Annotated in this window: 45 protein-coding genes and 4 pseudogenes (1 of these 49 only partly in view); 32 read left to right on the forward strand and 17 right to left on the reverse strand. The window is 71.3% G+C overall.

Translation table 11 applies throughout. The features are described 5' to 3' along the window. From C2142_RS33965 to C2142_RS40800, 4 genes and pseudogenes are all read left to right on the forward strand, one after another. The coding region (locus C2142_RS33965) for a condensation domain-containing protein (protein ID WP_241002937.1) at positions 1 to 1878 on the forward strand (1878 nt) is incomplete at its 5' end. Beyond that, positions 1875 to 3521 (forward strand): annotated as a pseudogene (locus C2142_RS41800) (condensation domain-containing protein); the annotation flags it as partial. The gene C2142_RS33965 and the pseudogene C2142_RS41800, both read left to right, overlap by 4 nt. Positions 3522 to 3597: 76 nt before the next feature. Further along, positions 3598 to 4956 (forward strand): annotated as a pseudogene (locus tag C2142_RS41805) (AMP-binding protein); the annotation flags it as partial. Next, positions 4936 to 6436: pseudogene (locus C2142_RS40800) on the forward strand (condensation domain-containing protein). The pseudogenes C2142_RS41805 and C2142_RS40800, both read left to right, overlap by 21 nt. Positions 6437 to 6489: 53 nt before the next feature. Here the strand turns inward: C2142_RS40800 and C2142_RS33990 are convergent. After that, positions 6490 to 7380 (reverse strand): oxygenase MpaB family protein, encoded by an 891-nt coding sequence (locus C2142_RS33990; RefSeq protein WP_148646718.1) that lies wholly within the window; start codon positions 7378 to 7380, stop codon positions 6490 to 6492. Between the two features lie 228 nt (positions 7381 to 7608). On the opposite strand from C2142_RS33990, the gene C2142_RS33995 reads away from it, so the two are divergent. The 7 genes from C2142_RS33995 (at position 7609) to C2142_RS34025 (ending at position 15680) form a co-directional block, all read left to right on the forward strand. Beyond that, positions 7609 to 8343 (forward strand): polyprenol monophosphomannose synthase, encoded by a 735-nt coding sequence (locus C2142_RS33995; protein ID WP_148646719.1) that lies wholly within the window; start codon positions 7609 to 7611, stop codon positions 8341 to 8343. Positions 8344 to 8781: 438 nt separating this feature from the next. Continuing rightward, entirely contained in the window at positions 8782 to 10026 is a 1245-nt protein-coding gene (locus tag C2142_RS34000; RefSeq protein ID WP_162002624.1) for an FAD-dependent oxidoreductase, read from the forward strand. 70 nt (positions 10027 to 10096) lie between these two features. After that, positions 10097 to 11167, forward strand: a complete 1071-nt coding sequence (locus C2142_RS34005; protein ID WP_148646721.1) for a polyprenyl synthetase family protein — start codon at positions 10097 to 10099, stop codon at positions 11165 to 11167. Between the two features lie 28 nt (positions 11168 to 11195). Beyond that, positions 11196 to 12632: a cytochrome P450 gene (locus tag C2142_RS34010; RefSeq protein WP_148646722.1), complete on the forward strand. Its 1437-nt coding sequence runs from the start codon at positions 11196 to 11198 to the stop codon at positions 12630 to 12632. A gap of 86 nt (positions 12633 to 12718) precedes the next feature. Then, complete coding sequence (locus C2142_RS34015; protein WP_148646723.1) at positions 12719 to 13825, forward strand: terpene synthase family protein; 1107 nt, start codon at positions 12719 to 12721, stop codon at positions 13823 to 13825. A gap of 47 nt (positions 13826 to 13872) precedes the next feature. Further along, positions 13873 to 14715, forward strand: a complete 843-nt coding sequence (locus C2142_RS34020) for a methyltransferase domain-containing protein (RefSeq protein WP_148646724.1) — start codon at positions 13873 to 13875, stop codon at positions 14713 to 14715. Between the two features lie 83 nt (positions 14716 to 14798). After that, positions 14799 to 15680 (forward strand): alpha/beta hydrolase, encoded by an 882-nt coding sequence (locus C2142_RS34025; RefSeq protein ID WP_148646725.1) that lies wholly within the window; start codon positions 14799 to 14801, stop codon positions 15678 to 15680. Between the two features lie 159 nt (positions 15681 to 15839). Here C2142_RS34025 and C2142_RS34030 read toward each other — a convergent pair whose 3' ends face one another. From C2142_RS34030 to C2142_RS34055, 6 genes are all read right to left on the reverse strand, one after another. Then, positions 15840 to 16622 carry an isoprenyl transferase gene (locus tag C2142_RS34030; RefSeq protein WP_148646726.1) on the reverse strand — a complete coding sequence of 261 codons (783 nt, stop codon included), beginning with the start codon at positions 16620 to 16622 and terminating at the stop codon, positions 15840 to 15842. Positions 16623 to 16787: 165 nt separating this feature from the next. Continuing rightward, complete coding sequence (locus C2142_RS34035; RefSeq protein WP_148646727.1) at positions 16788 to 17762, reverse strand: nucleoside-diphosphate kinase; 975 nt, start codon at positions 17760 to 17762, stop codon at positions 16788 to 16790. A gap of 56 nt (positions 17763 to 17818) precedes the next feature. Next, a complete protein-coding gene (locus C2142_RS34040; RefSeq protein ID WP_148646728.1) occupies positions 17819 to 18796 on the reverse strand; it encodes an AfsA-related hotdog domain-containing protein in 978 nt (325 codons plus the stop codon). Between the two features lie 38 nt (positions 18797 to 18834). Continuing rightward, positions 18835 to 19857 (reverse strand): FomB family phosphonate monophosphate kinase, encoded by a 1023-nt coding sequence (locus C2142_RS34045; protein ID WP_148646729.1) that lies wholly within the window; start codon positions 19855 to 19857, stop codon positions 18835 to 18837. A gap of 12 nt (positions 19858 to 19869) precedes the next feature. Beyond that, positions 19870 to 21711 (reverse strand): asparagine synthase (glutamine-hydrolyzing), encoded by a 1842-nt coding sequence (gene asnB, locus C2142_RS34050; RefSeq protein WP_148646730.1) that lies wholly within the window; start codon positions 21709 to 21711, stop codon positions 19870 to 19872. 76 nt (positions 21712 to 21787) lie between these two features. Beyond that, positions 21788 to 22063, reverse strand: coding sequence for an acyl carrier protein (locus C2142_RS34055; RefSeq protein WP_148646731.1), 276 nt, complete (start codon positions 22061 to 22063; stop codon positions 21788 to 21790). Between the two features lie 256 nt (positions 22064 to 22319). Here C2142_RS34055 and dxr point away from each other — a divergent pair, with 256 nt between their 5' ends. Beyond that, on the forward strand, positions 22320 to 23510 hold the full coding sequence (gene dxr, locus C2142_RS34060) for a 1-deoxy-D-xylulose-5-phosphate reductoisomerase (RefSeq protein ID WP_148646732.1): 1191 nt from the start codon (positions 22320 to 22322) through the stop codon (positions 23508 to 23510). 165 nt (positions 23511 to 23675) lie between these two features. Here dxr and C2142_RS34065 read toward each other — a convergent pair whose 3' ends face one another. From C2142_RS34065 to C2142_RS34085, 5 genes are all read right to left on the reverse strand, one after another. Then, positions 23676 to 24632 carry a hypothetical protein gene (locus C2142_RS34065; protein ID WP_148646733.1) on the reverse strand — a complete coding sequence of 319 codons (957 nt, stop codon included), beginning with the start codon at positions 24630 to 24632 and terminating at the stop codon, positions 23676 to 23678. Next, positions 24619 to 25845, reverse strand: a complete 1227-nt coding sequence (locus C2142_RS34070) for an MFS transporter (protein ID WP_162002625.1) — start codon at positions 25843 to 25845, stop codon at positions 24619 to 24621. Before C2142_RS34070 ends, C2142_RS34065 begins: the two co-directional genes overlap by 14 nt. 85 nt (positions 25846 to 25930) lie before the next feature. Next, positions 25931 to 27202, reverse strand: a complete 1272-nt coding sequence (locus tag C2142_RS34075) for a SidA/IucD/PvdA family monooxygenase (RefSeq protein WP_162002626.1) — start codon at positions 27200 to 27202, stop codon at positions 25931 to 25933. A 14-nt stretch (positions 27203 to 27216) separates the two neighbouring features. Then, positions 27217 to 28398: a phosphonopyruvate decarboxylase gene (gene aepY / locus C2142_RS34080; RefSeq protein ID WP_148646736.1), complete on the reverse strand. Its 1182-nt coding sequence runs from the start codon at positions 28396 to 28398 to the stop codon at positions 27217 to 27219. Continuing rightward, positions 28395 to 29219 carry an isocitrate lyase/phosphoenolpyruvate mutase family protein gene (locus tag C2142_RS34085; RefSeq protein ID WP_148646737.1) on the reverse strand — a complete coding sequence of 275 codons (825 nt, stop codon included), beginning with the start codon at positions 29217 to 29219 and terminating at the stop codon, positions 28395 to 28397. The genes aepY and C2142_RS34085 overlap by 4 nt, the downstream gene beginning before the upstream one ends. A 971-nt stretch (positions 29220 to 30190) precedes the next feature. Here C2142_RS34085 and C2142_RS34090 point away from each other — a divergent pair. The 9 genes and pseudogenes from C2142_RS34090 to C2142_RS34130 all read left to right on the forward strand — a co-directional run bounded on the left by C2142_RS34090 (position 30191) and on the right by C2142_RS34130 (position 38690). Next, entirely contained in the window at positions 30191 to 31468 is a 1278-nt protein-coding gene (locus C2142_RS34090) for a hypothetical protein (protein WP_148646738.1), read from the forward strand. A 73-nt stretch (positions 31469 to 31541) separates the two neighbouring features. Continuing rightward, the gene (locus C2142_RS34095) at positions 31542 to 32768 is read left to right on the forward strand and encodes an argininosuccinate synthase-related protein (RefSeq protein WP_241002939.1); all 1227 of its coding nucleotides are present in this window, start codon (positions 31542 to 31544) and stop codon (positions 32766 to 32768) included. Then, complete coding sequence (locus tag C2142_RS34100) at positions 32762 to 33220, forward strand: hypothetical protein (RefSeq protein ID WP_148646740.1); 459 nt, start codon at positions 32762 to 32764, stop codon at positions 33218 to 33220. Before C2142_RS34095 ends, C2142_RS34100 begins: the two co-directional genes overlap by 7 nt. Next, complete coding sequence (locus C2142_RS34105) at positions 33217 to 34425, forward strand: hypothetical protein (RefSeq protein WP_148646741.1); 1209 nt, start codon at positions 33217 to 33219, stop codon at positions 34423 to 34425. The genes C2142_RS34100 and C2142_RS34105 overlap by 4 nt, the downstream gene beginning before the upstream one ends. A gap of 160 nt (positions 34426 to 34585) precedes the next feature. Continuing rightward, complete coding sequence (locus C2142_RS34110) at positions 34586 to 35515, forward strand: Gfo/Idh/MocA family oxidoreductase (protein ID WP_148646742.1); 930 nt, start codon at positions 34586 to 34588, stop codon at positions 35513 to 35515. A gap of 604 nt (positions 35516 to 36119) precedes the next feature. After that, positions 36120 to 36827, forward strand: a complete 708-nt coding sequence (locus C2142_RS34115; protein WP_148647190.1) for a GNAT family N-acetyltransferase — start codon at positions 36120 to 36122, stop codon at positions 36825 to 36827. An 89-nt stretch (positions 36828 to 36916) separates the two neighbouring features. Next, positions 36917 to 37321 carry a glutathione S-transferase C-terminal domain-containing protein gene (locus C2142_RS40805; RefSeq protein ID WP_148647191.1) on the forward strand — a complete coding sequence of 135 codons (405 nt, stop codon included), beginning with the start codon at positions 36917 to 36919 and terminating at the stop codon, positions 37319 to 37321. Positions 37322 to 37378: 57 nt separating this feature from the next. Beyond that, a pseudogene (locus C2142_RS34125) lies at positions 37379 to 37614 on the forward strand (transposase); the annotation flags it as partial. A gap of 92 nt (positions 37615 to 37706) precedes the next feature. Then, complete coding sequence (locus tag C2142_RS34130; RefSeq protein ID WP_148646744.1) at positions 37707 to 38690, forward strand: GNAT family N-acetyltransferase; 984 nt, start codon at positions 37707 to 37709, stop codon at positions 38688 to 38690. Between the two features lie 510 nt (positions 38691 to 39200). Here the strand turns inward: C2142_RS34130 and C2142_RS34135 are convergent. The 3 genes from C2142_RS34135 to C2142_RS34145 form a co-directional block, all read right to left on the reverse strand. Next, positions 39201 to 40235: an alpha/beta hydrolase-fold protein gene (locus C2142_RS34135; protein ID WP_241002940.1), complete on the reverse strand. Its 1035-nt coding sequence runs from the start codon at positions 40233 to 40235 to the stop codon at positions 39201 to 39203. 360 nt (positions 40236 to 40595) lie between these two features. After that, positions 40596 to 40799, reverse strand: a complete 204-nt coding sequence (locus C2142_RS34140; protein WP_148646746.1) for a hypothetical protein — start codon at positions 40797 to 40799, stop codon at positions 40596 to 40598. 266 nt (positions 40800 to 41065) lie between these two features. Then, the gene (locus C2142_RS34145) at positions 41066 to 41800 is read right to left on the reverse strand and encodes a dienelactone hydrolase family protein (RefSeq protein WP_148647192.1); all 735 of its coding nucleotides are present in this window, start codon (positions 41798 to 41800) and stop codon (positions 41066 to 41068) included. 111 nt (positions 41801 to 41911) lie between these two features. Between C2142_RS34145 and C2142_RS34150 the strand changes: the two genes are divergently transcribed. Next, positions 41912 to 42394, forward strand: coding sequence for a MarR family transcriptional regulator (locus C2142_RS34150; protein WP_148646747.1), 483 nt, complete (start codon positions 41912 to 41914; stop codon positions 42392 to 42394). A gap of 384 nt (positions 42395 to 42778) precedes the next feature. Here the strand turns inward: C2142_RS34150 and C2142_RS34155 are convergent, their stop codons facing one another. Together C2142_RS34155 and C2142_RS34160 are read right to left on the reverse strand one after the other, a co-directional pair. After that, positions 42779 to 43729: an NAD-dependent epimerase/dehydratase family protein gene (locus C2142_RS34155; RefSeq protein WP_148646748.1), complete on the reverse strand. Its 951-nt coding sequence runs from the start codon at positions 43727 to 43729 to the stop codon at positions 42779 to 42781. Between the two features lie 194 nt (positions 43730 to 43923). Then, complete coding sequence (locus C2142_RS34160; protein WP_241002941.1) at positions 43924 to 45063, reverse strand: TIGR03617 family F420-dependent LLM class oxidoreductase; 1140 nt, start codon at positions 45061 to 45063, stop codon at positions 43924 to 43926. A 248-nt stretch (positions 45064 to 45311) separates the two neighbouring features. On the opposite strand from C2142_RS34160, the gene C2142_RS34165 reads away from it, so the two are divergent. The 10 genes from C2142_RS34165 to C2142_RS34210 all read left to right on the forward strand — a co-directional run. Further along, on the forward strand, positions 45312 to 46313 hold the full coding sequence (locus C2142_RS34165; protein ID WP_148646749.1) for a BTAD domain-containing putative transcriptional regulator: 1002 nt from the start codon (positions 45312 to 45314) through the stop codon (positions 46311 to 46313). Positions 46314 to 46607: 294 nt separating this feature from the next. Then, complete coding sequence (locus C2142_RS34170) at positions 46608 to 48248, forward strand: phage tail sheath C-terminal domain-containing protein (RefSeq protein ID WP_148646750.1); 1641 nt, start codon at positions 46608 to 46610, stop codon at positions 48246 to 48248. Between the two features lie 33 nt (positions 48249 to 48281). Then, positions 48282 to 50363 carry a phage tail sheath C-terminal domain-containing protein gene (locus C2142_RS40810; RefSeq protein WP_148646751.1) on the forward strand — a complete coding sequence of 694 codons (2082 nt, stop codon included), beginning with the start codon at positions 48282 to 48284 and terminating at the stop codon, positions 50361 to 50363. A gap of 33 nt (positions 50364 to 50396) precedes the next feature. After that, a complete protein-coding gene (locus C2142_RS34180) occupies positions 50397 to 50903 on the forward strand; it encodes a phage tail protein (RefSeq protein ID WP_148646752.1) in 507 nt (168 codons plus the stop codon). Between the two features lie 73 nt (positions 50904 to 50976). Further along, positions 50977 to 51690, forward strand: coding sequence for a hypothetical protein (locus C2142_RS34185; protein WP_148646753.1), 714 nt, complete (start codon positions 50977 to 50979; stop codon positions 51688 to 51690). A 665-nt stretch (positions 51691 to 52355) separates the two neighbouring features. Then, positions 52356 to 52643: a hypothetical protein gene (locus C2142_RS34190; RefSeq protein ID WP_162002627.1), complete on the forward strand. Its 288-nt coding sequence runs from the start codon at positions 52356 to 52358 to the stop codon at positions 52641 to 52643. A 208-nt stretch (positions 52644 to 52851) separates the two neighbouring features. Next, positions 52852 to 54081 (forward strand): DUF4255 domain-containing protein, encoded by a 1230-nt coding sequence (locus C2142_RS34195; protein ID WP_162002628.1) that lies wholly within the window; start codon positions 52852 to 52854, stop codon positions 54079 to 54081. 575 nt (positions 54082 to 54656) lie between these two features. Next, a complete protein-coding gene (locus C2142_RS40815) occupies positions 54657 to 56885 on the forward strand; it encodes an AAA family ATPase (protein ID WP_153882843.1) in 2229 nt (742 codons plus the stop codon). Beyond that, positions 56876 to 57184: a hypothetical protein gene (locus tag C2142_RS34205; protein WP_148646757.1), complete on the forward strand. Its 309-nt coding sequence runs from the start codon at positions 56876 to 56878 to the stop codon at positions 57182 to 57184. Before C2142_RS40815 ends, C2142_RS34205 begins: the two co-directional genes overlap by 10 nt. Next, positions 57181 to 57671, forward strand: the 5' portion of a protein-coding gene (locus C2142_RS34210; RefSeq protein ID WP_148646758.1) for a hypothetical protein. 169 nt of this gene lie beyond the right edge of the window; the window shows 491 of its 660 coding nt (coding positions 1–491); it begins with the start codon at positions 57181 to 57183; the stop codon falls past the right edge of the window. Before C2142_RS34205 ends, C2142_RS34210 begins: the two co-directional genes overlap by 4 nt.

The following is a 57671-nucleotide window of genomic DNA, read 5'->3' on the forward strand; positions in this document are numbered from 1 at the left end:
CACCTCCCCGACCACATGATCCCCACCACCTACACCCTCCTCGACACCCTCCCCCTCACCCCCAACGGCAAGACCGACTACCGCGCCCTCCCCACACCAGAACCCGCCGCGGAGAGCCTCGGCACGTCGTACCGCGCTCCGCGGAGCGCCGTCGAGGCGGTGCTCGCCGCCGTCTGGCAGGACGTTCTCGGGGTGGACCGGATCGGCGTCGACGACGACTTCTTCGCCCTCGGCGGCCACTCACTGCTGGCCGCGCGAGTGCACAACCGCCTGCGGGCGGTCTTCGGTGTGGAGGTGCCGCTGAGGCTGCTGTTCAGTGAGCCGACCGTGGCCCGGCTGGCCGCGGCCGTCGAGGCGGTCCGCCGCGCCCAGACCGGGGCGGCGGCCGAGGCCCTGCCGCCGCTGCTGCCGGGGGACCGCGCCGAGCCCGCCCCGCTCTCGTTCGCCCAGCGCCGGCTCTGGTTCCTTGAGGGCTGGGAGCCCGGCACCTCGCTGTATCACATCACCGCCGCGGTGCGGCTGAGGGGCCCCTTCGACGTGGCCGCGTTCCGGACCGCCTGGCAGCGGCTGATCGACCGGCACGACGTGATGCGCGCTCATGTCGATGACGGCGATCCCGGCGAGCCGCGCCAGGTGGTGCGGTCCGGCTGTCCGGCCGCGGTGCCGCTGGTCGATCTGAGCGCCGTGCCCGAGGGGGACCGGGGGAGTGCCGTCACCCGGCTGGTCAACGAGGTCACCGACCGGCCGTTCGAACTGACCACCGGTCCGTTGTGGCGAGTGGCGCTGCTGCGCCTGGGCCCCGCCGAGCACGTGCTGGCGATCGGCCTGCACCACCTGATCGCCGACGGGCACTCGCTGGAAGTGCTGCTGGCCGAGCTGGGCGCGCAGTACGAGGCTGCCGAAGCCGGTCGGAAGCTCGAACTGCCGGCGCTTCCGGTGCAGTTCGCCGACTACGCGCGCTGGCAGCGTGGGTGGCTCGAAGGTGACCGGCTCTCCGAAGAACTCGGCTACTGGAAAAAGCAGTTGGGCGGACTCCCGGCGATCACACTGCCCACTGACCGGGCTCGCGAGGCTGCGCGGGGCGTCGGGGCGGCCATCGAGAGCGTCCAGCTGTCGGCATCGGCCGACGCGAGGCTCCAGGCGATCAGCCGGGAGGCGGGCGTCACCCCGTTCATGGCGCTGCTCGCGGTGTTCGCCGTGGCACTGGGCCAGAACCGCGACCTGGACGAGGTCGTGGTCGGTACGCCGATCGTGGGCCGGAGCCGTGCGGAGTTGGAGGGCCTGATCGGCTTCTTCGCCAACACGCTCGTGCTCCGGCTGGACCTGGCGGGCGACCCCACCTTCCGCGAACTCCTCGGCCGGGCCCGCGAGGTCTGTCTGGACGCCTACGCGCACCAGGACGTGCCCTTCGAGCGGGTGGTGCAGGAACTGCGCCCGGAGCGCAGCGACAGCCATCTGCCGCTCTTCCAAACCTGGTTCGTGGTGCAGGAGGCCCCGGCGGTGGCCGAGGCTTTCGCCGGCCTGGGGGTAGAGCCGGTCCGCCACGGTGAGCAGCAGGCCCGCTACGACCTGCGCCTGGACGTCCAGCGCATCGGTGACACGCTGCGTGCCGTCTTCGAGTACAAGACGGACCTGTTCGAGAGTGCGTCGGTCGCCAGGCTCGCCCGCCGCTTCGGTCACCTGCTGGAGGTCGCGGCCGTCGAACCGGACGCCCGGCTGTCCGCGCTGACCCGCCAGGTCGGCGAGGCCGACGACCGGGCCCGGCGCGAACGCCGCGGCTCCGTCAGCCTGGCCAGCCTGAAGCGCCTGAAGAACGTCCGTCGGGAAATCACGCAAGAGGCAGGCGGTTCCAAGCCTGCCGAAGGAGGAATCGCATGACCTCGGCCATCGAGGGCTACCGGCTGTCGACCCAGCAGCGCCACATCTGGGGTCTGCTCGCGGCGGGACGCCCGGAGAGCTACGCGGCCTGGTGCGCCGTCCGGGTGCAGGAGCCCTGCGACCCCCGACAGCTGCGCGCCGCCCTGGAGCGGCTGGCGGCGCGCCACGAGATCCTGCGGACCGTGTTCCGCCGTCCGGCGGGTGTCGAGGTGCCGCTTCAGGTCATCTCCGACGACCGGACCGAGGTCGGCTTCGAGACCCACGACCTGCGCGAACTGCCCGCCGACGAGCAGCGGAAGCGGTACGCCGAACTGCGCGAGGCGTGGCCTGCCAGGCCCGTCGACCTGGAGCACGGCCCGGCGCTGTCGGCCGCCCTGGTGCTGATGACCGGCAAGCCGGGCGACACGGCGCAACTGCTGCTGCGGTTGCCGGCCGTCTGCGCGGACGAGGCCTCGTTGCGCGTTCTGGTGGGCGAGCTCGCCCAGGACGGCGAGCCGGACGACGAGCCGGACGACGGGCCGCTCCAGTACGCCGACTTCGCCCAGTGGCAGAACGACCTTCTCACCGCCGAGGAATTCGGGCTGGAGCGCGAGTACTGGCTCGGCCAGGACCCGGCCGGGCTGGTCGGGCCGGAGCTGCCGTTCTCCGGGCACAGTGCCGAGAAGGCGCTGTTTCGGCCGGCCGTCCTGCGCCGACAGCTGCAGGCCGAGCTCCGCACCGGCCTGCGCGAGCTGGCCTGGCAGCTCGGTGTGGAACCGTCCACCGTCGTGCTGGCCGTGTGGCGCCTGCTGCTGGAGCGGATAGCCACGGCGGCGGACTTCGCCGTCGGGGTGCGGTTCGACAACCGGGGGGCCGAGGAACTGCGGTCGGCCGTCGGTGCGTTCGTCAAGTACCTGCCCTCCAGTACGCGGTCGGGGTCGGACGAGTCGCTGGCCGGCTTCGCCCGGCGGTTGCAGGACGAGCTGGACCGGATGGGCGAGGTCCAGGAGTACTTCGGCTGGGAGCAGATCGAGTCACGGCTGCCGCAGACCCGTTCGGGCGCCCTGTTCACCGCCGCCTTCGACTGGTCCGCTGTTGAACCGGTGCCGCGGGCCCGGACGTTCCAGCTCGATGAGGCCGACGCGGTGACCGAGCGGTTCGAGGTCAGGGTCGCCGCCCGCGACGACGGCGGTTCCCTGCGGCTCGACCTCTGGTACGACACCGGGGTGCTGTCGCCGGTGGACGCCCGTCTGCTGTCCGGCCAGCTGCTCGCGGTGCTGCGCGCGGCCGTGGCGGACCCGGGCACCTCGCTGCGCGCGCTGGCCGTGGTGGACGCCGCACCGGAGGACGGCAGGCCGGCGGACCGGGTGCCCGCCACAGGCGGCCGGGGTACGGACGCGGTCCACGTCCAGGTGGCGGAGCAGGCCCGGCGGCACCCGCAGCGGGAGGCGGTCCGGGTCCTGGACCGGACGCTCAGCTACGCGGAGCTCGACGAAGGGGCCAACCGGCTGGCGCACCACCTGCGGAGCCTCGGGGCCGACGCGGATCGCCCGATCGGGCTCTGCCTGGACCGCTCGGTCGATTTCGTGGTCGGCCTGCTGGGGATCATGAAGGCCGGTGGTGCCTATCTGCCGCTGGATCCCGCCCTGCCGGCGGCGCGCCGTTCCGAGTTGCTGGGCCGGCGCCCGGATCGTGGTCACCTCGGCGGAGCACGCCGGGCCGGCTGCGCCGGACCGGGTCGTGGTCCGGCTGGACGCCGACCATGCGCTGATCGCTGCGCACAGTGCCGAGGAGCCCGCCGGCCGGGTCTCCGACGACCAGCTCGCGTATGCGATCTTCACGTCGGGTTCTACCGGGGTGCCGAAGGCGGTGGGGGTGTCCCATGGCAGTTTGGCGGGGTATGTGGCGGGGGTTGGTGCGCGGTTGGGGTTGCCGGGTGGTTCGCGGTATGCGGTGGTGTCGACGCTTGCGGCGGATTTGGGTCATACGGTGGTGTTCCCGGCGTTGTGTTCGGGGGGGACGTTGCATGTGGTGCCGTTGGATGTGGCGGTTGATCCGGTGGCGTTGGCGGGTTATTTCGGGCGGTTCCCGGTGGATTGTCTGAAGGTGACGCCGTCGCATTTGCGGGCGTTGTTGGACGGGGGTGGGGCGGCGGGGGTGTTGCCGTCGGGTGTGTTGGTGCTGGGTGGTGAGGTGTCGGACTGGGAGTTGGTGGGGCGGGTCGGGGGGTTGGTGCCGTCGTGTCGGGTGGTGAATCACTATGGGCCGACGGAGACGACGGTGGGGGCGTTGTCGTTCGAGGTGGGGGGTTCGGTCGGGGGTGCGGGTTCGGTGCCGATCGGGTCGGCGTTGGGTTCGGCGCGGGTGTATGTGTTGGACGAGTGGTTGCGTCCGGTGCCGGTGTGGGCGTCGGGTGAGGTGTTTGTCGGGGGTGGGGGTGTGGCTCGGGGGTATTTGGGTCGGGCGGGGTTGACGGCGGAGCGTTTTGTGGCGGATCCGTTTGGTGGGCCGGGTGCGCGGATGTATCGGACGGGGGATCGGGCGCGTCGGTTGGCTGATGGTTCGCTGGTGTTCTTGGGGCGTGTGGATGATCAGGTGAAGGTGCGGGGGTTCCGGGTGGAGCCTGGTGAGGTGGAGGGGGTTCTGCGTCGTTGTGCGGGGGTGCGCGAGGTGGTGGTGGTGGCTCGTGCGGATGGTGCGGGTGTGGTGCGGTTGGTGGCGTTCGGGGTGTGGGGTGCGGGTGTGGGGGAGGGGGAGTTGAGGGCGCATTGTGCGGGGTTGTTGCCGGAGTACATGGTGCCGTCGGTGTTCGTGGGGTTGGAGCGGTTGCCGTTGACGGGCAATGGCAAGGTGGACCGGCGGGCTTTGCCGGAGGTGGTGTTCGGGGGGGCGTCGGCGGTGTTCGAGGCTGCGCGGGGGCCGGTGGAGGTGGCTCTGGCCGGGGTGTGGGCCGGGGTGCTGGGGGTGGAGCGGGTTGGCCGGGATGATGATTTCTTTGCGTTGGGCGGGGATTCGATCCTGAGTATTCAGGTGGTGGCGCGGGCGGCGCGGGCGGGTCTTGCGTTGACTCCCAAGCTGATGTTCCGGTTCCCGACCATCGCCGAGCTGGCACCGCAGGTCCGGGCCGCCTCAGGTGCGGCCGTGGCGGACCAGGGCGTGGCGAGCGGCCCCGTGCCGCTGACCCCGATCCAGCGCTGGTTCCTGGAGGCGGAGCCGTCCTCTCCGCAGCACTACAACCAGGCGGTGCTTCTCGGGGCCCCGAGGCCGCTGGATCCGCGGGCGCTGGAGGAGGCCCTGCGCGTGGTGGTCACCCACCACGACGCGCTGCGGCTTCGTCTGCTGCGCGACGGTGACGGCGGCTGGTCGCTGGAGAACGCGGGCCTGGAGGCTCTGGACCGCCCGTTGTCGGCGACCGTGGACCTTTCCGAGGTGGCCGACGCGGAGCGGCCTGCGGCGATCGAGGCACTGGCGACGCGGGTGCAGACGGCCGTCGATCTGACCGCAGGCTGCGTGCTGCGCGCGGTCCGGTTCACCTTCGGCGGCGGCCAGGACCGACTGCTTCTGGTGGTCCACCACCTCGCGGTGGACGGCGTCTCCTGGCGGATTCTGCTCGACGACCTCGCCACCGCCTACGAGCAGGCGGCCGGCGGACTGCCGCCTGCCGGCCAAGACCACCGCCTTCCGCACCTGGGCCGAGCGACTGGAGCTCTACGCGCACTCGGAGGAGCCGCTGGCGGAACTCGGCTACTGGAAGGAGGCGTTGGGCGGAGCGGGCCTTGCCGTCCCGCGCGACGACGCCGGGCCGTCGGCCAACACCCACGGCAGCGCCGCGACGGTGACCACCGTGCTCGGCGCCGAGGAGACCGAGGCCCTGCTGCGCCCGGCCGCCGCCGGCGTGGGCACGCTGGACACGCTGCTGACCGCCCTGGGCCGGACGATCGCGGACTGGACCGGCGAGCGGCGGGTGGTCCTGGACTTGGAGGGCCACGGCCGTGAGTCCCACTGGGACGACGTGGACGTCTCCCGGACGGTCGGCTGGTTCACCAGTCAGTACCCGTTCGCTCTGGACGTTCCGGTGGGGGAGGACCCGGGGGCCACCCGCCGCAGGGTGCACGACCGGCTCGCGAACGTACCCGGCGGCGGCCTCGGCTACGGGCTGCTGCGCTACGGGCGGTCGGACGAGGCGGTGGAGGCAATACGCGCGCTCCCGGATCCGCAGGTCCGCTTCAACTACCTCGGCCAGGTCACGACCGCCCAGGACGCCGACGGCCCGTTCACCACGGCGTCGGAGAGCACCGGCCCCTCCGCCGACCCGGCAGGTACCCGGCGCCACCTGCTGGACGTCACCGCGGTCGTGGTGGGCGGGCGGCTGCAGGTGAGCTGGACCCACTGCCCGCAGACCCACCGGCAGGCGACGGTCCAGGCCCTGTCCGCGGCCTTCCTGGCGGAGCTCGACCAGCTGCGCGCGGGGGAGCGGGCGGCGGAGGCGTCCGGCCCGCGGCCGGAGGACTTCCCGCTGGCCCAGCTCGACCAGGCCCAGCTCGACGCGATCGCGGCCATGCTCGGCGACCAGGGCTGACCAGGCCGACGGGCCGGGCCGGCGGGACTCGTCGGCCCGGCCCGTCCCCGGGATCAGGACGGCGCCCCCGGCCGCAGCTCACCGCTGCGTACCCGGGCGACGTCGCGCATGTACTGGTACCGCTCCGGGAGGATCGCGTGGCCGGCCCGCACACCGGCCGCCAACGCGTTCATCCGTCGCTGGTCGGTTCCGGTCCAACGCAGCCCCAGCAGCTCCCGCAGCTCCGGCGTCAGGGTGCCCACGGTGACCAGCCGGGCAAGCCGCCCCAGCGTCTCACGCAGCGCCGGCCAGGCCGGGGCGAGCCGGGCGGGCAGGTCCGGGGGCCGCGGCGGGTGGCGTAGGGCGGTCAGCAGCGTCCGGGCGGTGGCGGTGTTCTCCAGCCGGTGGGTGACCATGTCCCGGAAGTACCTCCGGAACTCCTCGACGGTGGGCGGCATTTCCCGCTCGGGGACGAGCAGCACCCGGCCGAGTTGGCGCGACTCCGCGTAGAGCTGCCGTTGCTGGGCGAGGTCGAGCGGGCGCCCGAACAGCCGACGGGCGGTGACATACCGTTCGAAGAGGCTGCCGTTGACCCAGGCGTAGGCCGGGCCGTTGAGGGCGTGGTAAGCGCGCCCCTGCTCGTCGACGCCGTGGTAGGAGCGGTGCAGTTCCCGCAACCGGCGCCCCTCGGAGAGCGCCACGGGACCGCCGTAGATGTACTTGAGCATCGAGTTGCCCGTGCGCAGGGCGCGTCCCCAGGCGTCGGCGCGGAAGGCCGAGTGGTCGCCGACGGCCGCGCCGACCATCGGATGGGCCACTTGCAGGAGGAGTGCCGACGGGACGATCAGCAGCGACCGGTACTCACCGGCGATGTCCCACATCAGCGAGCCGGCGCCGAGCGGCTCCGGCCCGGGAGTGTGCCGCTGCTCGGTGCCACCCGTCTCCTGATGGTCCGTCGACGGCATGTCCGGGCTCTCCCGTCCGTAGGGTTTCAGGGGATTCTCACGAAACCTGATGGCAGGTCAACTTGTCTATCACGCGGGGCTTCGGAGCTGATCCGTCCTGTCGGCATCCGGGGCCGGGCGCGCGATGTCCCGCGAGCTCAACTACAGTTTGTCGCAGCACAAGGACAGTTTGTGGTGTTGCGTGGGCGTCGTCCCCCGCGCACCTCCGGAAGGTCACGAGGTTGGATCATGGTAGAGGTCGCGCCCAAGGTTGTCGTCGTCGTTCCCACTTACAATGAGCGGGATAACCTGCCCGTCCTCGCCGGCCGGCTCACCGACCTGCTGCCGAACCTGCATCTGCTGGTGGTGGACGACAATTCGCCCGACGGTACGGGCGAGGTTGCGGACAAGCTCGCGGCGGAGTCGCCGGACCGCGTGGGCGTGCTGCACCGCACCGAGAAGAACGGGCTCGGGCGCGCCTACATCGCCGGGATGACCCGGGCGTTGGCCGAGGGGGCGGACGTGGTGATCCAGATGGACGCGGATCTCTCGCACCCGGCGTCGGTGATGCCGGCCATGGTGGAGACCCTGCTGGGCACGGACGCCGCCGTGGTACTCGGCTCCCGTTACGTCGCCGGGGGCTCGACGGCGGCGGAGTGGCCCTGGCACCGCAAGGCGCTGTCGGCGTGGGCGAACATCTACGTCAACACGCTGTTGCGACTGGGGGTCCGGGACGCGACCGCGGGGTTCAAGGCCTGGCGGGCGGAGACGCTGCGGGCGATCGACCTGCCGTCGATCCGCAGCAACGGGTACTCCTTCCAGGTCGAGATGAACTTCCGCACCGTCAGGCGCGGGATGAGGATCCTTGAGGTGCCGATCCGGTTCCAGGAGCGCGTCGAGGGCGCCTCCAAGATGAGCCTGGCCGTGCAGATCGAGTCGGCGTTGACGCCGTGGAGGCTGCTCGCGGGCCCCGGGAGGCGCTGACACCCCGCCCCTTGACCCGGGGCCCGCCGTCGGACTCCTGCCTGCCTTCGGGTGGCCGGGGGAGGCCGACGGCGGGCCCTTCGCGGTTTCATCCCTCGTGAGGCCGGACCCCGCCCCCGCTGTCTCTGGGCGATATTCAGCCAGTTGATCAAGGCGTGACGCCAGGTGTGGTCCGCCACCTGTGACGTACATATGACGGCTGACCAGCTTGAAGCAGCGCCACTCGAGTTGGCCGAAAGTCATCTACTCGCTCATTGTGCCGAAGTTCGAGTGTTTACTCGAATGCGCGTGGGTGTAAACACTGATGCGGCGGGGCCCACTACATGTGGCGAGGCCGGTCGAGGACCATTCGCGCAGCTCGCCCCAGCGGCGGCCTGTTCAGGACCACGTCCGCCGGCCGGGCCCCGAGGTAGCAGGACATGCGAAAACGGGGGAATCATGGCAAGGCAGACCGTCGCCGTCATCGGCGCGGGAGTATCCGGTATGACGGCGGCTCACATCCTGCAGAGGAGCTTCGACGTCACCGTCTTCGAGGCCAAAGCGCGGCTGGGTGGAAACGCCGACACCCGCATGGCGGGCCCGTTCCCGGCGGACCTGGGGTTCGTCGGCTTCAACGAGCTGGCCTACCCGAACCTGATGCGGCTCTTCGCGGAGCTCGGCGTCATGAGCAAGGAGGCCGTGCAGTCGGCCGATCTGATCTGCCGGGACTGCGAGTTCGCCCACATGGACGGCGACACCCTGGGTGCGGAGGGGCTGCCCCGCCGGCCGCGGGACGCCAGCGACGCCACCTGGCAGAAGTTCACCGAGGACCTGGTGCGCTTCGGCACCGAGCTGGCCGAACTCGCGGGCGGAGGCGACGACGAGCTCACCCTCGGGCGGCTGCTGCGCGAGAGGTCCTACTCCGACTACTTCACCCGGCACCACCTCTACCCGAGGATCGGGCCGTGGTTCCTGCTGCACGCACGGGACCTCGACCGCATTCCGGCCCGCTTCCTCGCCGCGACCATGAGCCCGCTCGCCCGTCCCGAGGCCCGCGCGGCCTGGCGGGTGGTCGACGGGGGGAGCCGGACGTACGTCGAGCGGATCGCCGCCGGCCTGTCCTCCGTCCGGGTGGCGACACCGGTGCGGTCGGTCAGCCGCCGCGAGGGCGGGGTCGAGGTGCGCGACGGAGCCGACCGGGTGCACCACTTCGACAAGGCCGTTGTCGCGGTCCACCCGGCGCAGGCACTGCGGCTGCTCGACCGGCCGACGTCGGCCGAACGAGCCGTCCTCGGGGCCTTCGAGTACGCGAAGGTCGAGATGGTGCTGCACACCGACAGCAGCATCCTGCCGTCCGACAAGCTGTCAAGCGCACTGATGATGGAGGTTTCCTGCGCCTCTCCGCGCCCGTTCTTCTCCGACTGCCATGTCGACGTGACCAAGTCGCAGCACCTCGATACGGATGTCCGCTACCTGAAGACCTTCAACCCCACCGACACGATCGACCCGGAGAAGCTGGTCGCGTACGAGACCTACGAAGTCCCGGTCTTCACCCGGGAGAGCGTCGCCGCGCAGCGGAGGCTGCCGGAGATCACCGATGACGTCATCGCATGGGCCGGTGCCTACCACGGCAACGGTTTTCACGAGGCGGGCTGCCACGCCGGCGTGATGGCGGCGGAGGCCCTCGGGGTGTCCTGGAGCTGAGCCCGCGCTCCAGACGGGAATCGCGTTCCTGTCGAAAGATCCAGACCAGCCTGAAACGGACTAATTCGACGTGACAACTCTGGATGTCCCCCCCGTTCTCGATCCGTCCGGTATTCGTTCTGCGGTCGACGAGCTCCTCCACACATTCCTCGACGAGCAGGACAGCACTGCCACCGGTCCCGAACTCCTCCTGTTCACCCGAACGTTGCGCGACCTGCTGGATGCCGGCGGCAAGCGGTTGAGGCCCGTCCTGTGCGTGACCGGATGGCAGGCGGTCAGCCATGAGCCTCCGCCGCCGGTGGTGATCCGGGCGGCGGCTTCGCTGGAGCTCTTCCACGTGTTCGCGCTGATACACGACGACATCATGGACAACTCCGCCACCCGCCGCGGCCGCCCCACCGCTCACCGCGTCCTCGCCGGCCTGAACCGGCACCATCCGCGAGCGGAGGCCCTGGGTGCCAACGCCGCAATCCTGCTCGGCGACCTCACCCTCGGGTGGTCGTACGACCTGCTGTACCGGGAGGGCTCCGCGGAGGACCGGGCCGCCATCCCCTGGGCCGTGCTCAACGCGATGCGCACCGAGACCCTGGTCGGCCAGTACCTCGACCTGCAGGCCACCGGACACCGGGTCCCGGATGTCGACGCCGTGTGGAGGGTCATCCGCTACAAGACCGCCAAGTACACCTTCGAGCGTCCGCTGCAGCTCGGTGCGATGATCGGCGGCGCCGACGACGGCCAGCTTCGGGCCCTGTCCGACTACGCCCTGCCGGTCGGCGAAGCCTTCCAGCTCCGGGACGACCTGCTCGGTGTCTTCGGGAACCCCGACCACACCGGCAAGCCGGCCTTGGACGACCTGCGCGAGGGCAAGCACACCGTCCTGGTCACCACCGCCTACGAGCTGGCGACTCCCGCTCAGGCCGGCCGCCTGGACGCGCACCTCGGTGACCCGGAGCTGAGCCACGAGGCCGCCGAGGAGGTCAGGGCCGTCCTCGTCGACACGGGCGCCGTGGGCGTGATCGAGCAGATGATCGCCGACCGGCGTCGGCGAGCGGTGGACAGCCTCGCCGCGGCCCCGCTGCACTCCTCCGCGAGGGCCGTCCTGGACAGCCTCGCGGCCGCCGCCACCACCCGCATCGCCTGAGAACAACCGAGTTCGAGGAACCGTGATCATGTCGCAAGAGCTGGAAATCAAGGCCCGGGCAGTGCCGGGGGGCATCCCGGTGCTCGGCCACGTGCTCGGCTTCGCAGTCTGGCCGTTGAAGTTCCTCGACGAGCAGCGGGAACTCGCCGATATCACCGCGATCAACCTCGGCCCCAAGCAGGCCCGGATCGTCAACAATCCGACGCTGGTGCGCGAGCTCCTGGTCTCCCGCACCAAGGACTTCATCAAGGCCGGTCCGCTGTACGACATCTCCAGTGCCTTCGTCGGCAACGGGCTCGCCATCAGCGAGGGAGCCTTCCACCGCCGGCAGCGGCGCCTGATGCAGCCGGCCTTCCAGCGCTCGCGGATGCCCGCGTACCACTCCGGCATGCGGGAGGCGGCGGAGCAGATGACGGCCCGCTGGCGCAGCGGCCAGGCCGTCGACGTGCACAAGGACCTCTTCCAGCTCGCCGTCTCGGTCATCGGCAACATGCTGTACGAGGGGCGCTTCACCGACGAGATGACGGACCGGATCGTCTGGGCCGTGTCCACCGCGTCCAAGGGGATCGGATGGCGCAGCGTCGTCCCCGCGGCCTGGACCCACACCCTCCCGACCGAGGAGTTCCGCCGCTTCACCCGCGCCCAGCAGGCCCTGCACGGCCTCGGCGACCATGTGGTGGCCGAGTACCGCGAGCGTGACGACACGGACCCGGAGCACTTCCTGTCGATGCTCCTGGCCGCCCGGGACGAGAACGGGGATCCGCTGAGCGACAAGGAACTGCGCGACGAGGTCGTCACGCTCTTCTCGGCCGGCAGCGCGACCGTCGCCACTTCGCTGGCCTGGGCGCTGCACCTGCTCAGCATCCACCCGGACGTGGAGGAACGGCTCTTCACGGAGGTCACCGAGGTGCTGGCCGGCCGGCCGGTCACCGTCGCCGACCTGCCCCGGCTGGAGTACCTGGGCCGCGTGGTCACCGAGGTCCTGCGGCTCTACCCGCCGGCCTGGCTGCTGCCGCGCATCACCCCGGCCGACACCGAGCTCGGGGGCCATCCCATCCCGAAGGGCACCTACGTCTTCTTCAGTCCCTACTCGATCCATCACGACGCGCGGCTCTACCCGGACCCTGAGCACTTCGACCCGGACCGCTGGCTGCCGGAGCGCTCGGCATCCCGGCCCCGTGAGGCCTACCTGCCGTTCGGCGCCGGCATCCACCAGTGCATCGGCAACAACTTCGCGCTCACCGAGGCCACCATCGCCCTCGCCACCATCGTCGCGAAGTGGCGGCTGCGCCGGCCGCCGCGGGCCAAGGTCGGTACCCGCAGCGCCGCTCTGCTCGAACCGGTCGGGCTCACCCTGGTCGCCAAGCGGCGGGCGGGGCGCACGCCGGCGGTCGCCGCGAGCGCCCCGGCAGTCGAGTCGCCCGGCTGCCCCGTCACCGCCGCCCGGCCGGCGGCCGACGCCTGAGCGCCGGCCCCCAGAACCCCCGCGCCCGCATCCCGGGCGGGCCGCCGTCGAAGTCGTTCCACCACACATGCCAAGGAGTACCACCCATGCCCGAAGAGCTGAACCCCTGTCCCGGGATCGGTCAGGACACCCGGGTCCAATTCCCGGTCCTTGCCCAGCGCTTCACCTGCGGCCTCCACCCCGAGTACTATGAGATCCTCCGCCGTCACGAGGCCTGGGTCCGTGAGAAGCTCCTGCCGGGCAACCCGGAGGCGGCCGACCAGATCCTGCGCGACAATCTGAGCGCGATGTTCGTCTGCATGTCCTACTACAATCTGGACACCGAACGTGTGCTGGACATCTGCAACCTGACGGACTGGCTGTTCATCCACGACGCCGACGTCGCCCGCCTGCGGACCACGCCGGACAGTTCGGACGTGGCGAGGCAGTCCGCGGTGGACGGCTACATCGGCAAGCTCAGGGGCATGCTGGAGGGCGGCGCGGCTCCGGACGAGCCCTGGGCCATGGACAGCATCAACGACCTGATCACCCGCTTCAGCGCCAAGTGCTCGACCGCGATGTTCGGCCGGCTGGTGGAGGCGTTCAACTACTACAGCCTGGAGACGATCCGGGACGAGGCCAGCGACCTGCTCAGCCAGAAGATCACCGACCTCGACAGCTACATGGAGATGCGCGCCGCCGGCGGGAGCTCCGCCACGCTCTTCTACCACGTGGTCACCGAGTACGTGCTCGGCGTCGACCTGGACCGCGAGGTCCTCGACGACCCGCTGGTCCAGCAGTACTGGCAGAGCATCATGGACCACTGGTACCTTCCGAACGACCTGCTGTCGTTCCGTGCCGAGTGCGCCCGCGGTGATCACAACAACGCGGTCTGCCTGCTGCGGCGCTTCGAAGGACTGAGCCTCCAGGAGGCCGTCGACAAGGTGGCGGCACTGATCGACGACCGGCAGGACCAGGCCGTGCGGCAGTACGCGGAGATCTGCGCCTCGCCGCTGGCCGACCACCCCGGCCTGCTGCCCGTGCTGGAGACCTTCCAGGCCATCAGCGCCGCCAACCAGCGCTGGTCCTACATGGCCCCCCGCTACCACGGCGAGGGCTTCGTCTGGAACGGCGTCCTCAGCGGCGAGGTCCGGCTCACGCCCGACCACACCTACTTCCCCGCCGTCCCCATCACCGGTGAACCGACCCGGTGACCAGTGTTTCCGACACCACTTCTGTACGCTCCGAAAGGCACCTACCGATGACCGAAGGCTCGATCGCGTCATTCGTTCCGACCAAGGACGACATCGCGGCGTTCTACGACAACTCGATCCCGCTGATCAATCAGCTGGTCGGCAACAACGTGCACGTGGGGTACTGGACGTCCTCGGAGGACCGGAGTTCGCTGCAGAAGGCGACCGACCGGATGACCGACATCGTGATCGAGCGTCTCGCCGTCAAGCCGGGCGCGCGGGTGCTCGACGTCGGCTGCGGGCTCGGTGCCCCGGCGATCCGCCTGGCGAAGGCCGCCGGCGTCCACGTGGTCGGCATCGCGACCAGTCCGAAGCTCATCGACGAGGCGCGCGAGGCAGCCCAGCAGGCGGGCCTGGCCGACCAGGTGACCTTCGAGGTGGTCGACGCCGAGGAGATGGACTACCCCGACGAGTCGTTCGACGCCGTCATGGCGATCGAGTCCCTCGTGCACATGAACGACCGGCCGCGCGCCTTCGGGCGCATCGCCCGGGTGCTGCGGCCGGGCGGCCGGCTGGTACTGACCGACCGGGTGGAGATCGCCACGCCGACCGAGCAGCAGCGGGAGGTCGTCGAGGCCTACCGGAGGCTCTCGATGAACAGCCCCTTCCTGAAGCTGGACGAGTACATCCGGTTCCTCATCGAGGCCCGGCTGCTCCCGGTCGAGTACAGGGACATCACCCCCGAGACCATGGCACACCAGCTCCACCTGCTGGAGGCCATCGAGCAGGAGACCGCGGGCTCCGCCACGTCGCTCGACCCGGCAGTCCTGTCGGCCGGCAAGTCCGTCTTCACCGGCCTGTTCGAGGCGCGCCTGCCCACCAACATGCTGATAGTCGCCGAGCGCGGGTGACCAGGCGTCCTCCAGCGCCGGCTACGGACGGCTCCCGGCCCGCACGGGCCGGGAGCACGTCCCCCGGCGCCGTCTACCGGGGGATGGACCAGGCCACGCTGGACCGGCAGTACTCGCCGAGCTCCCGCGTGCCGAGCCTGCAGGCCTATCTCGACGAGTACGCGCAGCTGAGCGAGACCGCGCGCCGGTCCCACCCGGTCCACACCGCCCTGGCGTACGGACCTCACCCCGCGGAGACGCTGGACTACTTCCCGGCCGTGGCCGGCCGCCCCGGCGGGCGCCGGGAACCGCCGCCGTTGCAGGTGTTCGTCCACGGCGGGAACTGGCAGGCGCTGAGCCGGTCGGAATCGGCATTTCCCGGTCCGGCGCTCCTCCGGGCCGGCGCAGCGTTCGCCGTCGTCAACTATGGCCTGGCGCCGGCCACCCGGTTGGACGACATGGTCGGCATGGTGCGCCGCAGCATCGGGTGGCTGGTGCGGAACGCGGATGAGCTCGGGTTCGCCGCGGACCGGCTCCATGTCAGCGGGCATTCGGCGGGCGCCCACCTGATAGCGATGGCGTTGTTACCCGACTCCTCCGACGGTCCCTTCGAAGGACCGGACGTCTCCGGCCGGATCGCCGGCGCCGCCTTGCTGAGCGGGATGTACGACCTGGAACCGGTACGGCTGTCCTACGTCAACGACGCGCTGAGTCTGGACGAGGCCGGAGCGCACCGCAACAGCCCGCTGCACCGGCTACCGTCACGGCTGCCGCCGCTGATCATCGCCCGTGGCGGCAACGAGACCGAGGAGTACGCCTGCCAGCAGGACCGGATGGCGCAGGCCCTGCGCCCACGCACCTCGCTCACCGAGATCGTCGCCGCCGCGCGGGACCACTTCAGCATCCCGTACGATCTCGGCGCCGGCGGCACCGCGCTCGGGGACGCCGTCCTCGCCCAGATGGGACTGGGAGGGACGACGGCGTGACGTCGGGGCTGCCGCTCCGGGCGAGCCGGGCAACGCCCGACCGGACACCACGCTGTCGGCGAACGGTATGAGCGGGTTGTGACTTCGCCCCCGCCGGATGTGATCCGGCGGGGGCGAATGCCGTCGAGGTCTTCCACCGGTCCGGCCGGTGATGTCGGGCTACTTGCCGAACCGCCGCTCGCGACCGGCGTACGAGCGCAGCGCGCGAAGAAAGTCGACGCGGCGGAACGCCGGCCAGTAGCAGTCCACCCAGTGCATCTCGGCGTAGGCCGACTGCCAGAGCAGAAATCCGGAAAGGCGCTGCTCGCCGGAGGTGCGGATGATGAAGTCGGTGCGGTCGGCGGTCGGCGAGTACAGGTGCCGGGAGATGTCCTCGACGTCGAACCGCTCGATCAGGTCGACCGGGTCGCCGCCGGCCGCGATGTGCTGCTCGAAGGCGCTCTTGACGGCGTCGACGATCTCCCGGCGGCCGCCGTAGCCGACCGCGACGTCCACCTTGAGCCGACCGCGCCCGGCGGTCGCCGCGGCGGCCTCCTTGAGCACCCGGGCGCTGTCGCCGGGCAGCAGGTCGAGCGAGCCGATCACCTGGACCTCCCAGGGGCAGTCCTCGGCCGCGATGTTCCTGACGGTTTCCTCGATGATCTCGATCAGCGGCCCGAGCTGCTCCGCGGGCCGCCCGAGGTTGTCGTCGGAGAGCATGAAGAGGGTGACGTGCTCGATTCCGGCGGCCGTGCACCAGCCGAGGAACTCGGCGGCCTTGGCGCCACCGGCGCGGTACCCCTCCCGGACGTCCTCGTGCCCCGCCTGCCGGGCCCAGCGGCGGTTGCCGTCGAGCATGATCCCGACGTGTTTCGGGCGGGGCAGGCCCTCCAGGGTGCTGGCCAGCCGACGCTCGTACACCGCCTCCATCTGCCGGCGGAGGAACAGCGGGAGCAGCTTCATGAACCCTCTCCAACGGGTCGTACGTATCTCCAGCAGACGGTATCAACGCCCGTGGGGCCCCTCCGCCACAGCTTGTAACAATCCTGCTACAGAGACCACTTGACCGGGCGGCGAAAGGCGATTCGACGCGTCCCGGCGGGACGTCCGGCTGCTCGGGGCCGTTCGTCAGCCGCGGGACCACTCCGCCGGTGAGGCACCGGGGAGAATTCGGAGGCGGTCCGGAACGTGGGCGTCGGCGAGGGCGGTGCCGAGTACGACGGTGTCCCACGCGTCCCACGGGATTCCGGCGTCCTCCATCGCCGTGACGAAGTCGCGCCAGTCGCGTCGGCCGGACTCGACGTCGGCGAGGAGTCCGCGCAGCCGTGCGTCCTCGTCCGCGTGGACCACGCCGTCCCGCCCGGCGGATCCGATGGCCTCCAGCCAGCGGGATCGGCGGCTCACGAGGTCGAGGGCAGGCTCGCCCGGTGTCTGCGCGTAGAGCCGCTCGGCCTTGGCCCGGGGGGATTCCTCCGAGCCGGTCCGGATGGCCTGGATGACCCGTCGCCGCTGTCGTTCATCGAGGAGGACGGAGAGCTCGCGAACGACGTCGGCCGGTTCGTCCGGCGAGTGCACGCCGTTGAGGATGTAGTTCGTGGTGGTCAGCGAGGACCGCAGCTGGTGCGGCGCGCGGTCCGTGGCATTGGCCGACCCCTTGAGTCCCGCCATCCTCACTGAGGCCGGCAGTGCGCCCGCGGGCATCCGCACCACCAGCAGCAGCATGGGCGTCCGCTCCATGAACAGCTCCGTGACATCGCGGCGGTCACGGGTGGCGATGTTCCACTGGAACTCCCACAACGCGCGGATGACATGCCGGCCGCCGCTGGTGATCTCCGCCGCGACGACCCTGGCGTCGTGCCGCGCCAGCCATTCGAAGACTGTTTCCAGCTCGCGGCCGACCACGGCGTCCGGCTTGCACAGGAGCACCGTGTGGCGGTCCAGCCATCCACGGACCACCTCGGCCGGCCCGGCCGCGGCGAGGTCCTCCCATCCTTCACGGAAGTACAGATCGAGGCCGTAGAACCTCCGCTTCATCGGTTGGACCGATAGCCAGGCCGGAATCTCGTCGCCGAGTCGACCGGTGCCGAAGTCGATGGGGACCATGACGGGTGTTGCCTCCGAAGTTCTTCCGAAATGCCTGCCGCGGGCGGGGGGACGGGTCAGCGCGCCCGGACGCGGAGGTCGAAGCGGGACACGGGCCGGGCCCCTTGGACGACATCGATGGTGAGGGGCGTTCCCAGGTACGTCTTGGCGGGATCGTCCTCGGTGCCGACCCGCGCCCGCAGTTCGGTCGGCAGGTCGAACTCCGCGACCGAGGTGTAGCTCGTGGCGCAGGCAGTCATCTCCAGCTCTGCGGCCGGAGTGCCGGTGCGCCGGGAGATGGTGGCGAGTGCCAGCTGTCGTGCCGCCTCCAACTGCACCATGCCGAAGATGTGGTCGATCGGGTGGTCGAAGAGGACCGGATGGCGGATGTCGGCCCGCACGGTGGCTGTGGACACGTCGTCGGCCAGGGCGAGATCTGCCAGGACGATGTTCTCGGGGTTCACCCGCCCCACTTCCTGCGGGCTCACCGTCGTCGTGGGCGGCTCCGGAAACACCAGCTGGATCGGCAGCTCGCGGCCCTTGCGCATGAAGTTGCGCATTTCCCGCCACGTGGTCCGTTTGATCCACGTCATGCGGATGCGGACGTCGGCGACCTTCGCCCCGTCCACCCGGATCACGAAGTTCCACAGCAGGCCCGACAGCACGCGCCCGCGCCTCCACTCGCGCTCGACCGTGCTCTCCAGGACCGCGTTCACCGGTCGTGTGGTGTCCAGCGGCTTCTCGTCGGCCAGCCGGGCGTCGAGCTCCTGGAACAGGAACTGGTAGTCGTTGCCCTCCACGGGGATGCCGAACTGGCTGTGTGCCACGACGAAGCACGCCTGTCGGCACACCTCGACGAGCAGCGCGAGGTCGGGCTGGTGGTTCTGCAGCGGGTACTCGCAGTAGAAGCTGTGCGCGCGGGGCAGCTGTACGCCCATCAGCATTTCGCGATCTGACGTGACCGAGAAATCAGTGATGAAGACCTCGTCGATCGACCACTTGTGCACCAGCTCCCTCGGTATGGTCTGCCGGTGTGCGATCGCCTGTACTCCCATGGGAAATCCTTTCCTGATGCCGACGTGCGAAGGACCTGCTACTGAAGGTCGGAGAGGACCGCGGCCCGGGCGGACGGGTCCATCATGTCGACGTTCGAGACGTAGCACCGGGCGTTCTCGCAGAGACCGGCAAGCGTCTTCTGCATGGTGTTGTAGTGCTTTGCGTAGCGCTGGACGTCGTAACCGAAATGTGCGATCAGATCGTCCTTCAACCCGTACGTGGTCACGCCGAGGCCGAACTGGTCCAGGAAGGGGAGTGCCGTTCCCGGATCCACCTGGTGAAATCCGGCCGGAGTGTCCTGGCGTGAGTTGACGATCACGATGTTGCGGACCGGGGCGGAATTCGTCGCTGGTTTCCCGAAGAGGATCTCCGGACTGGAGATGTACTCGCCCTCCTCGATGTGCCGGGGCAGCCGGTGTCGGTCGATGAGCTCTCCGAAACACGCGTCCCGCCGGACCCGCATGGCCGACGGGACACCGTGTGCCGTGACCCCCCGCACCAGCATGTGGGTGTTGGAGAGGAACTGTGCGCCGCCCAGGCAGGCCTGGGCGAGGAAGACGCTCTTCCCGCCGCCGGTCTGCCCGAACAGGAGTGTGCCGTCGCCGTTAAGGGTGAACCCGGCTGCCTTGAGGTCCAGCAGGCCGTTCTCGGCGGCGTGGACACTCAGGATGTGCTTGATGAAGTACGGCCAGACCAGCTTCTCCAGCGAGCGCCCGTAGACGTGGAACGTCCGGCCACGGGTGACGAGGTAGACCGGGTCACCGAAATAGGGGCCGCGGTAGTAGCCCTTGGTGAAGCGCTTGGCCCGCACGGTGGAGTCCACCAGGTGCCGGACGGCCTCGACGTCCACCTTGTCGCGGTCGAGGTCGTAACAGCGGATCTCGAAGTCGGCCGCGGCATCGTCGGCCGCGAAACGCGTGAAGTACGACCGCGCGGGAGGGCTCTCCAGATTGCTGCACAGCCGGATGCGGATCAGGTTGAGGTCGACGACGGACGTCGACCTGATTGCCGGGCCGGGCGGCGGCCCTGCGGCCGGTGGGCCCGTGAAGGGGGCAGTCATCACTGTGTTCGCTCAGATCGTGAGGGTGACGTTGTATTCGGTCAGCCACCGGTTGAGCCAGACCGCGAGTTCCAGGCTTCCCCGGTCGTAGGAGCGGCTGACCACGCCCTGCGGCCGATCGAGCGCCGTCCGGGCCTTCCCGGCGTCGAGCAGGAGGTGGACGGGCGCACTCCGGTCGGCGAGGATCGCCGCCGTCTCCTTGCGCAGGCCCCGCTCATAGCCGGGGTCCTGGGTGGTCGGGTAGGGCGTCTTGTTCCGTTCGACGATCGAGGCCGGCAGCAGGTCGGCGGTGGCGGCGCGGAGCAGGCTCTTTTCCCGGCCGTCGAACGACTTCATGCTCCACGGCACGTTCGCGACGTACTCGACGAGGCGGTGATCACAGAACGGCACGCGCACCTCCAGGCCGACCGCCATGCTCATCCGGTCCTTCCGGTCGAGCAGGGTCTGGACGAAGCGAGTGAGGTTGAGATACGTGATCTCCCGCATCCGGCGCTCCAGGCCGTCCTCACCGGGAAGAGCGGGTACCTCGTCGAGTGCCTCGCGATAACGGGCCTCGCGGTAGCCGGGGAGGTCGAGCTTCTCGAGCAGACCGGAGTCGAGCAGCCGCAGGCCGCCGAAGTAGCGGGAGGACCCGGAGGTCAGCCACGGGAAGGTGTCCGCCTTGACGGCGCGCGGGTTGTGGAACCACCGGTAGCCGCCGAAGAGCTCGTCTGCCGACTCGCCGGAGAGCGCCACGGTGGAATGCTGCCGGACGGCCTGGAACAGCAGGTAGAGGGAGGGCCACATGTCGCCCCAGTACGCGGGCGGCAGATCCGTGGCACGCAGCACGGCCGAGCGGACGGCCGGGTCGAGCAGCTCGCGGCTGTCGAGCAGGATCTCGGTGTGGTCCGCCTTCACGTGCCGGGCGAGCTCACGGGCGAAGGGCGCGTCGGCTTCGAGTCGCACCGCGTCCGGCTCGAACCGGTCGGAGGCCGCCGAGAAGTCGACGGAGAACGAGCGGAGCCTCCCGGGGCCGACGGTGCCGGCCGCCAGCGCGGTGACGGCGGAGGAGTCGAGGCCCCCGGACAGCAGCGTGGCCAGCGGGACGTCCGACACCATCTGCCGCCGGACGGTGTCCTCCAGAAGTTCGCGCACCGTCCTGACAGTGGTGTCGAGGTCGTCGGTGTGCGGCCTGGCCTCGAGCGACCAGTAGCGGTGCTTGGTCAGACCGGAGCGGGTGACCCGCACGATGTGCCCCGGCCGTACCTCGTACATCCCGCGGAAGACGGCGTGCTCCGGCGTCTTCACCATGTCGAGCACTTCGCGCAGGCCGTCGGCGTCGACCTCCCTCGGCGCCAACGGGTTGGCGAGGATGGCCTTGGGCTCCGAGCCGAACAGGACACCGTCGCGGGTCGGGAAGTAGTAGAGCGGCTTGATGCCCATCCTGTCGCGGACCAGCAGCAGCTCCTGGCTTCGGGGATCCCACAGACCCAACCCGAACATTCCGTTGAGCCGCTCGGCGAACGAAGCACCCCATTGGAGATAGGCCCGTAGGACCACCTCGGTGTCGCTCTTCGTCCGGAATTCGTGGCCGAACGAGGCCAACTCCTGCCGCAGTTCACGGAAGTTGTAGATCTCGCCGCTGAAGGTGAGGACGATCTGGCCCGCGGCGCCGGTACCGCCCAACATCGGCTGCGTTCCGCCCTCGATGTCGATGACGGCCAGCCGGCGGTGCCCGAAGGCCGCGTGCCGATCCAGCCAGGTGCCCTCCGCGTCCGGGCCGCGACAGGCCAGCGTGTCCGTCATCGCACGCAATATCTCGTATTCCCGCGACAGGTCGCGACCGAAGTCGACCCACCCCGTTACGCCGCACATCGAAATGTCACCTCTCCACTACGCAGGACCTGAGTCCCGGTCTGCATCGGACTGCTGGAATCGCGGAGCGCCTCTGCTAGGGCTTGCCGTGGGCTGCCGCGGCGATCGCCCGGCCCACCACCTGGACCAGCTGGGAGGGCGTTTCCGCCTCGATGCCGACGTCGTACGAGAGCCCGACGGAGTACTCCCGCTCGATCATCACGAATATGTTGAAGAGCGCCAGCGAGTCGATTCCGAGATCATCAAAAGCGACGTCGTCGATATTGCCGGAGAGGTCGATGTCGACGGATTCATCCTGCTCCCCGCACTCTTGGAGAAGCTGCTTCAGACGGTCGAGAGAGAACTCGTTCACCAGTATTCCTTCCGGTGGTTCCAGGGCGTCCGCCGGGCCGTTTTCCGACGTGGTTATCAGGGCGGGCGGGTATTTGGGTGAAGCCTTGCAAGGTCGCCCGAAAGCGTCAAGCACTTATCTGACGAAGGAAAGTGACGATCGATCAGAACCCGATCGGCGTCGGGTGGTCTGCTACGATGACGCCGGTCCGGGCCCCGGCGGACAACTTGATGAACCTCACATTTTGACGAGTTATGACTGAAGTCGGGAGATGTATATGAAAACGGTCGGAATTCTGGGATCCACCGGGTCGGTCGGTACCCAGGCCGTGGATGTGGTCCGGCGCAACACGGACAAGTTCAAGGTGCTCGCCCTGGCGGCGGGCGGGGGACGTGTCGGGCTGCTCGCGGAGCAGGTCCTCGACCTGAGCCCCGTGGTGGTGGCGGTCGCCGGTGAGGGCGCGGCCGACGAGCTGCCCGCAGCCCTCGCGGCCGAGGCGAGCCGGCGCGGCCTCTCCGCGACCGACTGGTCGGTGCCGAAGATTCTCTCCGGTCCCGCCGGCGTTGAGGAGGTGGCGGCCTACCCGGTGGACGTCATGCTCAACGGCATCACCGGAGCGCTGGGCCTCACGTCCACGCTCGCGACCCTGCGCGCGGGGACGACGCTCGCTCTCGCCAACAAGGAATCGCTGATCGTCGGCGGTGAACTGGTGAAGCGGGAGGCGCGGCCCGGGCAGATCGTCCCGGTCGACTCCGAGCACTCCGCACTGGCGCAGGCCCTGCGCGCCGGCGCCCGTGAGGAGGTCCGCAGGCTGGTGCTGACCGCCACCGGGGGCCCCTTCAGGGGGCGGGGCCGTGCCGAACTGGCGGACGTGACCGTGGCCGAGGCACTCGCCCACCCCACCTGGTCCATGGGGCCGGTGATCTCGATCAACTCCGCGACGCTGGTGAACAAGGGGCTTGAGGTCATCGAGGCGCATCTGCTGTTCGACGTCCCCTACGAGGACATCCTCGTCATGGTCCACCCCCAGTCGACGATCCACTCGATGGTGGAGTTCGTCGACGGTTCGACCATCGCCCAGGTGAGTCCGCCCGACATGCGGCTGCCGATCGCGCTGGGGCTGTCCTGGCCCGAGCGGGTGCCTGGAGCCGCGAGGGCGTTCGACTGGACGCAGAACCAATCCTGGGAGCTGTTCCCCCTGGACGATGAGGCGTTTCCGTCCGTCGGTCTGGCACGGCACGTCGGCAGCCTGGGCGGCAGTGCGCCGGCAGTCTTCAACGCGGCCAACGAGGTGTGCGTCGACGCCTTCCTGGCCGGCCGACTGCCGTTCCTGTCCATCGTGGACACGGTCGCCAGGGTGGTCTCCGAGCTCGGTGACCCCGCCGCGGACAGTCTGGAGACGATTCTGGCGGCCGATGCCTGGGCGCGGGCACGCGCCCAGGAACTCAACGGCGCTGCGCACCGGTAGCTCCGCGACGACTCCGCCGCCAGACCGCGGTCCCGGCAACCGGCTCACCGTCTGCCTCGGGTCCTCAACCGCGGTCCCTGATCTCGCGTTGATGACGGAGCGTCCTTCCTTGCGTCGGCCGTGCGTGTCCGGTGGGCGGCGTTCTCATCGCGGTGCCTTGCGTTCCTACGAGGAGACCACCAGGAGCCGCCGCTCGCGGAAGCCATCACCGTTGAATGCGTCGAGGAGTCCCGGCTCCGGCTTGCCGGAGAGGAGCAGCAGGTCGTGGCCGGGGCTCGATGCGGCTGCCGGCCACGACAGCGGCTCACCACGACGGCCGCCCCAGGTGACCACCAGCGAGGGGTCCGACAGGGACCGCAGGCTGAGGAACCTGTCGGCGAACTCACCCGCGAGGTTGGGATCGAGAACCTGGGAGGGGACGACGCCGAACCCCAGACGGCTCTTGAAGTTGAACAGGCCGGGTTGAACGACATGCCCGAAGAGCGAGGGGTCGTTGCCCAACGACGCGAACTCCAGCCCGTGGTCACGGGCGAACCGGAAGGCCTCGCCGTAGGCGGCCCGCATCACCCGGCCGGAACGCGCGTCGGCGGACGCCGCGGAGAACCGCATCTGCAGCACCGACTCTCCCCGGCGTACCCGCCAGAGGGAGCCGGCCACCATGGCCTCACCGGCGTAGACGCAGACACTGACGTGGTCGGGGGCGGCTGCGAGCAGACGCTCACGCTCGCGGCGCGCGAAGTTCTTGCCGCGTGGCATCCCCGCGATCTGCTCGTCGTACACGTCGAGGAAGGCGTCGAGAACGTCCTCGGCCAGGCCTTGCCGGACCTCCGCGCGGAGCTGCTGTTCCTGGACGAACCGGCGCGCCAGCCGTCCGTTCCTCCGCTCGGTACGGGAGAGCCCGGACTCGAACTCCTCCTCTGAATCCCTCACCTGGGCGCACCAGTTCACCCACCTCGGCCGGGCGGTGAAGCCGAGTTCCGCCAGAGCGGCGCCGTCGAGACCTTCGGAGCCGGTCAGCCTGGCGATGTCGACGGGCCGGTCGCACGTCGTCCACGTCCGGCTCGCCGCTTCCTGCTGGTCGACCAGCGCGACGACGAGGCCGTCCTGCTCAACGATCTCCAACTCCGGCTCCTTCCAGGGCATCGACCGCCGGGAGGCGTTCGCTGTGGCGGGTGTAGACGGCCCAGATGACGACTGCCACGGTCCAGATGCCCAGGGCCGGCAGCCACCGCAGATAGCCGTCGAGACGGCTCGCTCCGGCGAAGAGGAAGCCGGACAGCGGCACGGCCCCGGTGATGAACATCCGGATGGTCGCGTTCGCGCGGCCCGCGACCTCCACCGGGATCGTCTCCTGCCGGTAGGTGATGGAGGCGACGTTGCTCACGGCGACCGCCAGGCACTCGAAGACGTAGCCGGTGAGCTTCGTCGGAAGGGCCGGGGTCGCGACGAGCACGAGACCGGCGAGTGCGGTCACCTGACAGGCCAGGATCCGGCGCTCGGGGCTCCAGGCCGGAAGGATCCGCGGGGCCATCCGGCTGGCCACCGCACCGGCGAACAGGCCGATCGCCATCACCCCGGAGATCACCTTGGCATTGATGCCCTGCTGTCCGAACTCCGTGACCAGCACCGGCTCCAGCTGGCCGATGGCGAGGTTGGTCATCGACATCGTCACCACCAACCAGATGATCTCGGGCTTGACGGCCCAGCGGAATCCCATCGCGACATCGCGGCGGATGGACATCTTCTGGTAGCTGGCCGGCACCCTGGGCAGCAGCAGCGCCAGCAGGGCCGCACCGCTGTACAGAGCGGCGATGCACAGTGAAGCGGAGGCCGGTCCCAATGCCGAGAACGCCGCACCGCCGATGAGGAGGCCGCCGACCTTGGAGAACTCGATCGCCGAGTTGAGCTTTGCCACCGCGGCCGGGCGGGCAGGCGCACTGATCAGTTTCGGGATGAGGACGAACTGCCCGGTGATGTTGCTCGCGACACCGCCGAACCCGGACAGGAGAACGAGAAGCGCGACCGACACCTGGCTGTTCAGCGAGACCGCCAGCAGGGCGAGGCAGACGGCCTGCTGCACCTGGGCCAGCGCGAACACCGCACGCCGGTCGAAGCGGTCGATGAGCGCCCCGAGGAACGGCGACCAGATGTAGGTGATCCCGCGCAGCGAGAACGAGATCAGGGACATCGCGACGGAGTCCGTCTGCTTGAGGACCGCCAGCGGAACCACGATCCCGAGCTGCCAGTCCGCCACCTTCGAAGAAATCGACGATGCGATGAGGATCCGCAGGATGCGCGAGTCCGTCGCCGGTGTCGGTGCGGCGTGCTCAGCCACTGCAGGTGGCCTTGCGCGGTCAGTTGGCATAGAACGTACTCCGTGGCGGTCGGTGGGGGAGAGAGTGAGAGGGCATGGGGAGGTGTCAGTCCTGACCCAGGGCCCAGGACGTGATACTCGTGGCCCCGTTGACGCGGAACTGCTCCCGGCCGAGGATCGAGTTCAGGATCCGTGCGCTGCGCCATGCGGACAGGCTCAGGTTGGGATCGGCGATGCCGTGGGAGTTCTCCGCGAAGCTCTGGACGTAGATCCGGAGGTCCGAAGGGCCGTCCCATTCCAGGGAGTAGTCCTCATGCACCTCGAACCCGTCCGCCCGCACGGTGATCCGCTCCCGGAGGGGTTCGAGATAGTCGGGGAACCTGCTGCGGTAGCCGGTGCAGAACACGACCACGTCCACCGTGCAGTGCTCCTGGCGATTCCGGTCCGCGTCGTGAAGGTCCACGACGAGCGCCTCGCCCTCGCGGCGGAGGTCCGCCACCCGGTGGTTGGCCACCAGCCGGTGGCGGAGCGGGCCCCCGGCGATGTCCAACTGGTACAGCCGTCGGTAGATCTTCCGCAGCAAGGACTCCGACACACCGTCGCTGGCCAGACGCTGGCTTCCGAGCACGACGGCGCGGCGCTCTGCGGAGAGCGATCGGAAGTGGTCCACGTACGACGGCGCGAACCACTCGTTCGTGAACGGGGAGTCGTCCATGGGCAGGAACCCGGCGCGGCTGGAGACCCAGGTGAGCGACTCGGGAAGGGAAGTGTCGTCGGAGAGAAGGTAGTTGACGACCTCTGCGCCGCTCTGTCCGCCGCCCACGACCATGACGCGCCGGCCGCTCGTGGCCGGGCGGACCTGCATGAGGTCACTGCTGTGGAGTACCTGGCCGCCTCGCAGGCCGACGGCGAAGTCCGGGAGGTGCGGCTCCTTCCCCGAACCCAGGGCCAGGGTGGTGGTCCTGGCGGTCTCACCGCTCTCGCACGTGACCTCGAAGCAGCCGTCGCCCAGCGTCACCGACTTCACCGACTGATCCCAGCGGATCGACGGCAGCTGCTCGGCGACCCACTGGTAGTACTGCTCGAACTCCATGCGGGAGGAATTGAGTCCGTTGGCGATCAGGGCACTGTAGATGCGACCCTTGTGGTGAAGGAAGTTCAGGTAGGAGTAGGCGCTCGTCGGATCGGCGAGCGTGACCAGGTCCTTGAGAAACGAGACCTGGAGGTCGGCCTCGGGGAGCATGAGTCCCGGATGCCACTGAAAGCGCGGCTTGACGTCGAAGAAGCGCGTCGTGAGTCCGCCGGCGGACTGTGCGAGGGCGGCGAGACTCAGGTTGAAGGGACCCACCCCGATCCCGACGGCATCGAAGCTCTGCACCGTAGACTCCTCTCTCACGGCCTGTCCCGGCCCGGTGGGCGGACGGCCGGCGCGCTCGGATCGACATGACTGTTGGTCAGAGACGCTTCCCCCGAGCGGTGTTCGGTTTCAAGGCGGGCCGCGAAGCCGTCCCGGATCTCGTCGGTGGTCATCGCGGCCGTGGCGCGGGAGAAGGTCGACGTCCCTCCACCCGCCACCTTCGCGACGATGAGGTGGGGACCGCTCGACCTGAGGGCCTTCGCGAGTGCGGCGGTCACCTCGTCGACGGACCGGCACTCCTGCGCCGACACGTAGCCGACGGACCGGGCCACTCCGGCGAAGTCCGTCGAGTGGGAGGTGGTCGCCTGCCCGCCGGTCGACTCGTACGTCCCGTTGTCGAACACGAGGTGGACGAGGCCGGCCGGTGCGCAGGCTCCCACTGAGGAGAGCGTGCCCAGGTGCATGATGGCCGCGCCGTCGCCGTCGAGCACGACCACCGGCCGCGCCGTCGACTGCAGGGCGACACCCAGGGCGAACGCGGCCGCGTGGCCCATCGACCCCTGCATGTAGAAGTGGTTCTTGGAGCCGGTGACACCGAACAGTTCACGGGAGGTGTAGCCGGTCGTCGACACGACGGCGGCGTCGCCGAGCAGGGGCTCGATCGCGCGGAGTACCTCGACGCGGCTGACACCCGTCACAACCGGGTGGGCCTCCGGCCGGTGACTCTCAATGGCCCCCTTCTGGGCCAGGACGAACACGCTCCTCCGGGCGGCCAGGTGCTCCTCGGCCCGGTCGAGCGCGGAACCGAGCTCCGTGGCGTCGGCCGGCACAGTGATGTGAGGCACGCCCACGGCGTCCAGCAGCTTGTGGGTGGCCGTACCCATGACCGCGTGCTGGGGTTCGTCCTCCGACGGATCGGGCCAGCCGCGCAGGCTCATGAAGACCAGGACGGGGATTCCGTACGTCTGGACGAGCGAGGTCAGCGGATTGATGAGGTTGCCGAGGCCGGAGTTCTGGGCGATGACCGCCGATCGCCGGCCGGCGACGCTCGCACCGGCGGCCGCCGCGAGCGCGGCGCCCTCGTTGGCGGCCGGTAGGTACTTCCCCTCGCGGGTCAGTCGCTCGATCGGCCCGGAGAAGTACGAGCACGGCACGCCCGCGACGAAGGTGACACCGTGTTCCTGCAGCGTGTCACAGAAGTTGTCGTTGGAGATCATGCTTCGAGTGCCAGCCACTCGTCGAGCTTCTGCAGCGCGAAGATGTCGGAGACCGGCGCGATGACGTCCTCGACGCCGAGTGACGTGCCGTCCTGGCAGATGGTGCGGAAGGTCTCGCGAAGCGCCTGGACGGTGGCGCGCAGACCCTGGTTGGCGTAGATCACCACGGAGGCCCCGTGCTTCTCCGCCTCCGCCGCGGACCACTGGGGGTAGGTGGTCGGCACGACGACGACCGGCAGCCGGCCGTCCCAGCCGTCGAGGAACTCGACGATCTCCTGCTGGTCCTTCTTCTTCGAGTGGATCAGTACCGCGTCCGCCCCCGCCTCGGCGTAGGCGTAGCAGCGCTTCAACGCCTCCTCGACGCCGAGGCCGTTGATCAGTGCCTCGGTCCGGGCGATGACGTAGAAGTCCTCACCTCGTTGAGCGGCCTTGGCCGTCCCGATCCTGCGCGCGAAGTCGGACACGGGCAGCAGGTCGTGGGAGGTTGCCGCGAAGCTGTTGACCTTCGGGTAGACCTTGTCCTCGATGCACACGGCGGTGATGCGGCCGGCCTCGTACTCGCGGACCATGTGCGCCACGTTGAGGTTGTTGCCGTACCCCGTGTCGACGTCGGCGACCACCGGGATGCCCACCGCCTTCTGCATGTTCGTGGCGGCGGCGAGGTATTCCGTCATGGTCAGGACGCTGGCGTCGGGAAGGCACCGAGAGGCGGAGATCTCGAAGCTCGATGCCCAGACCGCCTGGAACCCGGCTTGCCAGGCCAGAGTCGAGCCGAGCGCGTCATGGGCGCCGGCGACCCTCACCAAGCCTCCTTGGGCCATGAGTTGACGGAAGGTCAAATCTTGTAAAAGCACGTCTCTCCTTGTGGGGGAGTGTCCAGGTCGAAGCGCGGTCGGCGCAGACAAGTGGGGAGGCGGGTGGCCGCGCAGCAGCATGGGCGTACGGGGGCGGTGCCGAGGGCCTCGGGGGCTCCAGGGCGACGCACGACGCTTCAATGGGGTGGACGATGGTCCTGGCCGGCGCCGGGAAGGCGTGGTGACGGGCTTCGGTGCCGCCGGGCGGGTGTTGCCGAGAGGAGCCCGCCGCGCGTCGCGGTGAGCGGGGCCGATCCGGCGGTGGTGCCGCGGGGCGGCAGCGCGGGCGTCCCTGTTCGGGAGGGAGTCCGTCAGTTGTGAAAGAAGTGGTCAGATTTTGCGCAGGCCGGGCTGCGGACGATTACATGACCTCTGACAGAAGTCGGGTCATTCGTTCCCGCCCGATGCGAGGGCGGGCCGTCAATCTGTGTGCGTTGCAGAGCGGCGGCGCGCCGAATGGCTGCGGCCGACGCGCGGCGCCGTCCGCCGCTGTTCCCCCGTGCACTTGTGTAATCCCCCGTCTGGCCGAGATCGAGTTGACAAGCGTTGAACCTTGATCACCGTAGCCGGTGAACGTGATATGTCAAGTCGTGTTCACTGCATCCTCCAAAGGCGCACCCGGGGCGGGGTGGAATGTCTGTTTATTTGCATGTTTGCCCCTCTATCGAGTGGCTGTCGCGCATTCGGTCGCCATTACGCCGGATCGGCCTCCGGATAAGCTGTTGACGCATGGCGCGACGCCTGCCTAGTCTGCCGTCGGTATTTAGGGTTCCATGTCGGCAACCGCCGGCCTCTCGCTGTCCCCCCAGGTCGCCGCACAATTTCCGGGCAGGCTGGTCCTGGGAGGTGGACATGAATTCCTCGAGTGCACTCCGCCCTCCTCCGCTGGAGCTGGCGAGGAATTTGGCATTCGATCACCTCTTTTTTTAGGAGTCTCCATGGCTGCGCAGACAATCGCGGGTGGTACCGGGTCCGGTGCGGTGGTGACGAGGCACCTCGTTGTCGGTGACGTCTCCCACCAGTACTCGGTGACGCCGGACCCGGTCGCCCCGCTGCTGGTGGCCGAGCTGACCACCGAGCCGGGCGGGGCCACGCGGGCGATGGAGTTCCTCCGTCGGCCGGAGACCGCCTCCTCCACGGTGTCGGTCATCGGGGCCGCCGGGCAGGCCGGGACCGTGACGCTCGGGCGGGTGCCCGTCGAACTCTGGGCCTCGTTCGGGGTGACCCCGGAGTTCGAGGCGCAGCTCCGTGGCGCGCTCGAGGCCGCCGGCAGCCAGGAGCTCTCCGGAGTCGACCTGAGCGCGCTCGCGCCGCTGATGCTTCTACGAACCCACCGGGGGGCGGAGCGGCCCTTTACCGAGGTGCTCATGTGCGGGCGCGTCCGGTCTCTCGGCACGCTTTTCGTGCGGGTCGCGAGGTTTGCGCACGCCGCGGAGTCCGGAATTGCCGAGCTGGTCTCCGGGGCGCTCGAACTGTCGGCCTCCCTTCAGGACAACGTCCGTATCGAGGGAAACGCCTACACGTCCTACGAAAAGGGCATCGAGATCGAGCAGAAGGTGAACGTGTACGACGAGGTCTCCATCTGGTCGCTCACCCAGAGCCTCTGGTCGGCGGTGGAGAACGGTGAATTCAATGGGTTCATTACCGACCCGGGGTACGAACTCACCAGGTGGCATTTCATTCAGCACAACTTCGAGGTGACCGCTCCGGCCTCGGAGGTCGGTCACATTGCCTTCCAGGAAACCCCGAGCGGCACCTATCAGCTCAAGCTGAAGAGGTTTGCCGAGGATGCGCTGCGCCGTGAGGAGATCGTCTACAAGGGGATCGATATTCCCGGCGCGGACTTTTCCGGATATCTGCGGCGGGAGTACCCGGACATCGAGTTCAGGCGGCTGCCCAGCCTCACGCGCACGCGCTTCGACATCAACGTCCAGTCGGTGATCACCGGAAACTACTTCGGCATCGAGACGGACGAGGTCCTGGTCCTCGATCCGCGGGGTCCGAAGCTGCGGCAGGTCGAGATGGAGTACCTGGAGACCCGCTGGCACGAGGGGATGGATCCCTCGACCATCGACGATGACATGAACCGGCTGACCGAGTTGGTGGAGGAGCACCTGGCAAAGCGCGGGATCGCCGCCGAGCGCACTTTCTATTCCAAGCTCTCCTTCCTCAAGGACTGCGTCCGCAGGTCGGACCAGGATGTCCTCGGTGTCTGACGGATCTTCAAAAACCGGCCATGCAGGAAAGTTCCAGCCGGCGGAGACCGACGGGACCGCAGGGAGGTGTGAAGTGAAGACCAGTACCAGGCTTGTCCGCTCGTTCCGGGACATCACCGGTGGCGACACCGATTTGCGGCGCCCGGTGGTGACGCTGTTCAGCGGCGGCCTTGACAGCACTTACCTGCTCTACCGACTGGCCCGGGCAGGGGCCACGGATGTGCGGGCCATCAGCGTCGGCCTGGGTGGTGACGAGCAGGCGGCACAGCTGCAGCGGATTGCGGACAAGCTTGGTGTGCAGGTCCAAGTGACGGACGCCCGGGAGGAGTTCGTGGATGAATTCGTCCGGCCGGCGATTGCCGCCCACGCGGTCTACCTCGACACCCATCCCATCAGTTCGTCGCTGAGCCGCCCGCTGATCGCCCGCGTCGCGGTCGGAGCGGCGCGCGAGCACGACGCGCAGATGATTCTGCACACTGCGAACCGCTCGCAGAACACGCTCCGCAGGCTTAACGGAGCACTCGAACTTCTCGGCTTCCAGGGCCGCTTCGGAAGTCCCTACGACCTGAACCCGGTGGACCGGGAGGTGAAGATCAAGGAGCTCCAGTCCGTCGGCCTCGATGAGATGGCCGAGCGGTCGGCCAGCGGAGACTCCAACCTCTGGTGCAGGGAGTTCGAGTCCGGCATCCTGGACGACCCCGAGGACCACGTCGTTCCCGAGTCCTACTATCGGTGGAGCGCCCGGCGGGGGGTGGCCCCGGCGCCCGAGCATCTGGAGATCGGTTTCCGTCAGGGGATTCCCGTCGCGGTGAACGGCGAGGAGCTCCCCCTCGCCGAGATCATCGAGCGGCTCAACTGGACTGTCGGAGCTCACGGGATCGGCCGCTACACCGGCCTGGAGCACCTTCCCGGCGGGGTCAAGGTTCTCGAAGTGCGGGAGATGCCGGCGGCCCGGCTCCTGATGGCATCGCGCCGGCACCTTGAGACGGCGGTTCTTGAGGCCGAGTCCCTCCGCGAGAAGATGCACGTGGAGCAGGTGTGGGTCCGTGAGGCGCTCGAAGGCCGCTGGTTCGGCGAACTCCGCCGGGCCTGCGACTCGTTCATTGCCGAGCTCGTCGCGTCGGTCACCGGCACGGTGCGCTGGCGGCTCTCCGCGCGGGGCGCCTCGACCACCTCCATCGTCGCGGCGAGCCCCCGGTACGTGCGCAATCGGGAGGACTGGGAACAGGCCTCCATCCAGGCGGAGATCTCCCACTACGAAGCGGCTTCGGACGGCGACATCAGGGGCGGGAAATGGTGACCAACCAGAAATCGAACGGCTCTGCGCGGCAGCTGGTGGTGATCGATGCCGATGCGCGGGCCGCGCGGGCCGCGCGCACCCTCGGCTGCCGCATCGTGTACGTGCAGCAACCCGGTTCACCCGTCCACGAGTTGGTCGACGACGACTCGGGCTACTACTCGGTGGACTTCACCGGTCCGAAGTTCGCCGGATTCGTCGGGGAGGTGCTTCGTCCATTGCTGCCGACGGCGGCCGTCTCCCTCACCGCCCAGGGGCTGGCGGCGGCCGACGTGGTGAACTCGCTGCTCGGGACGGCCGGCACACCGCCCGGGATCCTGCAGCGGCTGACCGGAACGGGGCCCGAGTCGTCGGACGGCCTGGACCTGGTGCGACTGGCCCTCGGCTGGCCGCTCGGGCTGCGCGAAGCCGACTGCACGGTACCCGCCCGCACTCTGGAAGGGGACGGACAGTGAAGCCCGCCGCGTTGTTCATCAACAACCACCCGTACTCGCACTTCGCCCGGGGCGGGAAGTACATCCTGCCGACCTCCGAGATCGACATCCACCTCGTGACGCGCAACCGGCGGTACGGAGGGGTCAGCGGATTCGCGGACCACCCGCTGGACCACGTCTCGCTGTGCGGCATCGACGACGAGGACGACTGGCGCGCCGTCTGCGAATGGACGCTGCGCAACCACCCGATCACCCGTGTCATCGCCGTCCACGAGCGTGCCGTGCTGTTGGCGGCGGAGATGCGCTCCAAGTTCGGCCTGCCCGGCATGCAGTACGAGACCGCGGTGCGGTTCCGCGACAAGGTGCGGATGAAGGAGGCCGTGCGCGCGGCCAACGCGGCGACGGTGCCGGGGTTCTCCGCACTCGACAGCGGTGACGACCTGGCGAACGTCGACTGGAGCACCGGGCGGAAGGTCATCAAGAGCCGTCTCGGGCTCGCCGCCAAGGACCTGTACATGGTCGACACGCTCGAACAGGCGCGGCGGGTCGTCGCGGGGCTCGATCTCTCCGGCTCGCACTACGAGATCGAGGAGTTCGTGAAGGGCTGGATCTACCACTGCGACTCCGTGGTCCAGGGCGGCCGTATCAGATTCAGCAGCGTGGGCAAGTACCTCGCCGACCCGGCGAGCTACCGTCCTGGAGGGATCTTCGGTACGGTCCTGCTCACCGACGGCGAGTTGGTGAAGCGCATCACCGAGCTCAACGAGCGCGTGCTCGCCGGGCTGGGAATCGAGGACGGCACGACGCACCTCGAGCTGTTCCACACCGCAGACGACGAACTCGTCTTCTGTGAGGTCGCCGGGCGGCCTCCTGGGGGCATCATCCCCCCGGTGATCGAGCAGCAGTACGGGTTCGACATCGTCGAGACGCAAATCCGTATCGATGCGGGAATCGATTTCTCGCTGGGCAGCGTCCCTGAGTCGCGACACGGAGGGGCGTCCGGCTTCATCGCGTTCTACCCCGGTGCGGAGGAACCCAAGGGGATCGCCGCCGAGCTCTTCCCCGGCCTGGGAATCGTCGAGCACATCGAGCACAAGGATGCCGGAAACGGCCAGGGCGGCGTGCGGCACTCGACGGACTTCCGCGACTCCTACGTGGTCAATGCCCCCGACACGGAGACCCTCATGCGCCGGATCGCGGACATCGAGGACGAGTACCGGCGTTGAGCGGAGGCCGGCCGAGGTCGAGGCCTGCACGGGAGGCACACCTTCCGTCCAGGCCTCGACCGGGCCGGCACCGCGGTGGTCCGATCGGGCTGAGGTCGCCCGGTGCGCGTGACGCATAGGGTTGGGCGGGCTGATGATCGTCCGTACGACAGGAGATGCCATGAGTGAGACCGACGTTCCCGATGCCGCGCTCCCGGTGGGTGTGATCGGCCTGGGCGACATCGCGCAGAAGGCGTACCTGCCGGTCCTCACCGCGCTGCCGGGCCTGGACCTGCGGCTGATGACCCGGGACCGGGCCAAGCTCGACCGCCTCGGCGACACGCACCGGATCGCCCCCGCGGACCGGTTCACCGACCTCGGCGCGCTGATCGGCGGCGGCATCCGGGCCGCGTTCGTCCACGCCGCCACCGACCAGCACGTCCCGATCGTGGAGCAGCTGCTGACCGCCGGCGTCGACGTCTACGTGGACAAGCCGCTCGACTACACCGTGGACGGCGCCCGCCGCCTGGTCGACCTGGCCGAGAAGACCGGCCGCTCCCTCAGCGTCGGCTTCAACCGCCGCCACGCCCCCGCCTACGTCCAGGCGAAGGAGCGCCCGCGGGACCTGATCATCCTGAAGAAGAACCGCGAGGGCCTCCCGGAGGCGGCCCGCACCCTGGTCTTCGACGACTTCATCCACGTCGTGGACACCCTGCGCTTCCTCGCCCCCGGCGAGATCGACCACGTCGACGTCCGCTCCCGCACCCGTGACGGCCTGGTCGAGCACGTTGTCCTCACCCTGGCCGGCGAGGGATTCACGGCGCTGGGCGTCATGAACCGGGTCTCCGGTTCCACCGAGGAGATCCTCGAAGTCTCCGGGGCGGACTCCAAGCGCGAGGTCCACAATCTCGCCGAGGTGATCGACCACCGGGGCCAGCCCACCGTCCGCCGCCGCGGCGACTGGGTCCCCGTCGCCCGGCAGCGGGGCATCGAGCAGATCGTCCTCGCCTTCCTGGACGCCGTCCGCGCCGGCCGGACCCTCGACGCCCGCGACGCACTGCGGACCCACGAGCTGTGCGAGCTGATCGTCGAACGCATCGAGTCGGCCTGACACGGGGCGCAGCATCAGCCCGGGCCCGCCGCCGCGCGGCACGCCGGTGGGCCCGGGAACGGTGGGCCCGGGAACGGTACGTCCGGGAACGGCGATCCGCGATCACCTCTGGAATCGGGCCCGCAGAGCGGTACTGTGGATGTCACGGTTACCGGATGCGAAACGGACGGGCGATGCACGCACGCCAACTGCGGGACGGACGGGTGGTCTTCGGACGCCCGTCGCTGTCGCGCGCGGCGTTCCGCCCCTCGTCCGGTGCCCTCCGTGCGGCCGTCGGTGCCGGGGCCGGTGGTTCCCGCCTCGTGCGTCGCCGTTGGATCGACGGGGTCGGTTCCCCGACCGGCCTCTGTCGCCCGTAACGGCCCGCACCTGCTCCGTCACGCGTTCCCGCCGGGCCGGGCGATCCCGCCTCCGGGGCCCTCGCGCCCCCGGGTGTGCCCGGTGGTCCGCCCCGTCGTGGCCGGTTCCGGCCGAGGCCGGCGGCGTCGCGGCCCATGGCACCGAGAAGATCGAGATCGAGGAACGGTTTCGCATGCCCCAACAGCCCGTGCTCACCGCGGACAGTACCGCCGACAGTGCCACCGACGGCGCCAATACCAGTGCCATGGACGGCGCCGCGCACCCGCACCCCCTGGACAACCCGGCCCGTGCCGCCCTGCTCGGCCCGCACGCCCACTTCGCCGAGCGGCGCGCAGACGTCCTGCGCTACCCGGCCGACGTCTCGCCGTTCGTGGCCCTCCCGGACCGGCCCGACCGGGAGACCTGGCGGAACGTGGCGGCGCTCTGCGGGCCGGGCGCCGTCCTCGGCGCCACCGGCTCCCTGAGTGCGCTGCCGGCCGACTGGGAGGTCCTCATGCAGGCGCCGGGCGTCCAGCTGGTGGACGACGGCGTCGAGGCCGCGCCCGACGAGGAGGCCGTCCGGCTGGGCCCCGCCGACGTGCCCGAGATGCTGGCCCTGGTGGAACACGCCCGGCCGGGCCCGTTCCTGCCCCGCACCGTCGAACTCGGTGGCTATCTGGGCATCCGGCGTGGCGGCGTGCTGGTCGCGATGGCCGGGGAGCGCCTGCGTCCGCCGGGCTGGACCGAGATCAGCGCCGTCTGCACGGCCGAGTCCCACCGTGGTCAGGGGCTCGGCTCGCGGCTCGTCCTGGCGGTAGCGGCCGGGATCCGCGAGCGCGGCGACACGCCGTTCCTGCACACCTCCGCCGCCAACGCCACGGCGATCCGGCTCTACGAGTCGCTGGGGTTCCGGCTGCGCCGGAAGGTCACCTTCCTGGGTCTGCGCGCCCCCGGCGGTGGGCACGGGGCCTGACCGCGGCCCACCGGCCCACCGGCCCCCCAGCCCACCGGCCCACCGGCCCACCGGCCCACCGGCCCACCGGCCCCCCAGCCCACCGGCCGCTGGCCCGCCAGCCCACCGGCGCCGCGCCCGCCCGTACCGGCGCCGCGCCCGCCCGTACCGGCGAGGCCGCGCTCGCGGCCCGTGCCACGCTGCTGGAGGCCTTCGCGGAGCTCGACGGACGGCTGGCGACCCGCCGCTACCTGCTGGGCGACCGGCTGACCGAGGCGGACGTGCGGCTGTGGGTGACGCTGGTCCGCTACGACGCCAGGACCAACCACGACCGCGCCGTCAACCCCGGTCTCGCCGTCTACCCCCACCTGTGGGCGTACGCCCGTGACCTGTACCGGCAGAAGGCCTTCAAGAGCACCATGGACTTCTCCACCTGCACCGTGCCGGGCGCGAGCAATGCTCATGACCTGTGGATCGGCCTCGGGTTGGACGCGAGGGCGCACCGTCCCGCGTGATCGACTTCTGGTCATCGAGTAGGCCGACGTTGCACCGTCGGTCGGGAAGGCACGCCCGTGCTGAGCGTAGTGAACGCCGATGGAACGACCGGGACCGGCTCCCTGAGCGACGACATCGTCCGCGAGGGCGTGAGGCGGATGCTGGCCGCCGCGCTGGAGGCCGAAGTCAGCTCCTGCATCGCCGAGTTGGCCGACCAGCGAGACGAGAGCGGGCACCGCCTGGTGGTCCGCAACGGCTATCACCAGCCCAGGAAGGTCACCACGCGGCCGGGGTGATCGAGGTGAAGGCTCCAGCTTCGAACGCGGCCAGCTCGTTGAACGGCCGCAGACGACCGCGGCGTGAATAGGGTGGCGGGCCTGCCTCGAAGTTCGAGAACATCCGGTCATGTTGGATGGCACGGCAGGACAGGACCTTCCGGTCGGCTTCGGGTTCCGGCCGTATCGCGGCGACGAAGACCACGGCGCCATGGCCGCGGTGCGGCTGGGGTGTGCTGAACGGGACCGGGTCGATGTCCGTTCGGTTGTGGAAGGGCTCCCGACAGCGGCCGAGATCGCCGAAGCTTCTGCCAAGTTGGAGGAGCCGTCCAAGAACCAGATCCTGGTGGTGCTCGACGGGAGCGTCGTCGGCTACTCGACGATCCGCTGGTGGCAGGAGCGGGACGATACGTGGCTGTACCTGCACCGCGGCTACCTCTTGCCCGAGCATCGCGGCCAGGGCATCGGCTCAGCCATGCTGAGCTGGGCCGAAGAGCGGATCCGCCAGCTCGTCAAACAGCATGGAACGGCGCGGACGGCAGTGATCGGCGCGAACGCCATGACCTCCGAGCAGGACGCCACGGCACTTCTCCGCGCGGCCGGCTACCGACGTGTCTTCAGCCTGGTCGAGCTGGAGCTGGGCGATCTGCAGCAGATGCCCGAGCCGGGCGGCGAACTGCCGGCCGGGATACGGACAGGGCCGATCGGGACAAGCCACTACCGTGCAGCCTGGAGGACGGTCGTCGATTCGTACGCGGACAGCGGCTTCGCTCAGAGATGGCTGTTCCAGGACTTCGTCGACACCGCCGACCCGGCATGCTGGAGGGCTGCCTGGAACGGGCAGGACATGGTCGGCGTCGCCCTCTGCTCCATCCGCCGTCACGACCACACCGTGGGCGAGGTGGAAGAGCTGAGTGTCCGGACGGACCAGCGACGCCTCGGAATCGGCCGGGTCCTGCTGCTGGACGGGCTGCAAAGCCTTCGCGAACAGGGTGCAACGACCGCCCGGCTGTTCACGGGCACGGCAAACCCGCACCGGTCCTACGACCTCTACGAGAGCGTGGGATTCCGGCGGCAGAACGAGTACGTCCGCTACCGCAAGCCGCTTGCTTGATCGACCGGCCATCGGGCTGTCCGGTCATCCACAGGATTCGACAATAGCTCGCCGGGGCGCCGATGTGCCCGACTGGCAGGCCCCGGTGGAGCGGCCGACGGTCGGCTGAGGCCGGGGCGCGGCGACGCCTGCCCGGTGGCCCCGCCCTCCCGGTCCGCCTGCGGCGGGGCCCCGTCCGCCTGCCGTGTGGGGTGCCCGTCCGGCAGGCGGCCGGGCCCTGTCGCCGTCCGCGTCGGGGGGGCGTCCCCCTCCGAGTCGGGCCGGCGGATGCTGCACGGTAGCGTTACGTGGATGTGGCATGTACGCTGCGTGTCGCTGGTTGAACACCATGCGGGCCTGGATGCCACTCCGTGGGGGGAGTCACGTCCAGGCCCGGTCGCCGGCCGGGGCCCGGTTGCGCTCGTGGGGGAGCTGCAGCCGGGCCCGCTGGCGGGCTACCGTCGTTATGCCCGGCCAGAAGCTGTTTCAGTCATGCCAACTGCCGGACAATGCGGAGGCGGTGATCGGCCGTCAGTCGGCGGTGGGTCCGGCCATGTTGTGGGTGAGCCACTCCAGGGTGTTCGGGATCATCTTCTTGAAGTCCGAGGTGAGGTGCTGGCCGCCGGGCTGCTCGTAGTAGTCGATCTTGAGCGGCGGGGCGGCCTTGGCGACCCAGTCCTTGACCAGCTTGACCTCCGGCGGGGTGCCGCCGGCCGCGGTGGCGAGCATCCGCACGTCGGCCTTGCCCTGCGAGACCATGGCGTTCGGGCTGTTGGCCTGGCGTTCGGTCTCGTGGCCCTTCCAGAGCGGCGAGTCGGGGGCCCAGTAGCCGTCGACCGGTACGGCGACCTTGAACGTCTCGGGGTGCTGGAGGGCGAGCTTGGCACTGCAGAAGGCGCCGGTGGACGCGCCCATCAGGCCCCAGCCGTCCCGGCTCTTCAGGGTCCGGAAGTTGGCCCGGACGAAGGCGGGTACGTCCTCGGCCATCCAGGTGCCCATCTTGGGCTGGCCGGGGATGTCACTGCACTCCAGCGCCTTGTGCTCGTCGGAGTCCAGGTTCTGCACGGGCATGATCATGATGAACGGATGGGCCTTGCCGGCCTTCGTCATCTCCACGTCGGCCGCCTGGATGGGCAACTGGTTGTCCGTGTAGGTGTTGTAGCCCGCGCTCTGGCCGCCCGAGTAGAGGATGATCACCGGGAATCCGGTCTTCGCGTACTTGGGGTCGTTGTACTCGGGCGGCAGCCAGACCCAGACCTTTCCCGAGACGCCGGACTTCGCGCCGGTCAGGGTGGTCATGGTGATCGGCCCGACGGTGGTGTCCCTGGCCTTGGTGAACGTGGTGGCCGGACCGGTGGGCATGGCGACCTTGCCGTCGGCCGGAGCCGCGGGCGTGCCGGGCGTGCCGGACGCCGCGCCGGCGGCGGCCGGGCTGTTGGTGGTTTCGGCACCCTTCGCCACGTCGCCTCTGCCGTCGCCGCCGCTACAGGCGGCCAGCGAGGTGGCCAGGACGAGCGCGGCGGCGCCCGTCAGGAGAGCGCGAGAGCGAGGGGGCGGCGATTGCACGGTGAGAACTCTCCGACCAGTGTGTCGTCCGGCCCGCGGAGCCGGACGGCGGCCCCCGGGCGGGACCGGCACGTGACCGGGGGCGTCTGGACCTGCGTACCCCCGGGGGCGCGCGCCGGCCCGGCCGGGTCGGCACGACATTGTGATCTTAGGACGTGATCACAGGCCGACCGGTTGCACTCCCGGCCTCGGGGCCGCTGGTCGCTTCGCGGCGGTGTGCAGCGGCGGGCGCGGGTGTGTGTCCGTCCGGGCGCGCCGCGGCCCGGCCCGCATCCCGGCCGCGCCGTGCACGGCCGTGCAGGGTGGGGTGGGGCGGCGCAGGCTGGGGAGGGGTGGGGGCCGGCGCCCGGTGCCGCGGTGCTACCTGGTGTTCTCGCCGTCGTCCTCGCCCGGGGCGACAGCCGCCGAGCCCCCGTAGAGGTCGTCATCGCCACCGTAGGCCGCCCCGGGGTCGGGTCTGCCGGCGGCTCTCACCGACCGGCCTGCGAACAGGTCGTCGGGCGCGCCTTCGCTCATCTCGGACAGGGGGCCTGCGGGCCTCTCCCGTTCCTTGTCACCGGTCATCGGATGCTCCAACCCGCTGCTGATCCGGATGCGGACGATCCTACTCCGGGGACCTCGGCTGCCTCCAGGGCCGTCTCCAGGGCCGTCTCCAGGGCCGTTTCGAGGTCCCCTTCGGGGGCCGTTTCGGTGGCCGCCTCCACAGCCGGCCCGCCAGCCGGCCTTCGCCGGGCGCCCGGCGAAGGCCTCCGAGGGCGGGGCTCCGCGCGCCGGTGCGCGCCGGCCGGCCGCAGCGCCCCGCCCCCGTCGTGGATTCCCGGGCCGCAGCCTCAGTCGTCGGTCAGGGTGCGGCCGAGGAGGGGGAGCAGGCGGTCCCAGTGAAGCCGCAGTGCGGAGGGGTCGAAGGCGTCCGTGTCGGACATGGTGAAGCCGTGGACGGTGCCGGGGTAGATCTCGGAGGTGTAGCCGACGCCCGCGACATCCAGGGCCCGGTTGAGCTCGCCGAGGGCCTCGGGCGTGAGGTCCGTCTCGGCGTGGCCGAAATGGGCCTCGGCGGTGAGGCGGTGCAGGCTGTCGGGCCCGTCGGCGCCCACGGGGCCGTGGAACGCGGCGACGGCCGCCACCCGGCCGGGGTTGGCCACGGCGGTGCGCATCGCCAGGAGGCCGCCGATGCAGTAGCCGGTCACCGCGACCGGTCCGGGGCCGACCTCGGGCTGGGCGGCGAGGAACCCGAGGTAGGCGTCGGCGTCACTCAGGACGCGTTCGGCGGTGTGTGCCTCGATCAGGGGCATCAGCCGGGCGACGGCCGAGGAGCGGGCCTCCTCGCCGATGTGCGCGGGAAGGTCGATCAGCGGTGCCGGGCCGTGCCGGTAGAAGAAGTTGGGGGCGAGCACGTAGTACCCGTGTCCGGCCAGTTCGCGGGCCATCTCCCGCAGGGCGGGCCGGAGGCCGAAGGCGTCCGCGTACATCAGCACCCCCGGGTGCCGCCCGCCGTGGTCGGGGAAGGCGGCGAAGGCGTCGGCCTGGCCGTCCGTGGTGGGAATCTGCAACATCTTGGTGGGAATAGCGGTTCTTCCTTCCTCGGAGACGGCCGAAAACGTTTGTCGCACTAACGTTTTCGGCATGCGCGAACGTACATCGTTAGTCTGACTAACGCAATGACTAGGATGGGCGCCATGAGCAGAGCCGAAGCCGTGGAGATGCCCGACGACGGCGCGCGCAGTACGCCCGACAGGCTGCGTCGACGGGTGAGCCGGCTGTTGTCGCAGCTGACCGTGCGGTCGGACCGGCTGATCAACGAAGGGCTGGCCCGGGTCGACGTCCGCAAGTGGCACTACGCCGTGCTGGCCTCACTGCAGGAGTACGGGCCGGGCAGCCAGGCGGAGCTGAGCCGGCGCACCGGCATCTACCGCAGCGACCTGGTCGGCGTGCTCAACGAACTGGCCGGGCGTGGCCTCGTCGAGCGGGTGCCGGATCCCGACGACCGGCGACGCAACATCATCACGATCTCCGCCCGGGGCCGCCGTCGCCTGCCCGGCCTCGACAAGGTCCTGGACGACCTCCACGACGAACTGCTCGCGCCGCTGAGCCCGGCCGAACGCGACCAGCTCGTGCAGCTGCTCACCCGCTTGCTGGACCACCACACCCGGGCCTCCTGACGCCGTGCAGCGCCGGCCGGGGTTCAGGGTGCCCGGGGCCCGTCGCCGCCCGCGGGGGCGAGGCAGGGAGCAGCCCGGCGCGGGACTCGTCCAGGACGGAGACGGAAGGGGCAGGAACGGAGAACGGAACGGCGGCGGGGGCACGCGTGACGGCGGGCCCGGCGTCCTGCGCCAGGCCCGCCGCCACGTTCAGCACTGAGGCCGCTTGCCGTGATTGGCCCGATGGTTCCGGCGGCTCTTCTTCTTCCGGCGTCGCTTCGACGACATGGGCTGCTCCTCTACGGGTTGCCCCCGGTCCAACGTCTCACATCGCTGCCGGGCCGTCTCGTCGGCGACGGGCGGGGGCGGGGGCGGGCGCCCGCAGTCCCCGCCCCCGCCCCTGGCTCATGCGCCCGTCGTCGCGGCGGACGTCCGCCCGCGCCACCACGCGACCGTCGCCCCGAACTGCTCCCCGAGCGGGGTGGCGCGCACGGTGAAGGCGGACTCGTAGGCGGACGAGTCCATCACGAACGGCCGGTCGAACTGGTAGCGGACCTCCCGCAGCTCGCGGAGCAGGGGAGAGAAGAGCGAGGCCAGGCCCAGGACGGCCGGCGACAGCCGCCGCACCGCGACCGGTCCCGTCTTCGCCTCCGCGGCCAGCCCGTCGACCATCTCCCGGCTCGACAGCGCGGGGACCGTGGGCACGTGCCAGGCCCGCCCCCAGGCCCGTTCCTCGCCTGCGACCTCGACCAACGCCCGGGCCACGTCCGGCAGGTACGTCCAGCTGTGCGGCGTGTCCGGGTCGCCGAGGACCGTGACGGACTTGCCGTTCAGCAGGCGCGGCACGACCCGCGAGGCGAGGTGACCGCCGTCGGTCACGCCGGGGCCGAAGAAGTCCGAGGCGCGGACCTCGACCGCCCTGATGCGGCCCTCCTCGTGCAGCGTCCGCGCCTGCTCCCAGACCGCGGCCCGGACCCGCCCCTTCGGGCCGGCCGCCGCGAGCGGCAGGTCCTCGGTCATGGGCCCGTCCACCGGGCCGTAGCCGTAGAGGTTGCCCAGGCCGACCAGGACGGCCCCGCTCGCCTCCGCCGCCGCGCAGACCGCGGAGGCCAGCGCCGGCCACTCGGCCGTCCAGCGGTGGAGGGGCGGCGCACCGCAGCCGTAGATCGCGGCGGCGCCGTCCGCGGCCTCGATCAGCCGGCCGGCGTCCGCCGCGTCCAGTGCCACGTGCTCGATGCCGGGCTCCGCCGCCCGGCCCGACCTGGTGACAACACGTACCGAATGCCCCTGCTCGGCCAGCAGCCGAGCGGTGGCCGCCCCCGCGGGCCCGTATCCCACAACCACATGAAGACTCACCGTCACAGCCTAGTCGGGGCCCTGGAGGCCGGTGACAGGGGCATGGTGACGGGCTGTCGGCCCGGTGGTCGCCTCCTCCTCGGCGGCCCCGTGGCCACGGCGGCGCCCCCGGCTCCCGGAGCCCTACCCGCGGATGCCCGGCGCGGTCGGCCCCGCCGTCACAGCCGTCACAGCCGGCCCCGTCGGCCCCGCCGTCACACCCGCCCGCGGGGCCGGTCCAGGGCGCGGACCGCGGCGAGGACGTCCAGGCCGAGGCCCGGGTCGGCGTCCTCCGGGAGGCTGACGGAGAGGCGGGTGACCAGGCCGGCGTACCGGCGGTGGATCTCGCGGGCGACCTCGTCCACCGGGCCGGTGACCGCGAAGGCGTCCAGCACCTCGTCGTCGACCAGCGCGGCCATCTCCTGCCACCGGCCCCGTACCGACAGGTGGTGCAGCTGCTCCTGGAGGTCCTCCCAGCCGTGCTGGGCCAGTACGGGGCGGTAGGCGGGCGTCGAGGCGTAGAAGGCCAGCCGCTCGCGTACGGCGGCCAGGTTGGCGTTCAGCTCCTCCTCCGTCCGGCCGGTGGCGGTGAGCACGTTGCCGGTGATCTCGAAGGGGCGGTCGGTCCAGGCGGCGCCCTGCGCCTCGGCGTCGGCACGGGCCTCGGTCAGGCCGGGCAGCACCTGCTCGGTGAGGTAGGCGACCGAGGTGAACGGGTGGCTGAGGAACCCGTCGGCCACCGCCCCGGCGGTGCGGGTCATGAGCGGGCCGACGCCGGCCAGCAGGATGCGGGGCGGGCCGGAGGGGACCGGGTCGGGGGAGAAGACCGGGGTCATCACGGTGTGCGTGTAGAAGTCACCGCGGAAGCGCAGCCGTTCACCGGTCTGCCAGCTGTGCCAGATCGCCCGCACCGCGTGGACGTACTCGCGCATCCGGGCGGCCGGGCGGTCCCAGGGCATCCCGAAGCGCTTCTCGACGTGCGGCTTGACCTGCGAGCCGAGGCCGATGACGGCGCGCCCTCCGGAGGCCGCGTGCAGGCCCCAGGCCTGGTAGGCCAGCGTCATCGGGGTGCGGGCGAAGGCGACCGCGATGCCGGTGGCCAGCTCGATCGTGCTGGTCCGGTCGGCGGCACGGGCCAGCTGGACGAACGGGTCGTAGGCGGTCTCGGCGACCACCAGCCGGTCCATGCCCCGGAGTTCGGCCCGCTCGGCGGCGTCGAGGATGCCCGCGGGGTGCCCGGACGCCTGGGCGTCGATCCCGAGGGCGGCGCGCGGGCGGTCCGGCAGGTGCCCGGGCGGGTGCTCCGTCGGGCGGGTCGGCGCGTGGTCCGGTGACTGGTTCGGCGGGCGGTTCACAGCGGGTACTCCTGGCGGGGGCGGGCGGTGCCTGCGTAGCCTCCCACGTCCCGGCCGGTACGGGTACCGGGCGTGACGCGGGAGGCGCGGACGGGACGGCCGGCGTGTGCGCCGTCACCCGAAAGGGTTGAGTCGGCGGCCGGGACGCCCGGCGGGGGCGGAAGTGGTGTCCGAGCGGTGCGGATCCCGGTGGAGGATGGCGGCAGCGCAGGTGAAGCCGCGACCGAGGCGAGTGCGAGGGCGGGCCCATGGAGAAGCCGCAGGAACGCTGGGAACTCCGGCTGTTCGACGGGTTCGAGCTGCGGTCCGGGTCCGAGCGGCTGGTGCTGCCGCTGAACAGCCAACGCCTCATCGCGCTGCTGGCACTGCGCGTGTCCACCACCCGGGGGCAGGCCGGCGGGATCCTCTGGCCGGAGGCGCCCGAGCGGCAGGCGGGCGGGCGGCTGCGGACCACCCTCTGGCGGGTCCGGAGCACCGGGCCGGCGATCGTGGAGCGCCGCGGCGGCCAGCTGTCGCTCGCCGCCGGGGTCGACGTCGACGTCCGCACCTGGCTGCGCAGTGCCCGGCGGGCGCTCGACGGGCAGGGGCCGGCCGGCCCCCTGGACGCCCGGACGGTGCCGCTGGTGGGCGACCTGCTGCCGGGGTGGTACGAGGACTGGGTGCTGGTGGAGCGCGAACGGCTGCGCCAGCTCCAGCTGCACGCCCTGGAGGAGGTGTCCGCGCAGTTGCTCGGGCAGGGGCGGCACGCCGCAGCGCTGGAGGCGGCGCTGAGCGTCCTGCACCTCGATCCGATCAGGGAGAGCGCGCACCGGGCGGTGATCGCCGTCCACCTGGCGGAGGGCAACCTCGGGGAGGCCCGGCGGCAGTCCGAGGCGTGCCGGGCGATCCTGCTGCGCGAGCTCGGGGTGGGGCCGTCGCCGCTGCTGCGGGCCCTGCTGGACGGCGCGGAGGACGCGGGGGACCCGGGGCACCGGCAGGCGGGCGCGGCGCTGCAGGCGCCCGTGGTGTCCCAGGCGGGTGCGGCGCCGCAGGTGCCCGCGGTGCCCCCGCCGGGCGCGGCGGGGACCGGGATGCCGGGTGTCGTGCCCGCGGCGCGTTCGGCGGAGCAGCCTCGGGTGGACCGGCCTCGGGTGGACCGGCCTCGGGTGGACCGGCCGAGGGTCGGCCGGCAGCCGGAGCGGTCCGCGCGTGAGGCGGAGCGGGGAGCGGAGGCCGTCCCGGGGCCGGCCCCGTTCGCGGCCGACCGCTGAGCGGGCGCCGGAGGCCCGCAGCCGGCAGCCTTCCGGCACTGTCCGGGCTCGTCCGGCATCTTCCTGCCTCGTCCGGCACCGTCCGGGCTCGTTCCGGGCTGTCGCCGGCTGATCGCTGGCGTCCCCGGGCCCCGATGTCCTCGGCTCTCCGGCATCCTCCGTCGGCCGGAATCGACTGATCGAGTGGTTTGAGCGGGGCGGCACCCCTGTCGCGGTCGGCGGTGACAGCTCGGTGACACCCCGGTGACGGGAAGTCTGTGACCGTACGACCGTCTGCTGCGAGAGGAGGCGGTCATGGCTGCCGAGCTGAACCATCCCGGGGTGTACGTCGAGGAGATCCCGAGCGGAGTGCGCACCATCACCGGCGTCGCCACGTCGGTGACCGCGTTCGTCGGGCGGGCGTCGCGCGGGCCGGTGCACGAGCCCGTCGTCGTCTTCGGCTTCGAGGAGTTCGCCCGGCGGTTCGGCGGGCTCTGGCGCGACAGCACCCTCGGCTACGCCGTGCAGGACTTCTTCGCCAACGGCGGCGGTCAGGCGGTCGTCGTCCGGCTGGCCGACAGCACGACGACGCCCGTGCGGTTCGCGGTCGGCGGGCTGCCCCTGGTCGCGGTCGACCCCGGCACCTGGGGCGTCTTTCTCCGGGCGGTGGTCGACAAGGACGACACCGACCAGCAGGTCGCCGACGAGCTCAAGGTGCCCAAGGACTCGCTGTTCAACCTGACCGTCCGGGAGTCGGCCCCGGGCGGGCGCACCGAGACCTTCCACAACCTCTCCACCGGGCAGAACGCCCGGAACGTCGCCAGCGTGCTGGCGGCGCAGTCCGCACTGGTCAGGGTCGACGGGAACCTGCCCGGCGGCACACCGTCCGCGGACCAGGACCGGCTGGGCAAGGCCGAGGCGGACGTCGGCAAGGCGCGGGCCGGCTACCAGCAGGGGACGGTCACCAAGGACGCGCTGGACGCCGCGGAACAGGCCCTGCGCAAGGCCGTCGACGACGCGCTCGCCGCCGTGAGCGACGGCGCGGCGCTGACCGCGGCGGACTTCTTGCCGCAGCACGGCGAGGCCGACCACACCGGCCTGTACGCCCTCGACCACGCGGACCTCTTCAACCTGCTCTGCATCCCCCCGCACAAGCGGGAGAACGGCGACATCGAGCCGGGGCTGGTCTCGGCCGCGCTGGCCTACTGCAAGAAGCGTCGCGCGGTGCTCCTGGTCGACCCGCGGGACGACTGGAAGTACCCGATCCAGCAGCCCGAGACGTGGCTCGCCCCGATCGACGGCCCGCGCGAGAACGCTGCGGCCTACTTCCCCCGGCTGCGCCGGGCCGATCCCGAACAGAGCGGCCGGATCCTCGACTTCGCGCCGTGTGGTGCGGTGGCGGGGGTGTTGGCGCGGACGGATGCGGTGCGTGGGGTGTGGAAGGCGGGGGCGGGGTTGGAGGCGGGTTTGGTGGGGGTGCCGGATTTGGCGGTGCGGTTGTCGGACGGGGAGAACGGGTTGCTGAATCCGTTGGGGGTGAATTGTCTGCGGTCTTTTCCGGTGGCGGGTCGGGTGGTGTGGGGGGCGCGGACGTTGGCGGGGGCGGATGTGCTGGCGTCGGAGTGGAAGTATCTGCCGGTTCGGCGGTTGGCGTTGTTCATTGAGGAGAGTTTGTTCCGGGGGACTCAGTGGGTGGTGTTCGAGCCGAATGGTGAGGCGTTGTGGGCGCAGGTTCGGTTGAACGTGGGGTCGTTCATGCAGGAGTTGTTCCGGCAGGGGGCGTTGCAGGGGAGTTCGCCGCGGGAGGCGTATTTCGTGAAGTGTGATGCGGAGACGACGACGCAGGCGGACCGGGATCTGGGGGTGGTGAACATCCGGGTGGGGTTCGCGCCGTTGAAGCCGGCGGAGTTCGTGGTGGTGCAGGTGCAGCAGTTGTCGGAGCAACTCCCGTCCTGACCGGGCCGGGCGACCAGAGGAACAGGAGGGGCCGTGCCTGAGAAGCTCGCCCAGCCGGGCGTCTACATCGAGGAGATCCCGAGCGGCGTCCACACCATCACCGGGGTCGCGACGTCCATCACCGCCTTCGTCGGCCGCGCCGCCCGCGGCCGCACCGACGCGCCGGTGACCATCCTCGGCTTCGACGGGTTCGAGAGGGAATTCGGCGGGCTGTGGGAGGGCAGCCGGCTGGGCTTCGCGGTGCGCGACTTCTTCCTCAACGGCGGCGGCCAGGCCGTGATCTGCCGGATCTACCAGCCGCCGGCGGGCGGCAGCGGAACGGCCGGGCTGGCCTTCGGCCAGGGCGACCGGGCCGTGAAGCTGGTCGCGGTCTCGCCCGGGGCCTGGGGCAACGGCCTGCGGGCCAGGGTGGACCTGACCGGCGCCCCGGCCGGCGAGCTCTTCAACCTGGTGGTCGCGGACACGGGCACGGGCGCCACCGAGCGCCACGCCGGCGTCTCGCTCTACGCCGACCACCCCCGGTGCGTGCGGAACGTCCTCGAACGCGACTCCGCGCTGGTGCGCTGGGGCGCCGAGCCCCTCACCGCGGTACCGGGCACCCCCCGGGTCCGCCCCGTCCCGGCGGCCGCCCCGGCCGAGGCCGGTGCCACGCCCGACTGGCAGGACCCCGCGGGCGTGGCCGACGCCGCGGCCACGGTGGCCGCCGCGGCGCTGAAGGAGGCCGTCAACGGCAGCGCCGTGGACGGCGCCGCGGCGCAGACGGCGCACTCGGCCGTCGCCGCCGCCGGACAGGCCAAGGAGGAGGCCGACCGGGCCAGGCAGGACGCGGACACCGCCCTGGCCGCCGCCAAGCAGGAGAAGCAGCGCACCGAGGCCGGACTCAGCACGGCCGCCAGCGCCCTGACCGCCGCGCAGCAGGCCAGTCCCGTCGACCTGCAGAAGGTCAAGGAGGCCGAGAAGGCCCAGGCCGAGGCCAAGGCGGCCGATGACGCGGCGGAGGCCGCCGTGACCGGGGTGACGGACATCCGGACCAAGGCCGTCACCTGGGTCGGCGATGCGGCGGCCAGGGTGACGGAGGCCACGGCCGCAGCGGCCACGGCGGACGGCAAGGCGGTCGAGGCGGAGAAGGCGGCCGAGGACAGGCAGACCGACCTCCGGACTGCACGGGACCAGGCCACCGCGGCGGCCGGCCAGCTGGGCGGGGACGACGGCGTCGTGCCCGGCACCGACGCGGTGCGCGGACAGTACGAGCGCCTCCTCGACCAGGCGGACCTCTTCAACCTGCTCTGCATTCCGCCCTACCGCCCCGACGGCTCCGACGTCGAGCCGGTCCTGTTCGACCTCGCCGCCGCCTACTGCCGCAAGCGCCGGGCGGTCCTGCTGGTCGACCCGCCGTCCGCCTGGACGACGGCCGACGCCGCCGTGACCGGCTTCCGCGCGGCCGCCGACCAACTCGGCGGCCGGGGGCCGAACGCCGCCGTCTACTTCCCGAGACTCAGTCGGCCGAACCCGTTCCGCGGCGGCGCGACCGAGCCGTTCGTCCCGTGTGGTGCGGTGGCGGGGGTGTTGGCGCGGACGGATGCGGTGCGTGGGGTGTGGAAGGCGGGGGCGGGGTTGGAGGCGGGTTTGGTGGGGGTGCCGGATTTGGCGGTGCGGTTGTCGGACGGGGAGAACGGGTTGCTGAATCCGTTGGGGGTGAATTGTCTGCGGTCTTTTCCGGTGGCGGGTCGGGTGGTGTGGGGGGCGCGGACGTTGGCGGGGGCGGATGTGCTGGCGTCGGAGTGGAAGTATCTGCCGGTTCGGCGGTTGGCGTTGTTCATTGAGGAGAGTTTGTTCCGGGGGACTCAGTGGGTGGTGTTCGAGCCGAATGGTGAGGCGTTGTGGGCGCAGGTTCGGTTGAACGTGGGGTCGTTCATGCAGGAGTTGTTCCGGCAGGGGGCGTTGCAGGGGAGTTCGCCGCGGGAGGCGTATTTCGTGAAGTGTGATGCGGAGACGACGACGCAGGCGGACCGGGATCTGGGGGTGGTGAACATCCGGGTGGGGTTCGCGCCGTTGAAGCCGGCGGAGTTCGTGGTGGTGCAGGTGCAGCAGTTGTCGGAGCAACTCCCGTCCTGACCGGGCCGGGGACGATCAGGAGGCGCAGGACACATGGCCCAGTTCACTGTCAACACCCAGCGGTTCGACCCCTACAAGAACTTCAAGTTCCGTGTGCGGTGGGACGGCCGGTACGTCCTCGGAGTCAGCAAGGTGAGCTCCCTGAAGCGCACCACCGAGGTGGTCAGGCACCGGGAGGGCGGCGACCCGTCCAGCAGCCGCAAGTCGCCCGGCCGGACGGAGTTCGAGGCGATCACGCTCGAACGCGGCGTCACCCACGACCCGGAGTTCGAACAGTGGGCCAACAAGGTCTGGAACTACGGAACGGTGGGAGCCGAGTCCGCGCTGAAGAGCTTCCGCAAGGACATCATCATCGAGCTCTACAACGAGTCCGGGCAGCTCGTCATCGCCTACAAGGTCTACCGCTGCTGGGTCTCCGAGTACCAGGCGCTCCCGGACCTCGACGCCAACGCCAACGCCGTCGCCATCCAGCACCTCAAGCTGGAGAACGAGGGCTGGGAACGTGACGCCGAGGTCACCGAACCCACCGAGCTGGGGTGAGGCCGTGATCACGCCGGGTACCGCGCGTCGGGCCGTTCCCGCACGACGGGGGGCGGTCCCCGAGCTGCGCCCCATGACGGACGGAGCGCTGCTCGACCTCTGGGAGTCGGCGAGTGCGGTGGCCCCGGTCGGCCGCCCGCTCGCGCTGCTCACCGCGGCCTTCCCGCACTGCCGGACCGAGGACTTGGCCGCCGAGCCGCTCGGGCGCTGCGACGCGCTGCTCGCCGAACTGCGCGCCTCGCTGGTCGGGGACGGTGTCGAGGCGGTCGCGGGCTGCCCGTCCTGCGGCGGCCTGGTGGAAACCGCCTTCTCGCTGGGCGCCCTGGGCGGTGACGGCGGGCCCGACACCGCGGCGGAGCTGACCACGACCGTGGCGGGGCACGACGTGCACTGCCGGCCGGTGACGCTGGGCGACCTGATCGCGGTGTGCGGGCTGGCCGACGCCGAGTCGGCTCTGATCGCCCGTTGCGCCGAGATCCGCCGGGCCGGGGCGGCGGTACCACCGGAGCACCTTCCGCAGGAGGTCCGGGCGGCGGTGGAGGAGGCCATGGCGGCGGTCGACCCGCGCGCCGAGACCCTGCTCGGCCTGAGCTGCCCGGCCTGCGACACGCAGTGGTGGGCCGCTTTCGACCTCGCGGCGTTCCTCTGGACGGAGGTCGAGAGGCTGGCCCAGTGCCTGCTCGTCGAGGTGGACACACTGGCACGGGCGTACGGCTGGCGGGAGTCGGACATCCTGGCCCTCGGGGCGCTCCGGCGCCGCCGCTACCTGGACCTGGTGACGTCGTGAGCGCGCGGACGGGCGGGCCCGCCCAGCCGTCACCGCCCGCCGCCGGCGGTTTCCTGGGCCGGCTCGCCGTGAGGGCCGGCGGTGGTGGCGAGCCGGGTCGGCTACGGCCGAGGCCGCTCTCGCGGTTCGAGCCGGTGCGGAACGACCGGACGCCCGGCGAGGACGGGGAATCCCCGTCCCGGACCGGGTCGGTGGACGGAGGTTGGGGCAGCCCGAGGACAGGTCCGGCGCCGGTGCCGACTGCGGTGGCCGAGGCGTCCGGTGCCGGCCGTGGGCGGCCCGCGGCGGAGTGGGCGCCGTCCGTCCGCCCAGGGGCCGTTCCGGGCGGGGTGCGTGGTGCGTCGTCCGCGCGGGCCCTGGCAGCCGGTGCGGGGCCGGGGGACGAACCGGCCGGCTCCCCACCGGGACAGGTTGCCGAGACGGCGGACGGCAGTCGGGCCGGCGGGCTGGCACCGGCTGACGGACCCGAAGTCGGTCCGGTGTCAGCAGTTCAGGTGTCAGCAGCTTCTGCGGCGTCTGCGGCGGGCGAGGCGGTCGGGGTGGAAAGCGGGACACGCCGGTCGCACGGTGGACCCCGCCTGCCCGCGAACCACGGCCCTTCCGCCCGGCGGCCCGAGCCCGGAGCCACCCGCCAGGGCGAGGGCGAGAACGGGCCTACCGAGCCGGTGAGGCCGCCGGAGGCCGGCGGGGGGCTGCCGGCCGATGACCGCTCCCGGGTCGAGGGCGATACCCGGGCACCGGACCGTGCCTGGGCCGACCGGGCGCGGGCGGCGGCGGGCCGCCACCCCGCACCCGCGCCCGCGCCGACCCCGGTGGTCAACGTCTCCATCGGCCGGATCGAGGTGCGTGCCGTTCCGAGCACGTCCGCGTCCGACCGGCGGGAGCGCACCGAGGAGCCCGCCGTCACCACGCTGGAGCAGTACCTGCGCCGCCGCTCCGGGAGCCGGACATGAACGGGCCCGCCTGCCGCCGGCAGGCCGCACGCGAACCCGTCCGGGGCGGGAAGGCCGTCCGCGGGCCGGCCCGGCGAGGCCACACCGGGTGCGGGGCGATCCGGTGCGCGCCGCTGCGGCCGCCGCTGCGGCCAGCGCTGCTCCGGCCAGCGCCGCTCCGGTGGGGGGCGCGTCGGCGCGGCTCCTGTTCGAGGAGGAGGTGGGGCGGGTGAGCACCGGACGCGCGATCGAAGCCGTCACCCAGGCGCTGCGCGCCGGGCTCGCGTCGGTCTCGCCGGTCACGGCGCGCCCGCTCGACCGGGCCAGGACCGGCGCCGCCAACGGCCCTCAGCTCAACCTCTACCTCTACGACGTCGCGCCGAACGCCGCCTGGCGCAACCTCGAACCCCCGACCCAGGCCGGCGGTGGCATCGGCCTGCACCCCCCGCTCGCCCTCGATCTGCGGTACCTGCTGACGGCCTACGGCGACGGCGACGACGAGATCGCCGCCCACAAGCTGCTCGGCGAGGCCATGCAGGTGCTGCACGACGGGGCGGTCCTCGCGCGGGCCGGCCTCAAGGGCGTGCTGGCCGAGGCGGGAGTCCACCTCCAGCCGGACCGGGTCCGGCTGACGCCCGTCCACCTGGGCACCGACGAGCAGTCCCGGCTCTGGACGGCCTTCCAGACCAACTACCGGATCTCGGTGGCCTATCAGGTGTCCGTGGTCCTGATCGACACCCTCGACCCGCCGGCCGCTCCGCTGCCGGTCCTCAAGCGCGGGCGCGCGCCGGTCGACGAGCAGGGGCGGGACGAGGGCGTGCCGGCCGGCGCGTCGGCGGGCCCCCGGCTGGACCGGGTCACGGTGGAGGCCTGGCGCGGGAACGACTCCGTCCCGTCCCGGACCGGCGACCGGCTCGTGGTCGAGGGCGCGGGGTTGACGGGCGGTCCGGTGCGCGCGCGGTTCGCCCACCCCCGGCTGGCGCAGCCGATCTGGGCGGACGCGGCGCCCGGCTCCACCGCCGAGCGCGTACTGCTGTTGGTCCCGGCCGCGCTCCCGGCCGGCTTCGCCACCCTCATGCTGGCGGTCGGCCCGCCGGAGGGACCGCGGATCACCAGCAACGCCCTGCCGTTGCCGGTCGCGGTCCGGCTCGGCCGTCCGTCCGTGCTGCCGGGCGCCGGCCGGCCGGGGACGGTCCGGGTCACCGTGCCGTCCGACCGGCTGCTCGTCGACGACCAGGCGGTGCTGCTGTTGGCCGACGGCCGACAGACCGCACCGAACACGCGGGTCCGGGCCGGCGCCGTCCTCTCGTTCGACCTCCCGCACACAGGGGCGGCCGGAGCGGTCGTCACGCTGCGGCTCAGGGTCGACGGGGTCGACTCCGTGCCGCTGCCCGAGCCGGACCCGGCGAAGCCCCTGCCCACCCGGTTCGATCCCGTCCAACAGGTGGTGCTGCCGTGACCGGTACGACCGAAACGACCGGCTCCGCCACGCCCTCGGGCTCCACGACACCGTCGGGTTCGACGGCACCGCCCGGTGCCACGACACCGCCCGTTGCCGCCGTGGCGGTCGGTTCCTCCACGGCGACCTGGGAGGAGCGGAACAACGCGTACCTCGGTGCGGCCCTGCACTGGCTCCGCCAGCGCCTCCGGGCTCTGGCCGAGGAGGTGCCCGGCCCGGGCGGGGTGCCGGAGGCGGCCCCGGCCCCGACCGGCGCGGGAACGGCGGCCGAGACAAGAGCGGCCGGGGCAAGAGCAACCGAGACAAGAGCGGCTGAGGCAGGATCGGCCGAGGAAGCGGCAGCGGCGGGAATGGCCGCCGAGGGTACTACCGCCCCTGCGGGAGGCTCCGAAGGCCGCACCCGGGGGCTGTTCCACCGCCGCTCGAAGACAGCCGGTGCGAAGACAGCCCACCCGACGGCAGCCCACTCGAAGGCAACCCGCCGGACGGCAGCCCGTTCTGGGACCGCCCACCCGGCGGCCGACACCCGTCAGGCCCCGGCCGTTCCCGGCCCACCGGCCGCAGTCGGCGACGGCTTGCCCGGTTCGCCCGATCCGTCCGGCTCGCCCGGTTCGCCCGATCCATCCGGCTCGCCCGGCTCGCCCGGCCGGCCCGGCCCGGATGACCCGGCGAGCGCGCTCGCGCAGGCGGCTCTGGCCCGGGACGAGGCAGCCGCCGCCGTGGTCTCGGCCCACGACCAGCTCGCCGAGCTGCTCGGCCTGACGCCGTTCGAGCGGGACGTCGTCCTGCTCGCGGCCGCCCGTGAACTCGATCCGGTGGTGGACTGGCTGAGCGCCGCGGCCGGAGCCGGCGGCCAACTGCCCGGACCGACCTTCGGCCTGGCCCTGCGCCTGTTCGACCAGCCCGCCTGGGACGCGCTCTCGCCCGAGCGGCCGCTGCGCCGCCTGCGGCTCGTCCGGCTGGAGGGCTCCGGCGGGCTGACCGCCTGCTCACTCCGGGCGGACGAACGCGTGGTCAACTACCTGAAGGGCCTGGACCACCTCGACGAGCGGCTCGCGGACACGGTCGTCCCGCTGGAGGACGGCGGCGGGTCCGTCGAGCCGTCGCCGTCCCAGCGGGAGGCGGCGCGGACGCTGCGCGCCGGCATGCGTGCGATGGCCGCCGACGGCCGCCCGCCGGTGGTGAACCTGGTGGGACCCGACGGGCCGAGCAAGCAGCTGGTGGCGCGCGAGGTCGCGGCGGCGTTCGGCCGGACGCTGCTCAGGGTGCCGGTGCCGGCCCTCGCGGCCTCGACCGCGGCAGCCGGGGCGGCCGGCGCGACCGCGAGGCTCTGGGAGCGGGAGGTCCTGCTCTCCCCGGTGGCCCTCTACCTGGACGCGGGGGACGAGGCCGGCGACCACGGTCCCGAGGCCGTCGCGGAGGCGGGCCGGCTGATGGCGCGACTGCCGGGGCCGGTGTTCCTGGACAGCCGTGAGGTCTGGCCGCACCTCGGCCCCGGCGCCCTGGCGGTGGACGTCGCCGGGCCCACCACGGCCGAGCAACGTGCGGTCTGGACGCAGGCCCTCGGGCCGGGCGGGGCGCAGCTCGCGGGCGAGCTCGCCGCCCAGTTCGACCTCGACCCGGTCGCCCTGGCCCGGGTCGCGGGCTCCGTCGCCGGCGGACCGCCGGGCGAGTCCGCACAGCAGCGCAGGCACCGGGTGTGGGGCGCCTGCCTCGTGGTGTCCCGGCCGCGCCTGGACCTGCTGGCGCAGCGGCTGGAGCTGCGGGCGCGGCGCGAGGACCTGGTCCTCCCCGAGGAGGTGACGGAGCAGCTGGACCGGATCCGCGACCAGGTGCGCCGGCGGACGCTGGTCCACGAGGACTGGGGGGTGGCGGGCCGGACCAGCCGCGGCCTCGGAATCACCGCGCTGTTCGCGGGCGAGAGCGGCACCGGCAAGACCATGACCGCCGAGGTGCTGGCCCGCGAGCTCGCCCTCGACCTCTACCGGATCGATCTCTCCGCGGTGGTGAGCAAGTACATCGGCGAGACCGAGAAGAACCTGCGCCGGCTCTTCGACGCGGCCGAGCACGGTGGCGCGATCCTCCTGTTCGACGAGGCCGACGCGCTGTTCGGCCGACGCAGCGAGGTGCGGGACAGCCATGACCGGTACGCCAACATCGAGGTCAACTACCTGCTCCAGCGCATGGAGTCGTACCGCGGCCTGGCGGTTCTGGCGACCAACATGAAGGGGGCGCTGGACCACGCCTTCAGCCGTCGGCTCCGGTTCGTACTGGACTTCCCGTTCCCGGGGCCGGTGGAGCGCGAGGCGATCTGGCAGCGGGCCTTCGCCCCGGGGGTGCGCTGCGAGCTCGACCACGCCCGGCTGTCCCGGTTCGGGCTGACCGGCGGCAGCATCCACAACATCGCGCTCAACGCCACCTTCGCGGCCGCGGCCACGCCCGAACAGGTGGCCACCATGCCGCTGGTGCTGGCCGCGGTCCGGATGGAGTGCCGGAAGCTCGGTTTCGTCGTGGACGAGCGCGAGTTCGCGTGGGACGGGCCCGCGCCCGTCGCCACGGCGTCGTCCCCGTACAGGGTGGGCGGGACGCCGGACGGCACACCGGTCGGGACGCCGGACGGCACACCGGACGGCACGGCGGCCGCGGCGGCCGCGGCGACGTGGGGCACAGCGACGTGGGAGGCGGCGGCACGGGAGACGGCGACGCGGGAGGCGGCGACGCGGGAGGCGGCGACGCGGGAGGCGGCGCTACAGGGGACGGCGACGGAGGAGACGGCGGACGAGGGGAGCGGACCGTGGACGTGACCGTGCGGATCGAGCGGCTGGTTCTGGAGGGCCTGGAGCCGGCCCCGGGATCGGCCGAGCGGCTGCGGGCCGCCCTGGAGCAGGCACTGGCCGAGCGGCTCACCGAGGCGCTGGCGGCGGGCGGGCGCGTCGGCCGGCCCGGGTCCGACGCAGCCCTGACGACCGGGCCGGTGACGGTGACGGTGACCGTGCCGGGGCCGCCGGGCGGGGCGCTGAGCCCCGGGGCGGCCGCCGCCCTGGGCGGGCACACCGGTCGCGCGCTGGCGGCCGGGCTCACCGGAACAGGAGGGGCGCCATGACCGGATTCCCGCGCTCGCCGCGGCTGATGCGCGGTGGCATCGTCGAACTCGACCCGGGGTCGGGCTCGGTGCTGCGGATCATCGCGCTGCAGTACAACCCCGACAGTCTGACCCGCAGCTTCCAGGTGCAGGACACCGGCGAGGAGAAGCACCAGCGGTCCCAGCCGCTCCGCTTCAAGGCCCCGCCCGTGGAGACCGTCAAGGTGGAGGCGGAGCTGGACGCGGCCGACCAGCTGGAGTTCCCGGACCGGTTCCCGGACGCCGGCCAGGTCGGGGTGCACCCCCAACTCGCCGCCCTGGAGCTGCTGGTCTACCCGACGGTGGGGCAGCTCGTCGCGGCGGACCAGTCGGCCGCGGCCGGCTCGCTGGAGATCCTGCCGATGGAGGCGCCGGTGACCGTCTTCGTCTGGAGCCCGAGCCGGATCATGCCGGTCCGGATCACCGAGCTGTCCGTGACCGAGGAGGCCTTCGACCCGGCCCTCAACCC

Source organism: Streptomyces sp. CB01881 (assembly GCF_002953255.1).
Lineage (GTDB): Bacteria > Actinomycetota > Actinomycetes > Streptomycetales > Streptomycetaceae > Kitasatospora.

Coding starts and splice junctions, on each gene's coding strand:
- C2142_RS33990 (WP_148646718.1), bottom strand. CDS start 7,380: ATGCCGTCGACGGACCATCAGGAGACGGGTGGCACCGAGCAGCGGCAC.
- C2142_RS33995 (WP_148646719.1), top strand. CDS start 7,609: ATGGTAGAGGTCGCGCCCAAGGTTGTCGTCGTCGTTCCCACTTACAAT.
- C2142_RS34000 (WP_162002624.1), top strand. CDS start 8,782: ATGGCAAGGCAGACCGTCGCCGTCATCGGCGCGGGAGTATCCGGTATG.
- C2142_RS34010 (WP_148646722.1), top strand. CDS start 11,196: ATGTCGCAAGAGCTGGAAATCAAGGCCCGGGCAGTGCCGGGGGGCATC.
- C2142_RS34015 (WP_148646723.1), top strand. CDS start 12,719: ATGCCCGAAGAGCTGAACCCCTGTCCCGGGATCGGTCAGGACACCCGG.
- C2142_RS34020 (WP_148646724.1), top strand. CDS start 13,873: ATGACCGAAGGCTCGATCGCGTCATTCGTTCCGACCAAGGACGACATC.
- C2142_RS34025 (WP_148646725.1), top strand. CDS start 14,799: ATGGACCAGGCCACGCTGGACCGGCAGTACTCGCCGAGCTCCCGCGTG.
- C2142_RS34030 (WP_148646726.1), bottom strand. CDS start 16,622: ATGAAGCTGCTCCCGCTGTTCCTCCGCCGGCAGATGGAGGCGGTGTAC.
- C2142_RS34035 (WP_148646727.1), bottom strand. CDS start 17,762: ATGGTCCCCATCGACTTCGGCACCGGTCGACTCGGCGACGAGATTCCG.
- C2142_RS34040 (WP_148646728.1), bottom strand. CDS start 18,796: ATGGGAGTACAGGCGATCGCACACCGGCAGACCATACCGAGGGAGCTG.
- C2142_RS34045 (WP_148646729.1), bottom strand. CDS start 19,857: ATGACTGCCCCCTTCACGGGCCCACCGGCCGCAGGGCCGCCGCCCGGC.
- asnB (WP_148646730.1), bottom strand. CDS start 21,711: ATGTGCGGCGTAACGGGGTGGGTCGACTTCGGTCGCGACCTGTCGCGG.
- dxr (WP_148646732.1), top strand. CDS start 22,320: ATGAAAACGGTCGGAATTCTGGGATCCACCGGGTCGGTCGGTACCCAG.
- aepY (WP_148646736.1), bottom strand. CDS start 28,398: ATGATCTCCAACGACAACTTCTGTGACACGCTGCAGGAACACGGTGTC.
- C2142_RS34085 (WP_148646737.1), bottom strand. CDS start 29,219: ATGGCCCAAGGAGGCTTGGTGAGGGTCGCCGGCGCCCATGACGCGCTC.
- C2142_RS34090 (WP_148646738.1), top strand. CDS start 30,191: ATGGCTGCGCAGACAATCGCGGGTGGTACCGGGTCCGGTGCGGTGGTG.
- C2142_RS34100 (WP_148646740.1), top strand. CDS start 32,762: ATGGTGACCAACCAGAAATCGAACGGCTCTGCGCGGCAGCTGGTGGTG.
- C2142_RS34110 (WP_148646742.1), top strand. CDS start 34,586: ATGAGTGAGACCGACGTTCCCGATGCCGCGCTCCCGGTGGGTGTGATC.
- C2142_RS34115 (WP_148647190.1), top strand. CDS start 36,120: ATGGACGGCGCCGCGCACCCGCACCCCCTGGACAACCCGGCCCGTGCC.
- C2142_RS34130 (WP_148646744.1), top strand. CDS start 37,707: ATGTTGGATGGCACGGCAGGACAGGACCTTCCGGTCGGCTTCGGGTTC.
- C2142_RS34140 (WP_148646746.1), bottom strand. CDS start 40,799: ATGACCGGTGACAAGGAACGGGAGAGGCCCGCAGGCCCCCTGTCCGAG.
- C2142_RS34150 (WP_148646747.1), top strand. CDS start 41,912: ATGAGCAGAGCCGAAGCCGTGGAGATGCCCGACGACGGCGCGCGCAGT.
- C2142_RS34165 (WP_148646749.1), top strand. CDS start 45,312: ATGGAGAAGCCGCAGGAACGCTGGGAACTCCGGCTGTTCGACGGGTTC.
- C2142_RS34170 (WP_148646750.1), top strand. CDS start 46,608: ATGGCTGCCGAGCTGAACCATCCCGGGGTGTACGTCGAGGAGATCCCG.
- C2142_RS34180 (WP_148646752.1), top strand. CDS start 50,397: ATGGCCCAGTTCACTGTCAACACCCAGCGGTTCGACCCCTACAAGAAC.
- C2142_RS34185 (WP_148646753.1), top strand. CDS start 50,977: ATGACGGACGGAGCGCTGCTCGACCTCTGGGAGTCGGCGAGTGCGGTG.